The organism is Streptomyces sp. NPDC005566 (assembly GCF_040605575.1).
Classification (GTDB): domain Bacteria; phylum Actinomycetota; class Actinomycetes; order Streptomycetales; family Streptomycetaceae; genus Streptomyces.
Genome location: NZ_JBEXDB010000034.1, coordinates 1 through 41,351, shown reverse-complemented (window position 1 = coordinate 41,351; position 41,351 = coordinate 1). Strand labels below are relative to the sequence as shown.

Below are 41,351 nucleotides of genomic sequence, written 5' to 3'. Positions count from 1 at the left end.
CCCCACGTCGACCCCCACCCCCCCCCCCCCCCCCCCCCCCGGGGGGCGGCCCCCCCCCCCCCCCCCGGGACGTGGTGTCGCCCCACACGCCGGGTACGGGGCCTCGCCGAACCCGTCCCGTACCGCCTCAGGGTGCGCCGCCCCGGCCTGCCCCCGCGGAATCCTCGGGCGGCGTGTCCAGGCAGTCTGCGGCATCCGAGAGTGCGGTCAGCAAGGCGCTCAGTGACGGCGGGACCGTCGTCGTCCCGCGAACGGCCGCGCAGATCTCCCTGACCGGTTCGGGCCCCCGGACCCTGCGCACGACAACGTCCGCATCGGTACCGCGCAACCCCATCCGGGGAATCAGCGCCACGCCGATGCCCGCGGCGACGAAGCCCAGGGCCGTCGCGTAGTCCCCGCTCTCCACCGTGAAGCCGGGGCTGAAACCCGCGGCCGCGCATGCGGTGAGCACGAGGTCCAGACATCGGTCGGCGGCCCGTTCGCTCCCCACCCAAGCCTCGTCGGCGAGGGCGCCGAGATCGATCACCTGCCGGCCTGCGAGCCGGTGCCCGACCGGCAGGACCACGTGGTACGGGTCGTCGAGGAGAGGTACCAGTCGGACTCCACGCGGGGCATCCCCCTGCGGCCGGACCACCACCGCCAGGTCGGCAGAGCCCTCTTTGACCTCCGGCAGCGGGTCGTGAGGATCGCTCAGCTTGAGCTCGACCCGGATTCCCGGGTGTCCGTGCCGCATGCGGGCGAGTGCAGGAGCCACCAATGAGGCGCCGGCGGAACTGAAGTAGCGGACGCTCACATGGCCGGTCCGGCCCTCCCGGAGGTCGGCGAGAGCCGTCTCCGCCTCGGCCACGGTCCTGCTGATGGTGTCCGCGTAACCGGTGAGCAGCCGTCCGGCCTCGGTGGGCCTTACGCCCCGGCCGGCTCTCTCCAGCAACGGCGTCGCAGCCTCCTTCTCCAGAGCCGAGACCTGCTGGCTGATGGCCGACGGTGTGTATCCCAGATTCACGGCGGCGGCGGACACCGATCCGCTGGTGACCACGGCACGAAGGATCTGTAGACGCCTCATATCCAGCATGTAGGTGAGCTTAACAGTGGCTATAGATCATTTCACTTGTCCTGTCGAGTCGAGGGATGCAGGGTGAGGAGCGGAAAGCGCGGCGGCCCTCGCCGAGACGCACCCGACACGACAGGAGCCTTCACCATGCCGCTCGGCCAGGATCGACACGACCCGTTCGCCGTCACGCACGGAATGGCCGATCTGTCCCCGGGGCTCCGGCTGCACTACGTATCGGCCGGCGAGGGCGCACGCACGATCGTGCTCGTCCACGGCTTTCCCCAGACCTGGTGGGAGTGGCGTCGGGTGATGGAGCCGCTCGTCGCAGCGGGCTACCGCGTGATCGCTCCCGACTACCGGGGTGCCGGGCACTCGTCGCGCCCGGCCTCCGGCTACGACAAGTGGACCCTGGCGCGCGACATCCACCAACTGCTGCACGAGCACCTCGGGATCCGCGAGCCCGTCGTACTCGTCGGCCATGACATCGGCCTCATGATCGCGTACGCGTACGCACAGCAGTTCCGGGACCACGTCTCCCATCTCGTGGCTGTGGACGCCCCGCTTCCCGGTACCGAGGTGTTCGACCGGCTGCGCAGCGACCCGCGAGTGTGGCACTTCGCGTTCCACGGGGCGCGTGACGTCGCGGAGACGCTGGTGGCCGGACGTGAACGGCAGTACCTCCAGGCCTTCTTCGCCGTACGCAATTCCGATCCCTCAGCCATCGACGCGTCCGACTTCGACGTCTACGTCTCTGCCTACTCCGCGCCGGGAGCGATGCGTGCGGGATTCGAGCTGTACCGGGCGTTCGACGCGGATGCGGAGGCAAATCGTGCGGCACTCGAACGCAACGGCAGACTGACGGTGCCGGTACTGGCGGTCGGCGGGGAGATGAGTACCTCGGGGGCGCTCGTCGAGGAGATGATGCGCGAAGTGGCCCACCGGGTGACGGGCTTCGTCGTGCCGGGCACCGCGCATTGGATTCCCGAGGAGAATCCGCAGGAATTCACCGCCGCGGTACTGGCGTTCCTGCGCGGACAGGACGGCTGACAGCGATCGGCCCGGCGCCCGGCGGCGTACGCCACCCGCTTCGGACCAGGCCCAGCCACGCGTCCTGCCCGTCCGCCAGCGGCTGCGGCAAGGGAATCGGCACGAACCTGCAGGCGAACACCAGGCCCGCGTCCTCGTCGTCGCCGCGTACGCGGTGGCTCCACGAGTCCCGGGTGTCCGCCGGAGCACGCAGGAGGAAGAACGTCGTTCTGCGCGGCCGCCCGGTGCCGGCATGAGGGCTGTCCTCCACCGCGATCCGCCGGACCGGGACAGCGGTCGCCAATCCGGTCTCCTCGGCGATTTCCCGCAGGACGGCGGGCACCAGGCTCTCGCCCGGCCGAACGCCTCCCGCAGGGATCTGCGTCCCCGCCTCCGGCACACCCACGTGGTCGAACACGAGCAGTTCGGCGACCTCGCGGTGGCGGACGACATAGGCGGCGACACGGATTCTGGGGCGGGTCATGCCTGCATTCATTCACGGGGCCGACCCGGAATGCGCCCGGGTCGGCCCGGCGGTCACAGACTCGTGACCGTCGGGACGCGCCGCGTACTTCGGGCGACATTCAGTCGCTCAGACAGAACCTCCGGTCCGTCACCCACTGACCGAACCAGTCGCTCAGCGGAATGCTGATGCACCACTCGGATCCGTTGGTGTCCGGTGCGGGGACGGTCGGTGTGGGCTTGTCGGGCTTGGACGTCCCGCTCGGCGTGGGTACGGGCGAGGTGGGATCGACGGTCCCCGGCCGGGTCAGCATCTCGCGGAACACCCGGGACGACTCGGGGTTCTCGGCGCACTGCCACACACCGTGCGGGCAGTAGTCCGTGATCGTCTGGTACACCGGCTTGTGCTGCTCGATCCACTTCAGCATCCGACGCATGTACTCCGGGTTGTCGCCGTTGCGGAACAGGCCCCACTCCGGAAAGGAGATCGGCTTGCCGCGCTCCGCCGCGAAGTCGACCTGCTTCTGCAGTCCGTACGGTTCGTTGACCTGCTCGTCGAACGTCCGGGCCGGAGGCTGGTCGTAGGAGTCCATGCCGATGATGTCGACGACGTCGTCGCCGGGATAGCACTCGGTCCAGGGGACGGCGTCGCGCCCTCGGCTCGGGGCGAAGTCGAAGCGGAACTTCTGGCCGGGGACCGAGCGCATCGTCGTGACGATGCGGTTCCAGTACGCCTTCCACGCAACGGGATCCGGACCGCAGCGGTGCGTGTACGTGGTGCCGTTCATCTCCCAGCCCAGGACGATCACCGTGTCCGGAATGCCCAGCAGGACGAGCCGGTCGGCCAGCTTCCGGAAGTGCTCGTCGAACTCTCCCCGGGCGCCCGCCCTCAGGAGCCTGCGCACCTCCGAGTCCGGGACGCGCGCCTCGTTGCGTTCCAGCATCGGGGTGTTGAGCACGAACATCCGGTCCTCGGACGCACGCCGCCAGGCACTCCACGCCGCGAGGAATCCGGGGCGGCCCTCGATGTTCTCCCACAGGTCGCCCGGCAGATAGCTGTGCCCGACACGCAGCTCCGTCCCGCCGAGCCAGCGCGACAGCTCCGCCATCCGCCGGACGCCGTCCGGTCCGTAGTCCAGGTAGGCGCCGATCGCGGTGGTGTCGGCCGACGCGTAGGGAGCAGGTGAAGCGCCCTTCCCGGCTTCGGAGTCCGACCCGGTCCGCTCCGTGACGACCGCGCCACCGACGAGGAGGCCAAGCACAGCCGTCCCGATGCAGAAATTGATGAGACGGCGCTGTGCGGGCACGGCTCCTCCTTGGGTTTCGGCATACTCACGACGATCTCGACCCTAAGGAGAAACGTTCAACAATGGGCTGTGCGAGCGCTTTCGAGTAGGCCATTCGCGACATCCGGAGAATCAGACCGGACCATTCGGGTGACACATGTCGAAGGTGAAGGGGAGTGAGCGTACGCGGTTGTCGAAATTCGAATCGACCAGAGCCGGTTCGCCCACCGCCCGCACGTTACCGAGTCGCGTGAGCAGTTCATGGAAGAGCGCTTTCATTTCCAGCCGCGCCAAATGCGCTCCCAGACAGTGATGGGGCCCGCCCCCGCCGTAGCCCAGATGCGGATTGGGTGAGCGGGTGATGTCGAAGGCGTCGGGGTCGGTGAACACCGAGGCGTCCCGGTTCGCCGAAGCGTAGAGGAGCATGACCTTCTCGCCGGGAAGAAAGGTGCGCCCGGCCAGTGTGGTCTCGGCCGCGACCGTCCGGCGGAACTGGATGATCGGCGTGGAGAGCCGGACGATCTCGTCCACCGCGCCGTCGGCGTACCGGTCGAAGTCGGACTCGAGGAGAGCGCGCTGCTCCGGGTGCGCGGTCAGCAGGAGCAGGCCGTGGGCGATCGCGTTACGCGTGGTCTCCACCCCCGCCACCAGCAAGAGGGAGAAGAAGGCGCCGAGCTGACGCGAGGACAGTGCCTGCCCGTCGACGTCCGCGCGAACCAGAGCCGAGATCACGTCGTCGGCGGGGTGCCGTCGGCGTTCACGTGCGAGCTTCGCCATCACCATCTGCATGCGGCCCAGGGACCGCAGACCACGGCCGGGTACGCGCAGCCGGGCGCGGCCACGGCGCCGGACGCCCACGTACTCCGACGCCTGATCGATCTGGGCGGCGATCTCGGCGCGATGGGGGCCGGGGATCCCCATCAGGTCGCAGATGACGTCGAACGGCATACGGGAGGGGGCCGAGGGCATGAAGTCGCCGGGGCCGTCGGCGATCATCTCGTCCACCAGCCGCCGCGCGATGTCGCGGATGTTCTCCTCGGCGGCCGCGAGCAGCCGCGGGGTGAACGCACGGGAGATGGTCCTGCGCAGACCCGCGTGCTCCGCGCCGTCCATGTTGACCATGGAATTGCCGAACACCGCTTTGGCCCAGCGGGCCGGTTCCGGCGTGGTGACACCGGGCGCGCTCGCGAAGAGATGTGGCTTCCGGCTCGCCGCCTTCACATCGGCGTGCCTCACCAGCGCGTGGAACGGCGCGTGCGAGCCCGTACGAGGGGTGAACAGGACCGGTGCGTCCTGCTCCCGCAGCAGCGCGAACGCGGACAGCCGCTCGGGCCGGGGCAACTGCCAGAACGACGGGTCGGCCAGATCGACGTCCGCTGTTCTGCGCACGCGGCTCGTGGGTACCTGCGTCGGCGCGTTCATGCAACCTCCGTGAGCTGAGACGGCCATGCTGGCCCGCGGCGCGCTGCTGCCCGGGCGACACGGCCGTACGGACCGGAAAATTCCCACGGTCGCGTGATTCGCACACGGCGAGAACCGTTCACGTGCCGCCTCGTTGTCAACTTCGAGGGAGAGGACACCTCGGAAGAGTGGACGAGAGGCAGGAAATCAGATGATGGATCCGACCACCGGCACGAGCGGCGCACAAGCCGGCAGGAAGAGCCCGGGCCGCCGCGTCGTGCTGCGCGCCGCCTTCACGGCGAGCATGGTCGCCGGGACGGGCGGCGCACTCGCTCCGATTCTCGTGACGGGCCAGGAGGCCCGAGCCGGCACCGCGCAGGATCGGACCCCCGCCGCGGTCACCGAGGCCCGCGCCGGCGGGCGAGGGCGCCCTTCCGGGCCCGAGCGGTTCGCAGAGATGTACCGGGGCCGTGACATCCGCGGGACGGCGGCGGTCATGGTGCCTGCCGGTGGTGGAGCGGCCACCGGCCGGACCGGAGCCCTGTCAGCGACCGCCGACACGCAGGTGAGCATCGACGGCAGGACGCTGCACGTGATGCGGCGCGCCGACGGGAGCTACCTCAGCACGGTCAACCACTACGAGTCGTTCCCGACACTGCTCGAGACGGCGCGCGCGGCAGTCGACGAGATCGGCACCGCCCAACTGGCCAAGGCCTCCCCGCACACCATCTGAACCACGAAGGGCGAGCACGCGTGTACAGCCGCAAGAATCAGCGCAACCTCACACGCACGGAGAAGAAGCGCCTGGTCGGGGCGATCCTGGAGCTTAAGCGCTCGGGACGGTACGACGAGTTCGTCGACCTGCACCGGGAGTTCTACGTCACCGACGCCGAGAGCCGGCCGCGGCCCGCTCATATGACCCCGTCCTTCTTCCCGTGGCACCGCAGGTACCTGCTGGAGTTCGAGAAGGCCCTGCAGGCCGTCGACCCCGGAGTGTCGATCCCCTACTGGGACTGGACACGGGACAACACACCGGCGTCCTCCCTCTGGGCGGAGGACTTCCTCGGCGGCAACGGCAGGTCCGGTGACCGGCAGGTCATGACCGGGCCGTTCGCGTACCGGGAGGGAAACTGGCGTATCAGCGGGGGAGTCACCGACGACCACTTCCTGCGCCGGAACTTCGGCCGCCCCTCCGAGCCCGTCCGCCTGCCCAGCAAGGCCGATGTGGACCGGGCGCTCAGGGACCCGGTCTACGACACCGCGCCGTGGAACAGCGTCAGCACCACCGGTTTCCGGAACAGGATCGAGGGCTGGGGGATCAGAGGCGGACGAGGGGCGGCCAACCACAACCAGGTGCACCGCTGGATCGGTGGCTCGATGGGGGGCGCCGCGTCGCCCGACGACCCGGTCTTCTGGCTGCACCACGCGTACATGGATCTGCTCTGGACACGCTGGCAGAAGGCACATCCGCGCTCCCGCTATCTGCCGGGCCGCGGACTCCCGGCCGGCGATCCGCAGAACGACCGGGTCTTCGCCGTCGACGAGCCGATGCCACCCTGGGACGTGGCGCCCGCGACGCTACTGGATCACACCCGCCTGTACCGCTACGTCTGAGCCGGCGGGATCCGGGCATCGCCCGGAAAACGGCCGGGCCGCCCCTCCCGGTGGGGAGGGGCGGCCCGGCGGCGTGCGGCGTGAAGATCAGTGGCCGTAGCCGTAGTCACCCTTGTCCTCGTGGCTGTCCGACACGTTCGCGCAGGTGTTGCCGAAGGCCGGGTTGAGCAGCGCGATGACGTTCACCGTGTTGCCGCAGACGTTGACCGGGATGTGCACGGGCACCTGAATGGCGTTGCCCGAACCGACACCCGGGGAGTGGGCGGCAACGGCCTCGGCTCCGGCGTCGGCGGTAGCCAGGCCGGCACCGCCGGCGATCAGGGCACCGGTACCCGCCATGACTGCGGCTACCTTCGAGATGCGCGACATCTGTTCTCCTTGAGAGGGTCGAAACCGGCTGCAGAAAGTGCGCCGGCATGCCCTGACAACGCGACAATCGACAGACGGTAACGGATCGGATCAAAAGTCGTAATCCACGACTATCTCCGGCCGATGGCGGAGAGGCCCCCCGCAGGCAGAGCGCTCAGCCGGCTGTGCCAGTCGCGTGCGGCGGGAAAGCGGTTCTTCACGGCCTCCGCGGCCCGGTCCCGCGCCACCACCTGCGACTCGCGCAACCGCAGCAGCGGTTCCAGAGCGGAGCGGGCGAGCAGCAGGCGCTGGTTGACGACCGGAACGGGTTCCCAGCTGTTCTTGTACTGCTCCGAGCCGCGCAGCAGACTCAGCACGCTGCGCCCCGTGTCCGCCGCCTGCTGTGCCGCCTCGCGCAGCAGCATCACCGACACGTCCACCTTCCTGTCCCGGAGCCCGGGATCGGCCCCGTACAGATAGGCGCCGGCCAGGTGCGCGGATCTGAGCGACAGGTCGGCGGCCACCACGTCGCCGTCGAGCACGAACTCCGTCAGCGACGCCTCGCCGTCGCGGACCATCCGGCGGGTCGCACGCACGAGATGCGCGGAGAAACGCGGCCGCAGGTGCTCGGGGTTGATCCCACGGCCCCGCCACTGGCGTTCGTGCAGCCGCACCAGGGTGTCGACCGCGTCCGCCACGCGGTGCTCCGGTGCCGGGCGGCACTCGATCCGCAGAGCGTCCAGCTTGCGCAGCTTGGAACGGGCGCGCTGGGCACGCGAACCGGGCATCCGTGTGAGGAGAGCGCCGATGGGCTCGGCGGGGAGTTCCATGCAGGTCGAGTCCGCGAGCCTGCTCCTGGCGCCGGACCAGTTCTCGTACAGCAGCTGGGCCGAGGCGTCGGGCCGCACCTCCCGCAGATCGATCACCGTGTGAACGGCGGCCCGTTCGAGCCCGCGCTCCAGGGCCATGACCGCATCCTTCGCCTCCTCGTCGTCCACGAGGATGTCGAAGAAGTCGGAGATCGCCCCGCCCATGGGCATGAGCAGGGGCATCGGGCGGTGTACGAGCATCAGGGGAGCGGCACCGATCAGCCGCCCGTTGCGCCGCGCCAGTACGACACGGAGCCTGCCCGGCGCTCCGTAGGAGAGCCACCACGAATGCAGCCAGGCGTGGCTCTGGAACGGGGTGGAGGTCGAGCACCGGCGGTGCAGGGCGTCCCATTCCCCGGAGAGTCCGGTGAACTCCCCCAGGTCACGGCAGAGGGTGACGGTGAGTCGCCCGTCGAGGTCAACGGTCATCGCACGAGCTCCCGTTCGTCGGCCGGGAGCGGACCGTCCGCCTGGGCGGGAGCCGGCACCTGGGCGTGGAGGCCCCGGTGCCCCTGGCGGGGCCGTACGAGGAGGACCAGGCCGCCGATCAGCCCGCCCGCACTCGCACCCACAGCCGTACCGAGGGGCACCGAGGGGGACACCGGCTCCGCCGACGGCACGGCGTGCGAGAACTTGAGCAGTTTCACCCCGGTGTCCTTGGCGACATGACCGCTGCTGACCACCACGGCCTCGGTGACCGCGTTGGCGATGTCAGCGGCCCGTCGCCGGTTCTCCGACGTTCCGGTGATCGCGATCATGGGTGAGTCGGGGGAGGTCTCGGAGCGTACGTGGGTGCGCAGTTCCCGAACCGGCTCGCCCGCGGCGCCCCGGGCGTAGACCAGGGTCGCCTCGCTGGTGGCCAGGCGGCCGTACGACTGGGCGTAGCCGAGCGCGGCTGCGGGATCGATGCCCTTGTCCGCCGCCACCATGGCGTAACTGGTCGCCGAGTACTCGGTCGGGGCGAGCAGACCGTAGGAGAGCCCGGATGCCGTTCCGATCAGGATGCAGGCGGGCAGGGGCCACCAGTGGGGCAACGCGGGCTTGGGGCGGATGCGGCGGAACCGTCCGCGGGCGGCCGGCTGCTGCTCGGGCGACTCGGTCATGAGTGTGCTCTCCAGGTCGAAGGGGCGGTGTCGAGGGCGTGCGCGTAGACGTCCATGACGCGCTCGCTGCTGAGCCTGATGTCGTACTGGTCCACGGCCGGGGGCGGCGGCAGTCTTCGTGCGCCGCTCTCCATCCGGTGGCGCAGCACGGCCGTCAGCTCGTGCGTGAGATCGGCGGGAGTGGAGGGGGACCCGGCGCCGCCGATGCGGGTGGCGCCCGGTGCCCGGCCGGCCGGGAGGTCCTCGATGGCGGGACAGGCGCTGTGCACGACGGGAAGTCCGGCGGCCAGGGCCTCGACGGCGGCCAGCCCGAACGTCTCCTCGCGCGACGTCGAGACGAAGGTGTCCATGGCCGAGAGCACTGCGGGGATCCCGGGGCCCGCCGTGCCACCGTCCGAGTCGCACTCGCCGAGGAAGCGGACCCGCTCGTCGATCCGGAGCCGTGTGGCCAGGGAGCGCAGCGAACCGGCTTCGGGGCCGTCCCCGGCCAGTACCAGCCAGGCGCCCGGGAGCGCCGCAACGGCACGGATCAGTACGTCGAAGCGTTTTCCGGGGACGAGCCTGCCGATGCCACCCACGACGAATGCGTCGTCCGGGATGCGGAGCAGCGCCCGGGTCGCACGGCGCTGACCGCTGTCGAAGCGGAACCGGGCCGCGTCGATCCCATTGGGCACGGTGTGGATCCGGGCGGCCGGCACACCCCAGTCGAGCAGACGGCCGGCGATGGTGGGGGAGACGGCGACCGTAGCCGCCCCGAGGCGCTCGGTGCGCAGGTACAGGGCCCGGGTGCCGCGGGTGAGCGGCCGCCCTTCGATCTCCGCATGCCCCAGCGAATGCTCGGTGGCGATCGTGGCACGCGTGGTCCCGGCGAGTCGGGCCGCGATCCGACCGTAGACGCACGCCCGGTACAGATGGGTGTGCACGAGGTCGTAGGCGCCGCGCCGGATGAGCCGGGCCAGCCTGGGCACGGCGGTCAGGTCACGGTTGCCGTTCATGCCCAGGTGCCCGACGCGGATGCCGTCGGCGCGCAGCCCCTCGGCGACCGGGCCGGGGTTCGTGAGCGTCACGACGTCGCAGGGCACCGGCAGATGACGGAGCAGCAGGCGCAGCTGCTGCTCCGCGCCGCCGACCCCGAGGCCCGTGATGACGTGCAGGGCTTTCACCGGGTCCCTCCCGTGGGGACGGGCGCGGGGGCGGCGCCGGGCCGGTGGCGCAGCCGGTGCCGCAGTTCCTTCGCGCGCAGACGGGTGCCCCGGTCGGCGTGGCTGATGTGTGTACGGGGCAGGGCCAGCGGTCCGGTCAGGGCGCCGGGGCCGAGCGCGCAGCCGTAGTCGTAGCCCGCGTCCCGGACCGATGCCAGCACCCGCCGGTCCGCCGTGCCGTACGGGTAGCAGAAGCCGACCGGAGCGGTCCCGGTGATGGTGCGGATCGCCTCCCTGCTGCCGTGCGTCTCCAGGCGCAGTTCCTCGTCGGTCAGCGTCGTCAGATCCAGGTGGCGCATGCCGTGCGAGCCGACTTCCAGCCCCGCGTCCGCGACGGCACGGATGCCGTCCTCGGACAGCAGGGGCTTCCGGGGGCCGAGCGGATCCCATGCGTTGGATCCGCCCGTCCGGCCGGGCAGGACGAACACCGTCGCAGTGAAGCCGTGCCCGATCAGGACCGGGAGCGCTTCGTGGAGGAAGTCGGCGTACCCGTCGTCGAACGTCAGCCCGACCAGCCCGCGTCGGCCGGCGGCGTGTGCGCGCAGCAGCGCCCCGACCCCCACGCCGTGGAGGCGGCGACGGCGCAGCCAGGTCAGCTGCTGGTCCAGGCGGTCCGCGGAGACGGTGATGCCGTACGGATCGTCCGTGGGGTCGCTCACCGAGTGGTAGGTGAGAATCCACGGCTGGGGTCGGAGAACGGACGGGACGGCGGCGCGTGCCGATGTGTCAGCGGCCATGAAGGAACCTCTGTCGGGTGAGAGCCAGCAGATGAACGACTTCGGGAGCTCTGAGGGCAAGTCCGGTGAGAAGGAAGGCTGCCGGGACGAGGACACAGCCTGCGGCCAGGCTGAGTGCCGGATGGCCGATCGCCGGGGCGGCAGCCCATCCCGCGGCCCCGGCGACCGCTGCCGCGGCCGTGGGCCGGCCGAGGGAGACGGCGACAGCGCGGACCCGGATGGCGACCGCGCGCGAGCCCAGCCCCAGGAGGAGCAGCAGCGCGGCCGTACTGATGCCGACGGCGTTCGCCGCCGCGATGCCGTTCACACCGAACGGGCCGGCCAGGGCCAGACCGGCCCCCGTGGTGACCAGCAGCCCGACGCCCATCGCGCAGACCGGGTACCAGGTGGGCTTTCCGGCGGAGAAGAACGGCCTGCACAGCGTTCCGACCAGGGTGTGTCCGAGCAGTCCGAGTGCGTAGATCCGCATCACACCGGCAGTGGCCGCGGTGTCCTGTGCATCGAAAGCCCCTCGCTGGAAGAGCACTTCCACGATCTGGTGCGCGTAACCGAGCACCATCGACGTGCCCAGCAGGACCACCGTCCCGGCCAGTGCGAGATCGCGCTCGACCCGTCGGCGGGCGCCGTCCTGGTCCCCGGCCGCCATCGCCCGGGCGACAACCGGGAAGGTCACCGTACAGATCATCATGGACAGCACCATCGGGAGCTGCGCGACCTTCTGCGCGTAGTTGAGATGCGAGATGGCCCCGTCGGGCAGGGACGAGGCGAGGAACCGCTCGACGAACACCTGCGACTGACGGCCCACCACGAACAGCACGACGGGCGCGAGGACCGTTGCGCCCAGGAGCGGCGAGAGGCCCTCCCGTGCCGGGCGCGGCCCGTCTGCGCGTGGCACCCGCCGTCGCAGCAGCCGCGTGAACGTGGGCAGCTGGGTCAGGATCATCAGCACACTGCCGACGGCCACCCCGGCCGCCGCGGCGCGCACACCCCAGACGGAGTGCAGCGCGAGTGTCATGCCGATGATGCCGATGTTGTAGGCGATGTAGACGCCGGCCGGGGCCAGGAAGCGCCCGTGCGCCCGCAGGGCCGCGCTGAAGTACCCGGTGACGCCGAAGGTGAGCACCGTGACCGCTGTCAGACGGGTGCATTCCACGGCGAGGCCGGGGTCGCTCAGACCGGGCGCCAGAATCCTGACGACCCATGGAGCGCCCAGGACCAGCAGGACGCCCGCACCGGCCAACGAGGCGAACATCCGGGGAAAGGTGTCCGCCACGAGCGCCCGCACGGGATCGTCCCCGAGTCCGTCCGCAGCGGATCCGGAGGCGGCGCGCCGGGCCAGCGCATGGCTGAAGGCAGGGACGAGCAGCAGGGCCATCCCGTCCTCGATCAGCAGCGTGGCCGCCATCTCGGGCACGGTCCAGGCGATCAGGAACGCGTCACTGGCATGGCTCGCGCCGAAGAGCCGGGCGATGGCCTGGTCCCGTACGAGCCCCAGCAGGGAGGCGATCACGGTCAGCCCGGCAGCACCGGCGGCCGCCCGGGCGAGGAACCGCCCCGGCCCCGGCGGAGCTCCGGGCGCGGATGTCCCGGAGCCCTTCGTCTTCTCGGCTGTCGCCGCGGAGACCCGGCTCACGCGACGGTCGCCCTCTCCGGCTCGGCCAGCGCCCACCACGCGGCCAGTCCGAGCACGATTCCCGTGAGGACCGTGGAGGGACCGCCGATGTCCGCGTACAGGAAGTCGACGGTCTGCCAGGTCATCAGCCCGACCGCGGCGAGACCGCAGTCGAGGGCCGCGGCTCCCCGGGCCCGGGCGAGGACCAGCCTGCGCACCCCTCCGGCCAGGATCACCACCCAGGTGCCCGCCAGGGCGGTGAGGCCGATGAGACCCTGCTCGCTCAGCACGAGCAGATACATGTTGTGGGGGGACAGCAGCGGCTGCTTGCGGAAGTCCTGCCCGGCACCCGCGGTGTCACTGCCCGACGAGAGGCCGATCGAGGCGTGTCCGTCGCGGTGCGCGGGAAAGCCCTTGAGGCCGACGCCGGTCACGGGATGCTCGCGCCACATGCCGGCCGCGGCGGCCCACATGGTGTACCGGTCGTTGACCGACCGGTCGGGGGTGCGCGTCACCTCGGTGATGCTGGTGAGCCGCTGCGAGATCATCTCGGACCCGACGCCGAAACCGCCGACGAGTACGACTCCGGCCGCGCACAGCACAGCCAGCGCGCGCACGGCCTGGCGCAGCCCGGTCAACGCGAGCACGGCCAGGGCACCCGCGACCGTCGCGATCCAGGCCCCCCTGCTGAAGGACAGGGTGAGCGGAACGACCAGGAGCGCGGCGACGCAGAAGGCACCGGGACGCAGCCACCGGGGCCCGCCGGCGCGGGTGCCCAGCGCGTACGCGGCGGCTGCGAGCAGCCCGAAGGCGACCACCGTGGCCATGCCCATCACGTCGCTGGGCCCGAACGTACCGACGGCGCGGATGTCCTCACCCATGTAGGAGGCGCCGGACCCGGAGGCGTACTGGTACACCCCCGTCGTGCCCTGGACGAGGGCGAGGAGCACCAGCGTGCCCGTGATGATCCGGAACCCCCGGGCGTCCCGGACCAGGATGAAGACGGCGGCCGGTACCAGCACGAAGATCTGCAGGTACCGGACGAATCCGGGGAGCGCCGCCGCCGGGTCCGCCGCAGTGACCGTGGCCACCGCGAGACCCACGGCCGGCAGCCCCAGGACGACGGCCGCGGCCGGGGTGAGAGGGCGCATCCGCAGGAACAGCAGGCGCCCCAGGCAGACGAGCACCGCGACGCCCGAGACGAGGTCGGCCGGCGGAACGCCGTACACGGTCCCAGGCCCCGAGCCGTCGGCCGGCACGGCCAGGAGCAGGACCGTCGCGACCAGGGGCAACAGCGGCCAGGCGGTCGCCCACCGGCGCACGACCGGGGGCGCCGGGCCGGACCGGACGACGGGTACCGCCGGCGCGGCGGTCACGGTGAGAGTCACGGTTCAGCTGCCTCCGAGGCGGAAGACCGAGCCCGCAGTCCGCGCGAGGACGCACACGTCCTGCCAGAGCGACCAGGTCCCGATGTACCGGTTGTCGAAGCGGACACGGTCCTCGATCGAGGTGTCGCCGCGCAGACCGTGCACCTGGGCCAGCCCCGTGATGCCGACGGGCATGCGGTGACGGGCCCGGTAGCCGGGGTGGATGCGGCTGAAGTGCTGCACGAAGTAGGGGCGTTCCGGGCGGGGGCCGACCAGACTCATGTCGCCGCGCACCACGTTCCACAGCTGCGGGAGCTCGTCGAGGGACGTCCGGCGGAGCGTCCTGCCGACGCGGCTCATGGCCTCGTCGCCCGACACGTTCCACCGGGTGGCGGACTCATGGGCGTCGGCCGGCCGCAGGGTGCGGAACTTCAACAGGACGAACGGCCGTCCGTGCCGTCCGATGCGCTCCTGCCTGAAGACGACTCCAGGGCCGTCACAGACGCGTACGGCAAGTGCGCAGACGGCGAGCAGAGGGGCCGCCGCGATCAGGGCGATCATGGCCAGAACGGCGTCCATCGCCCGCTTGACCCGGTGGCCGGCCGGCCTGTGCAGGCCGTCGTCCAAGGCCTGGGCCGCGAACCCCCACACATGGTCCGGTCTGGACGCGGTCCGGCAGGGGGCGATCGTCCCCTGCTCGGTGATCAGCCACACCCGGCAACCCTGCCGGACGAACTGCCCGAACAACGCGGCCCCGCCGGATACCGACTCGGGCGGAGCCGTGAAGACGGCGTGCCGCACGGAGTTCTGGATGACCGCCCGGCCGACGTCCTGCGCGGTCGTGAGTACGGGGAGATGCGCTCCGCCGGAGGGCGACCCGGCGGGGCCGGGGACATCGGCCGATGGAGCGTCGGAACCCACCCGGCCCACCGGCCGCAGCCCGTACTCCGGGTGCTCCTGCAGGGCAGCGGTGACCCGGTGGGCGACCTGACCGTCGCCGACGACCAGCGCCGACTGGGGGCTGCGGGCAGCAGACCGGAGCCGCAGCCGGTGGACCGCCGTGCGCGCACCGCAGCTCAGCAGCGTCTGCGCGGCGACCGCACAGGCCAGCGCCGTCCAGCCGATGCCGTAACGGGGGTCGTACGCGGTCAGGGCCTCGGTGGTCACGTACCACTGGACCAGCGAGAGACCGAGCAGCGCGGGCAGCTCCGCGAGAACGGACGGGGACAGTCCGATCCGGTACAGGCCCCGGTGGGCGTGCAGCAGCAACTGAGTCACGGCCTGGAGGACGAAGACCCCCGGAGGCCACGGCAGGGGGGCCACCAACGCCAGGGCGAGAACCAGCGCGAGGCCGTCGGCGGCGACGAGCCCCGAGGGGGACCCCCACCTCCTGCGGTTCCGGGTGGCCCGCAGGGACTGCGCGCGCCCGGTACCGTCGCGCGGTGGGCGGACAGCGGAAGCCGTACGCCGTACGGCTGTTGCCTGGGCGGCTCGGGGGACAGGTGCACTCTCCGTCGTCATTGCTCGGTGCGCTTCCTCGTCGTGGGGCGGGACAGGCCGACAAGTTCCTGGTAAAGGCTCAGAACCGCTCCGGCGGTCTTCCTCACATCGAAGACCGACCGGGTATGTCTCTGCGCCGTGCCGCCCAGCTCCTTCCGCAGCAGCGGGTCGGTCAGCAGAGCGGTCAGGGCCGTCGCGAGGGCTGCAGGGTCCTCGGGCGGCACAAGGCAGTGGGATTCGTGGCCGGGCGGCAGGCTCTCCCGGGCTCCGTTGACATCGGACATGAGGACGGGGGTGCCGCACGCCATCGCCTCGAGCGGGGCCAGCGCCATCCCCTCCCACCGCGAAGGCAGGACCAGGACGTCCGCCGCGTGGATCCACGGCCGTACGTCCCTGCTCGCTCCCGCGAACAGCACCCCCGGAGGTGCCGCGCGCCGCAGTTCGTCATGGCACGGTCCGTCACCGACCAGGACGAGCCGTGCCCCTGGTACCCGCGTCCGCTGCCAGGCCCGCAGCAGCACGTCCTGGCCCTTCTGCCGGCTCAGCCGCCCGACACACACGACCAGGGGAGCACCGGCCGGGACGGTCTCCTGGAGCGGCAGGGCGGCACGGGCAGCCAGAGCGGCCTCCGGGCCGGCCGGCCGGAAGTGGCCGAGGTCGATGCCGTTGTGGATCACTGACCAGTGGGCGGCGACGCCCGCGCGCTCGCCCGCGCGGCGCTCGGATTCGCTGACGCAGAGGATGCGGTCGCTCCACCGTGCTCCGAACCGCTCCCACTTCAGGGCCAGCCGGGCGGTCCTGCCCTCCACGGCATCGAACGACCATGCGTGGGGCTGGAACACCGTCGGCACCCGGCCCCGGACGGCCAGCCGGCCCGCGAGGCCGGCCTTCGCACTGTGGGCATGGATCACATCGGGTGTGTACGCGCTGATCAGACGGCCCGCGGTCACGACCTCCCGGCCCAGCCCCGGCCCCGGGGCCCGCTCGGCCGGCCAGGTACACACCCGGGCCCCCGCCACGGCCGCCCCGGACGCCAGCGAACCGCCCGGCGGGCAGGCCACGACGGGCCGCAGCCCTGCCCGGACCTGCGCGGCGACGAGGTCGGTCACGACCCGTGCGACTCCGCCCTCCACCGGCTGGACCAAATGAAGGACCGTCAGTTGTCTTTCCTCGGTGCAACTCTTTTGCAGCACGCACGGCTCTCTTCTCACATGCCCCCGACGAGCCGGTTCGGATAAGTACCGGCGGAAAGGAATATGGCGGCGGAGATAAGTGGGTTAAACCGAAATGCACTGTGACAGACAGTGTGTACGAAAACACGCATGACTCGCGCATGAGGGGTCGGATTGGCTCCTACCAGGGGTGCCGGCACCGGATTGCCGAATGCTGCGGCGTGTCAGTGCCTCGCATCTTCTGCTGTTCTGGACTGTTGCTCCATGATGGCGATGCCCTGCGCTTTCCTCTCGCATTCGGCCGATCGAGGGTGGCGCCAACTCGTCATGGAATTCGGGACACCGGAATCCGCGGATCCTGAAGTTCCGCCACCGGGTGTCGAGTTGTGCGAAGCGGATTGCGGGCCCTCGCTGTTTGCCGCCGGCGGTGGGTCTCCTGGCCCTGCCCGTCCCGCTGTGTTCCGCGCGGGAACCGGCCAATCGTCGTGAAGGGCCCCGGGAAGGCACGGGGCCCCGGATGTACTGCTGTCGGGCCGCGGGTACCCGTAAGTGCGGCCGACGGGGCAGTATCGAGTACTACTCGTGATGATCGTCCGCCCCGTGACGGTGGTCCGGGCCGTGGACGCACCGACGACGACAGAGGAGAACCGATGGTTCACGAACGGGCCGGTCAGCCGGCGCAGCCCGGAGACCTGGTGGACGTGGCGCGTCTGGTGACCGCCTATTACACGGTCCACCCCGACCCGGCCGAACCCGGCCAGCGCGTCGCCTTCGGTACCTCAGGACACCGGGGCTCGGCCCTGGCGGCAGCCTTCAACGAGGACCACATCGCCGCCACGACCCAGGCGATCTGTGACTACCGGACCCGTGAGGGCACCGATGGGCCGCTGTTCCTCGGCGCCGACACCCATGCGCTGTCCGAACCGGCGCGGGTGACCGCCCTGGAGGTGCTGGCGGCCAACGGGGCCACCGTACTGATCGACAGCGACGACGGTTACACCCCCACCCCCGCCGTGTCGCACGCCATCCTGACGTACAACCAGGACCGTGGCAGCGGTCTCGCCGACGGCATCGTGGTCACCCCCTCGCACAACCCGCCGGCCGACGGCGGCTACAAGTACAACCCGCCGCACGGCGGGCCGGCCGGCTCGGACGCCACCTCCTGGATCCAGGACCGGGCCAACGCCCTGATCGAGGGCGGGCTGAAGGAGGTCCGGAGAATCCCGTACGCCCGGGCGCTCGCCGCGGACACCACGGGGCGGCACGACTTCCTCACCGGGTACGTCGACGACCTCCCGGCCGTCCTGGACCTGGACGCCGTACGGGACGCGGGGATCCGGATCGGTGCCGACCCCCTCGGCGGCGCCTCGGTCGCCTACTGGGGCCGGATCGCCGAACGCCACCGGCTCGACCTCACCGTGGTCAACCCGCTCGCCGACCCCACCTGGCGTTTCATGACGCTGGACTGGGACGGAAAGATCCGGATGGACTGCTCCTCGCCGTACGCCATGGCGTCCCTGATCGAGCAGCGTGACGCGTTCACCGTCTCCACCGGCAACGACGCGGACGCCGACCGGCACGGCATCGTCACCCCTGACGGCGGGCTGATGAACCCCAACCACTATCTGGCCGTGGCCATCCGCTACCTCTACTCCCACCGCGACGGCTGGCCCGCAGGCACGGGCATCGGCAAGACGCTCGTCTCCTCCTCCATGATCGACCGGGTCGCGGCAGACCTCGGGCGCCCGTTGGTGGAGGTGCCGGTGGGATTCAAGTGGTTCGTCGACGGACTGTTCGGCGGCACCCTGGGTTTCGGCGGCGAGGAGTCCGCCGGAGCGTCCTTCCTGCGCCGCGACGGCCGGGTGTGGACCACCGACAAGGACGGCATCCTGCTCGCCCTGCTGGCTTCGGAGATCACCGCCGTCACGGGCTCCACGCCCTCCCAGCACTACGGCGAACTCACCGCCCGCTTCGGCGACCCCGCCTATGCGAGGGTCGACGCTCCGGCGACGCGTGAGGAGAAGGCGGTACTGGCCAGGCTCTCCCCGGACCAGGTCACCGCAGACACCCTGGCGGGTGAGCCCATCACCGCCGTACTCACCGAGGCGCCGGGCAACGGCGCGGCCATCGGCGGCCTGAAGGTCTGCACGGACAGTGCCTGGTTCGCGGCCCGCCCCTCCGGAACGGAGGACGTGTACAAGGTGTACGCCGAAAGCTTCCAGGGCGCCGGACACCTGGCCAGGGTCCAGGACGAGGCGCGCACCCTGGTCGCCGAGGCACTGGGCGGCACCGGCTGATCCGGGACCGGCGCGCCGTGGCCGGACCGCCGTGAGCCGGGCTGTTACGCGGCGGGAACGGTGTGCTGGACCTGGCGGAGGAACGTGGCGTTGTCCGGGGTGGCGCGGACCTTCTCCAGCAGGACTTCCAGGGTGGCCTGCCCGTCCCTGGACTGCAGGGCGCGGCGCAGTCCCCGCACGGCCGCCAGTTCCGCGGCGGGTACCAGGAGCTCTTCGCGGCGGGTGCCGGACAGCGTGATGTCGACGGCGGGGAAGACCCGCCTGTCGGCCAGCCGGCGGTCCAGACGCAGTTCCATGTTGCCGGTGCTCTTCAGTTCTTCGAAGAAGTAGTCGTCGGCGCGGGATCCGGTGTCCACTAGCGCGGTCGCCAGGATGGTCAGCGAACCGCCCTCCTCGGCCAGGCGTGCCGCCCCGAACAGCTTCTTCGGGCCGATGAGGGCGGAGGCGTCGACGCCACCGCTGAGGGTGCGTCCGCCCGCCCCGGCGGCGTTGTTGTGGGCCCGGCACAGCCGGGTCAGGGAGTCGAGGAGGATCACGACGTCCTGGCCCTGCTCGACGAGTCGCTTGGCCCGTTCCACGGCGAGGTCGGCGAGCGCGATGTGCTCCTTCGCGGGCCGGTCGAAGGTGGAGGCGTACACCTCGCCGCGTACGGAGCGGCGCATGTCCGTGACTTCTTCGGGGCGTTCGTCCAGGAGGACGACCATCAGGTGGCACTCGGGGTGGTTGGTGGCGACTGCTGCGGCGAGCTGCTGCAGGAGCACGGTCTTGCCGGTCTTCGGAGGGGCGACGACGAGGCCGCGCTGCCCCTTGCCGACCGGCGAGACGAGGTCGACGAGGCGCATGGCGGGTCCGCCGCGCGGTGTCTCCAGGCGCAGCCGCTCCTGGGGGTGGAGGGGGGTGAGGTCGCGGAAGTGCGGCCGGCCCCGAAGGTCCTGTGCCGGACGGCCGTTGACCGAGTCGATCCGGGACAGTGCCCGCGGCCGTTCGCAGGTTCCAGCGACGACGTCGCCCTTGCGCAGGCCGAACTGCCGGATGAGTGTGGGCGGCACCTGGATGTCACCGGGGGAGGGATGGCCGCCGTCGGTGCGCAGTACGCCGTGTCCGTTGTTCGTGGTGTCGAGGACACCTGCGGTGCGGACGGGCTGATTCTGTCGCGTGACGGGGCGTTCGAGTGTGCTGGTCATGGGTGGGTCCTTTCGCGGACAAGGCGAATGAGGTGTCCGGCGAAGCGGAGGCGGCGGAATCACGCCCCGTGTGACGGGCAGAAGGCCCGGACCGGACAGAAGAAGTGGTGCGGAGAGGCTGGATCGCCGGTCACTGGAGGACGGGCGCAACAGCAGAAATGAGAGGAAACGGCACCGGCGCCCGATTCGGGGCGTACACATGTGCTTGCCGCACCATAGCACGCAGGTCGAGGTGGGGGAAGAGGCAGCTCGGCTACCCGGCGCCGCCGGCCCCGGACCGGAACCGCTGGACTGCGCGGGAGGGGGTCACCGCGAGCGCCTGCTGCCGGAGCCGTCTCGGCGGACGACAGGTACCCGGCCGTTCGGACGCGATTCCCGGGAGCTTACCGGCGCGGGTCGTGGGTGCGGTGTCCGCCTACACCGCACCCACGGTTCGAGCGGTCACCGCACCACGGTGCGCACGCGGCCTTCAGCCGTCTTCCGGCTTCTTCGCGCCGACCGTCTCCGCTGTGTCCACCACATCACCGCGGAACGCCCCGAGGATCTGCTCGGCGGCCAGGGTCGCCGTCAACTCGCCCCCGCGTACCCGCTGTTCGAGCTGCGGCGTGAGCGCGCGCACGGCCGGATGGCTGCGCAGGCTGTCCAGAAGCTCGTCGCGGACCATCGTCCACGTCCAGTCCACCTGCTGCTCGCGGCGCTTGGCCGTGAGCCGCCCCGTGCTGTCCAGGAGCGTACGGTGCTGCTCCAGTCGCTCCCACAGTTCGTCCAGACCGGTCGACTCCCGGGCGCTGCAGGTCATGACCGGAGGAGTCCACGCCGCGTCCACGGGGTGCATCAGCCGCAGGGCGCCCGCCAGTTCACGTGCCGCCGCGCGGGCGTCGCGCTCGTGGGGGCCGTCGGCCTTGTTGACCGCGATGGCGTCGGCCAGTTCCAGGACACCCTTCTTGATGCCCTGCAGCTGGTCGCCGGTGCGGGCCAGAGTGAGCAGGAGGAACGTGTCGACCATGTTGGCGACCGCGGTCTCCGACTGCCCGACCCCGACCGTCTCCACCAGCACCACGTCATAGCCCGCCGCCTCCATCACCACGATGGACTCACGGGTCGCCTTGGCCACCCCTCCGAGCGTCCCCGCGGTGGGGGAGGGGCGTACGAACGCCCGGGCGTCCACGGCCAGCCGTTCCATCCGGGTCTTGTCGCCCAGGATGGAACCGCCCGTACGGCTGGACGAGGGGTCGACGGCCAGGACGGCGACCCGGTGCCCGAGCCCCGTCAGCAGGGTGCCCAGCGCATCGATGAACGTGGACTTCCCCACGCCCGGAACCCCGCTGATCCCGATGCGCCTGGCCCGCCCCGAACGGGGCAGCAGCTCGCTCAGCAACCGCTGCGCCAGCACCCGGTGATCGGGGCGGGTCGACTCGACGAGAGTGATCGCGCGCGCCACGAACGCACGCTTCCCGTCGAGCACGCCCTTGACGTATGCGTCGACATCGATGTTCGGAGGCATCCGTCAGCGGCTCACAGCTCGTGGCCGAGCGCGGCACCGAGCCGCGTGACCAGGTCGTGGGCCGCATCCGGGATCACGGTGCCGGGAGGGAACACCGCGGCGGCACCCGCCTCGTGCAGCGTCTCGATGTCCTGCAGCGGAATCACCCCGCCCACCACGATCATGATGTCCTCCCGGCCCTCGGCCGCCAGTTCCGCGCGGAGGGCGGGTACGAGCGTCAGGTGCCCGGCGGCCAGCGACGAGACGCCCACGATGTGCACGTCCGCCTCGACCGCCTGCCGGGCCACCTCACCCGGCGTCTGGAACAGCGGGCCGACGTCCACGTCGAAGCCCAGGTCGGCGAAGGCGGTGGCGATCACCTTCTGCCCGCGGTCGTGGCCGTCCTGGCCCATCTTCGCGACCAGGATGCGCGGACGCCGTCCCTCGGCCTCCTCGAAATCGTCGACCAGCGTGCGGGTACGGTCCACGGACGGGGACTCTCCTGCTTCTTTGCGGTACACGCCGGAGATCGTACGGATCTGGCCCGCGTGCCTCCCGTACACCTTCTCCAGGGCGTCCGAGATCTCGCCGACCGTGGCCATCGCCCGGGCAGCGTCGACCGCGAGCGCCAGCAGATTGCCCTCCAGGCCCGGTCCCGGGTCCCGCTCGGCCGCCGCCGTCAGCGCCCGCAGGGCGTCCTGGCAGGCCACCTCGTCCCGCTCCTCGCGCAGCCGCCGGAGCTTCTCGATCTGCTGCGTACGCACCGAGGAGTTGTCGACCTTGAGCACGTCGATCTTCTCGTCGGTCTCCACCCGGTACTTGTTGACGCCGATGACCGGCTGGCGCCCGGCGTCGATCCGCGCCTGGGTACGGGCCGCGGCCTCCTCGATCCGGAGTTTCGGGATGCCCGCGTCGATGGCCTTCGCCATGCCGCCGGCCGCCTCGACCTCCTCGATGTGCTGCCAGGCCCGACGCGCCAGGTCGTACGTCAGCTTCTCCACGTACGCGCTACCGCCCCACGGGTCGATGACCCGCCCGGTGCCGGACTCCTGCTGGAGCAGCAGCTGGGTGTTGCGCGCGATCCGGGCCGAGAAGTCCGTCGGCAGGGCGAGCGCCTCGTCCAGGGCGTTGGTGTGCAGCGACTGGGTGTGGCCCTGGGTGGCCGCCATCGCCTCCACGCACGTCCGCGTGACGTTGTTGAAGACGTCCTGAGCGGTCAGCGACCACCCGGATGTCTGCGAATGGGTGCGCAGCGACAACGACTTGGAGTTCTTGGGCTCGAACTCCTTCACCAGCTTGGCCCACAGGAGCCGGGCCGCGCGCAGCTTCGCGATCTCCATGAAGAAGTTCATGCCGATCGCCCAGAAGAACGACAGCCGCGGCGCGAACGCGTCCACGTCGAGGCCGGCGTCGCGTCCCGCCCGCAGGTACTCCACACCGTCGGCCAGCGTGTAGGCCAGCTCCAGGTCGGCGGTGGCTCCCGCCTCCTGGATGTGGTAGCCCGAGATGGAGATCGAGTTGTAGCGCGGCATCTTCTGCGAGGTGAACGCGAAGATGTCGGAGATGATCCGCATCGAGGGACCGGGCGGATAGATGTAGGTGTTACGGACCATGAACTCCTTGAGGATGTCGTTCTGGATGGTCCCGGCCAGCTTCTCGGGCGGCACGCCCTGTTCCTCCGCGGCCACGATGTACAGCGCGAGCACGGGCAGCACAGCGCCGTTCATCGTCATCGACACCGACATCTTGTCCAGCGGAATGCCGTCGAAGAGCTGGCGCATGTCGTAGATCGAGTCGATCGCCACGCCCGCCATGCCGACGTCACCGGTCACCCGGGGATGGTCGCTGTCGTAACCGCGGTGCGTGGGCAGGTCGAACGCGACGGAGAGACCCTTCTGGCCGGCCGCCAGATTGCGCCGGTAGAACGCGTTCGACTCCTCGGCCGTGGAGAATCCCGCGTACTGCCGGATCGTCCAGGGCTGGTTGACGTACATCGTCGGGTACGGGCCGCGCAGGTACGGGGCGATGCCGGGGTAGGTCTCCAGGAAGTCGAGGCCTTCCAGGTCCTGTCCGGTGTACAGCGGCTTGACCGCGATGCCCTCGGGTGTCTCCCAGAGCAGCTCGTCCTCGGACGTACCGGTCGACTCCTTCACTGCCGCACGCCACTGGTCGGCGGACACCTCCGCAGGGGCGTCGGCGGCCAGGGGGACATCGGAGAAGTCCGGAACAGGGGTTCCCGCACCCGGGGTCCCGGAGGTCTCGGTGGTCTGCATCACGCCACTCCCATGCAGTCGAGTACGGAGGAGAGGACGGCGACCACATCGCAGCCCGCGAACACGTGGCCGTCGACGCTCGGGTACTCGCCGGGCCGGCCCGCGAGGAGGACCTGCAGGGCTCCGGCGGAGGCGAGGGCCCCGGCGACGGCGTCGGCCTGCTCGGCGTACATCGCGTCGGAGGAGCACAGGCAGGCGATCGTCGCCCCACTTGCGGTGAAGGCCCCGGCCGCGGTCGCGGCGTCCACGGAGGCGGGCTCGTGGACGGGTTCGATGCCGCCCGCGACGAAGAGGTTCGCTGCGAAGGACGCCCGCGCCGTGTGCACCGAGGCCGGGCCCAGGGCGGCGAGGAACACCTTCGGGCGGCTTCCGGTGGCGGCCAGGTGGCGGTCCGAACGGGTCCGCAGAGCCTCGAAGGCCTCGTCACGGCGGACCTTCGGCAGTCCTCCCGCCGCAGGGGCGGGATGGGGTTCGCGCTCCACGGGCCGCTCGGTGAGCGTCGGGAACTCGCTGACGCCCGTCACCGGCTCCTTGCGCCGCGCCAGGTCCTTGCTGCGGGCGGCCCAGGTGCCGGCGAGCCGCTCCTCGACCATGCCGGAGCGCAGCGCGGCGGCCTGACCGCCCGCCCGCTCGACCTCCTGGAAGAACGACCAGGCTGCGGCGGCGAGTTCATCGGTCAGCCGCTCCACGTACCAGGAACCGCCTGCCGGATCGATGACCCGCGCCAAGTGCGACTCCTCCATGAGGATCGTCGACGTGTTCCGGGCGATCCGCCGGGCGAACGCGTCCGGCAGACCCAGTGCGTGATCGAACGGCAGGACCGTGACGGAGTCGGCCCCGCCGACCCCCGCGCCCAGGCAGGCGAGTGTCGTCCGCAGCATGTTCACCCACGGATCGCGGCGGGTCATCATCACGGGCGAGGTCACGGCGTGCTGCTGCTGCGCACCTGCCGCGGCGCTTCCGCACACCTCGGCGACCCGGGCCCACAGCCGTCGTGCGGCCCGCAGCTTCGCGATCGTCAGGAACTGGTCGGCGGTCGCCGCGTATCGGAACTCCAGCTGCGCGCACGCCTCCTCGACCGAGGCTCCCGCCTCGGTCAGCGCCCGCAGATAGGCGACGCCCGTCGCCAGCGAGAGGCCCAGTTCCTGGGCGGCCGAGCCGCCCGCCTCGTGGTACGGCAGTGCGTCGACGGCCAGCGTGCGCAGCCCGGGGTACTCGCGGCCGCACAGCCGCGCCCAGTGGACGGCGGCCGTCAGGTCCGGTTCGCCGCCGGTACGGGCGGCGTGGCCGAGCGGGTCCGCGCCGAGGCTGCCGCGCGCGGCGGACTTCGCGATGCCGCGCGCCTCGTAGAGCGCCGTCAACTCCCGTACCGCAGGCTCGAAGTCGCTGCCGGCGTCGAGCGATACGGGTGCCAGGTCGAGATAGACGCCTTCGAGCGCACGGGCGAGGCCGGTGGCCGGAACCCCGCCGGGCCCGCCCACGGCCAGCCACAGCGAGGTGACGCCGTTCTCGAGGTCGCCGAGTACGGCCTCGTTCAGGCGTACGGGGTCCGTCAGCGCGTGGCGTTGCCGTACGTCCCAGCCGCCCGCGATGCTGCCCGCGGCCTTGCTGCCCCGGGTGAAGGGGGCAAAACCGGGGAGTCCGGGGTCGGCTGATACGTCGTCGGAGGTGTACAGAGGGCGGGCGGTGAGCCCGTCCCCGAGCGCGGTGGACAGCGCTTCCTCGGCGGCCGTGCCCGTGACTTCCTTGCCAGACTTGCGCAGTACGCCTTCGACAAGGCTCTGCCACTGATCATGGGAGGGGTCAGGGAACTCGGCGGCCAGAGAGAGCCCGTCAGCAGGCAGGACCGTCATGCTCAGATGCTAGGTCAGAGCTCTGACGACCAGCAGTGGCACCGGCTGTGACCTTGCCCTCTCCGGAACGCACCTGATCCTTCACGGACCGTCGCGTTTCCCCCGTCCGGGGATGAGCGGGTCCGGTTTCGTCGTACCCCTGAATGGCAGGCAATGGGGCGAATGCATTGCCTTAACCATGAAGCTTCACAGTGCGTCACTGAATGTCCGAAGTTATGCTTCTGACGTTCCAGCAACGCAGGAAAGGGGCGCGTCGTGGCCGTGGGACCCGTGGAGTACCTCGTCGTCGTCTTTCCCGGCAGCACCCTCACCGGTCCGATGGCATCGGCACTGGCCGACGCGGTCGCGTCGGAGGCGGTGTCGGTCCTGGACCTCTCCTTCGTCCACCGCGGAGAGGGCGGCACGCTCGCCTTCAAGGAGCTGCGGGATGTCGACCCCGATGGACTGGTGTCGTTCGAGCCGGTCGCCGGTGAGGTGGCCGGCCTGGCTGCCGTCAAGGACATCGACTCACTCGGCAGGAACGTACCACCGGGGAACTCGGCCGCGCTGATCGTGCGCGATGACCTCTGGGCGGCGCCACTCACCCGAGCGGTCCAAGAGGCCGGCGGACAGCTCGTGGCGCGTGAGCGGCTCCCCGCGGAGGGGGAAGCGGGGGAGCCCACGGACGGCGGGGACGATGTCATCACCTTGCTCGAGCGGCTCGCCGAGCTGCGGAAGCAGGACGTACTCACCGACGCCGAGTTCGCGGCGCAGAAGACGAGGATCCTCGCCGACTGACAACCCCGCCGGTACCCGGCTGTTTCCTTTGTCGATTTTCGCGCTACGTGCGACGTTGATTCTGACCTGTGGAGTTCGTCGGGAATGAGGCAGTTCATCGTGCAGACCGCCCGGGCCGTCCCTGCCGCCACCGTCGTCAACCTGCGCGATCTGGGCGGCATCGCCCTGGGGCGCGACCGCCGCCTGCGTCAGGGAGTGCTGCTGCGCTCGGGCCAGCTGAGCGACTTCGACGCGGAGAGCGACATGGCGGTGGCCGCCCTCGGTATCCGTACCGTCGTCGACCTCCGCACCGCGGACGAGCGCCAGTGGGCGCCCGACCGTCTGCCGCCCGGCGCACGGCTCTTCGTCGCCGACGTGCTGGGAGACGACCCCGGTGTCGCACCGGCCAGGATCAGGGCGCTGCTCGGCGACCCGGACGGCGCAGCGAGTGTGCTCGGCAACGGCAGGGCGGAGGAGTTGTTCGCCCAGACCTACCGGAAGATGGTGCTCTCGCCCGGCGCCGCGGCCGCGTACCGCGCCTTCCTGGAGACGGCTGCGGACCCGCGTGCGCGACCGGTCCTGTTCCACTGTGCGACAGGCAAGGACCGGACCGGCTGGGCCGCCGCGCTCCTGCTGCTCATGGCGGGCGCGTCGCGTGATGTCGTCCGGGCGGAGTTCGTGGCCGTGAATCCTGCCGTTCGCGGCGCTTTCGGACCCGGCGTCCGGCGTTTCCTCGAGGCGGGCGGCGACCCGGACATCGCGTCCGCGATCGTCGAAGTCCGGCCCCGCTACCTCGAAGCGGCCCTGGACGCGATGGACGAGAAGTGGGGCGGTCTCGACGGCTATCTCCACAAGGCGCTGCGGGTGCCCCCGGCGGTGGTGGAGCGGTTGCGCGCCGACCTGGCGGTACCGGCCTGAACGCCGTGCGGCCCGGTGCGACGTCCTCTGAGGACGTCGCACCGGGCCGCCGTTGCGGAGTCCGGGTCAGACGCGCAGGAGCCGTTCGCCGACGTCACGGTACTGCTGCAGGGCCACCCGCAGCTCCTCCGTCCGGGCCTCGGTGCTCTCCTGGGCCTGCCAGCTCGTGCGCAGGGTGCGCTTGCGTTCCTCGAGCGCCTCGGTCAGATCCGCCACGATCCTGTCGAACGTGCTTTCGGCCTCTTCGACCGCCTGTCGCGGGCTCTCGACGAACTCGGCGACGGCCTGCTGCATGCGCTCGGCCAGCGACTCCTGCTCCTTGACGGGCAGCAGGGGCGTGTTCGCCGGGGTGGCCCGGGGCCGGCCGTCCGGCCGACCTGACGGAGCCGACGCGGTGGACGGTCGCGCGGCCTGCGGCGCACCGGCATCGCCGGGGCCCCGGTTCATGACCTGGGTCGGGTCGGCGCCGGGCGTCGCGGTCCGCGTCGCGGCAGTCCCGGGCGCCGGATCGTGCCGCGGTTCCGGGGTGGTCCGCGGCGTCTCGTTGCGCCGTGCTTCCGTCGAGGTCCGGGGGGTCTCGTTGCGCCGTGCTTCCGTCGAGGCCGGAGGAGTCTCGGTGCGCCGTGCTTCACCTGCGGTCCGGGGCTCCTCGGTGGCAGAACTGTCAGTGGGTCCGGTGCGGTGCATCATGCGGTCCTTCCGTTCGTCCGGTGCCGGCTCGTGTGGGCCGGCTCGTCCGGAGCCTGTCCGAGCAGTACGTCGAAGAGGGCGCGGGACTCGATCAGCGCCTTGCGCATGTCCTCGGTGTTGCCGTTGCCGCGCACCGCCGTGTGCACCTTGCGGTACCCGTCGACATGCTCCGCGTGGTGCACCGAGATGGCGGCCGTCTGCTCCTCGAACCCGGCCCCGTCGGGGAAACCCCGGTCCCGCGCCAGTTGCGCCAGCAGCGCGTCTGCCTGGGCGACCGCTTCGGTGGGCGAGTCGATGAACTGCTCCTGCACCGCGGCCCAGCGGTCGGTGTATCCCTCGCGCGCCTCCGGAGCCAGGGGCCGCTCCTCCAGGTTGCCGTGCAGCTTCACGCGCTCGGCGAGTTCGTGCTCGGCGGCCTTCGTGTCGCCGTTGTGCCGCTCGACCGTGCGGTCGTACTCGGGTCCGAAGCGACGCCGCAGCCCGTGGCCGCCGTCCGTCCGGCTACGGACGAGGAAGTAGCCGAGAGCCGCCAGCAGGACGACGGCAACGATGATCACCACAGTCGTCATGACTGACCCTCCTGTCGGTTCGCGGTCGGTGCGTAGCGCAGTCTCACTTTCGTCAACTCCCTTCGGGCGAGCCCGGTCGAAGTGCCGGGCCGTGTGCAAGCAGTCGTGTACCCGCCTGACGGAGTTCATGCGGACGGACCGCTCGGTATCGTGGAATGAGCCGGACCCGGGCCCGAACCCGGACTTCTGCCGAACGAGTTCTGAAAGGGGCACACGGTGACCGAGCGCAAGCCCACCGGAGTCAGCTTCGAATCGTGGGTGGACAAGCAGATCCGCGAGGCCGAACAGCGAGGCGACTTCTCCGCGTTGCCCGGTTTCGGCAAGCCGATCCCCGGGCTCGAGCGGCCCTACGACGAGACGTGGTGGATCAAGGCAAAGATGCAGCGGGAGGGGCTGTCCGTGCTCCCGCCGTCGCTGACCCTGCGGAAAGAGGCGGAGGACGTCAGGGAGGCAGTCGCGGGTGCCCGGACGGAAGCCGAGGTCCGGAGCCTGCTGAACGAGATCAACGACAAGATCCGCAAGGCGCTCCTCATGCCGCCCGAGGGTCCGCCCCTGAACCTCAGGCCCTTCGACGTCGAGGCCGTCGTGAAGGAGTGGCGGGGCCGCCGGGGCTGAACCTTGCGTGTGGGGGCATGGCCGCCGTGCGCGCCGGGAGCCGTGGATGCGTAATACTCGCTATATGAAGTCGAGCATTACGTACCGGCGTGGCGGGCCCACCGGACCCGCAGGGGTCCGCATCAGGCGGGCCGTCGCTCGGGATGCCAGGCGGCTCACCCGTCTCGTCACCACCTCGAGCGCCTACGACGGGCCGTACGCGCCGATGGTCGAGGGCTACCGGGTCGGCCCGGACTATATCGAGACGCACCGGGTCTTCGTCGCCGTCGGTGCTGACGACCGCGTGCTCGGCTTCTACTCGCTGGTCCTCTCCCCGCCCGAACTCGACCTCATGTTCGTCGGCGACGACGCCCAGGGGCGTGGCATCGGGCGACTCCTCGTCGGTCACCTGCGGGACGAGGCGCGCCGCGCCGGGCTGAGCGAGGTGCGAGTGGTCTCGCATCCGCCCGCCGAGGGCTTCTACCGCAGTGTCGGCGCGGAGCGTACCGGTACGGTGGCGGCCCGCCCGCCCGCGGTGATGTGGGACCGCCCCGAACTGATCCTCCCGGTCGAGAGCCCTTGACGGCAGGGCGTAAAACCCGGGTGGCCAACTGTGGGACCTGTCGGCGGACGACGTACCGCCCCCAGGACTGCCACTGCCGCCCCGCATGTAGGTGGTGCCGTGGCTTCCACGCAGCCACTACCAGCCCGAAACTCCTGAATGCCTGGTGGGGGAGTGGACCCGGGCTTCGGGCCGGAGTCTCCTGTGGGCCCGCGCGTCTCGTGGTCCTCGACATTGATGCCTACAGGCAGAAGTCGACCGGTCCCTCCGGTGACGCAGCTGTCCTTGTCCGGGCCTCACGTGGCTCTCCATTCAGGCCGCCGCCGACCACGCGGGTCAGGTGTCAGCTGCGCTGGAAGAGAAGGAGCAGGACGGGTGCGAAGAAGCCGTCGCGCCTGGTCGCTTGCGTGCAGAAAATCACTGCCTCGGTTCAGGTTCGCCCTCTACTGTCCAGACCATGAACAGGGAAGCTCAACGGCTCGTGTACTCCTCGAAGAAGTGGATACATGCTGCATTCGCGGCGCTTTCTGATGGGCCCATGTCGCAGGACATGGCGGTGCACCACGCCGGGGTCGCGGCAGAGCATCTCCTCAAGGCATACCTGGCCAACCTGCACCCGGCGCTGATTGTCGAGGCCAAGGACTTCAGCTCGATGCTCCACGCCACCGGGCACGGGGCCCATGCCTCGGCGCCGAAGAGTCAGGCCAAGACCATCGGGCTCATCGAGGCGTACCTTCGCGTATCGGTGCTCCTGAAGGGGAAGATGCCCGTCTCCCGGAATGAGCTGCAGCCGGTCGCTGATGCCCGCAACGGGGTTGCTCACGCTGCGTTCCATGACTCAGCACAGGTGAATCCGGTGTTCACGACGAGCCTCCGGGTGATCGATACGCTGCTTCCTGCGCTGGACATCAACATCCTCGACAGCTACTGGGGCACGTACGAAGGGCTGCACGACAGGCTGCTGGACCAGCGAGTGGAAGAAGCGCGTGTTCATCTGGAGGGGCAGCTCGCCAAGGCTCGCCGCGTCTTCGATGACCGTTACGGACATCTTCGTGAGTCAAAACTCGGCTTGATTCTCGAAGCGGTTGCCCGGTCCAGCATGGTGATCGATGACGCTGAGCACCGAGAGATGGCGGAGTGCCCGGCTTGTGAGTCGTACGGCTGGCTCGGTGGCGACATACGTCACGATCTGGAACGGGACATCGTCATGCTGACCCCGACGGTATTTTCCTGCGTTGCATGCGAGCTCCATCTTCAGCGCGACGCTCTGGGGCTGCTGCCGGACCCCCTCACTGACGAGATCGGAATCGAGAAGTCAGTGCAGGAGTACTACGAGGAGTTCCCTCCCAGCCTGGATCTGGATCTGGATCTGAATCCCTACGAGGCGGACGCGGCAACCAAGAAGCTGTACGGGATGAGCTGACGTAGTACCCCGTCGCTGTCCGGAGTTACCCAGCAGCCCCGCAAGCTGAGCAAGGGTCTCCGAATGCTTCCTGAAAAGTATTCGGATCATTCTGACAGCCCACCGACACGAAGGCCCCCACCGTTACCGGTGGGGGCCTTCGTCGTCCGCAGGTGGCATGGTCAGGTCTTGGACCTTCCGGATAGCTCCGCGAGCATCGACACGACTTCCCGCTCACCCCCGAGGGCCCCAGTACGCGCCGAGCCCGTTCACCTCACCGACCGGCCTGCAGAGCCGTCCAGGTCGCCGAGCCCGCGATGCCGTCCACCGTCAACGACCGGCTGCTCTGGAAGTCCCTGACCGCCTGGGCAGTGCTGGGGCCGAAGCTGCCGTCGATCCCTACGGTCCGGCCCAGTGCGGCCGTCAGCGACCGCTGGAGCCGCTTGACGTCGGCGCCCGAGGAACCCTCCTGCAGGACGGGCTTGGTCCCGGCCGAGAGCAGCGCGGTCCAGGACTGACGGCCGATGACCCCGTCGGACGACAGGCCGCGTGCACTCTGGAACGCCTTCACGGCGGTCCCGGTCTTCGTGCCGAAGACGCCGTCCGCGGTACCGGCGGCGAAACCCTGCGCGTTGAGCAACGTCTGTGCCGCCGCGACCTGGGGGCCGGTGGACCCGCTGCGGAGCGTGTCGTAGGCCGGGAAGTCGAGGTTGACCGGAACACCTGTGCTGCCCCCGACGAGCTGCATGTAGTAGGTCCAGTTCCAGTTCACCCCCGGGTCGGTGTGGTCGTTGTTCGGGACCTCGGAGTGCCCGACGATGTGCGCCCGGTCCTTGGGGATGCCGTACTTGTCGGCCAGATGACGCGTGAGGGTGGCGGACGACCGGTACATGGCGTCGGTGAACCAGGCAGGGTTGTCGACGTACCCCTCGTGCTCGATGCCGACGCTGTAGGCGTTGCCCGAACGCGCGTGGTAGGCCGTGTCCTTGTCGCGAACGGTCTGGGTGACCTGCCCGTCGGACGAACGGATCACGTAGTGCGCGCTGACGTTCGAGCTCGGGTTCTGGAACCAGCTGATGGACCCGGCGTACGACCCCTGGGTGACGTGGATGACGACGGCGGAGATCGACGCGGACCGGCCCACGGTGTAGTTCCCGCTGTTCGCGGCCACCCACAGCGCGGGCGGGTAGTCGGTGCTCAGGGGCCCCACGGCGGCCGAGCCCCCCTCGTCCAGGGCGGGCACATCCGTGTATCGGCCCCGCTCGGGACGTACGGCCTGTGGGCGTACGGCGACGGTCTCGCCCGGCGTCGCGGTGGCACGGACGCCGTTGGTGAGGAAGTCGTAGACGGAGTCCGCGTAGAGCCGGGCCGTGCGGTCGTCCGCGCTGCCGCTGTACTCGGCCACCGCCGGATACCAGGCGCCGACGTCGTCGCGGTCCGCCGCGTCCAGCCCCAGCCGGTCGGCGTACGAGCGCAGGACGGCGGCGGCGCCACGGATGTTGGCCGCGGTGCTGTGCCGCAGCGCGTCCGGTGCCGCGCCCGTCAGCTCCGCGGCCCGCTCCAGGGTGTGCGAGCGGGGGTTGCTGACCAGGTGCATCACGCCGAACCCGTTCGCGTGACTGGGCTTGCCGTCGTGGGGGTCGAGTCGGCTCTCTCCGTACCCGATTGCCACGAGCAGATCGCGGGGGACGTCGAACTCGGCGCCGGCCCGGGCGAAGGACCGGCCGACGGTGTCGTGCGCGGCGGGCGTCGCGGCGGCGGACGGCCCGCCCGTACCGGTGAACAGTACGGCGACGGCCGTACTGAGTACGAGCGAGGTGGTGTGTCTCCATGATCGCGGGCGTCGGTACATCGGTGGTGTCCCCTCGTCGGCGTCGAATCGAACGGTGTCGGCCGGCGATCCGGGTAGGACTGCGGCACGACGTTCCGGTGCGTGTAAGGAGTCACTTCAACCGACATTGCATGCCCACGTCAACAAGGCCAAGGGCCGCTGTGATGTGAGGACTTCGACTTCATGGGGCCCTGTCATTGGTGCCACCAATGACATCTCCGCTTCCCTCTTGACCCCTGAGGTGTACTGGCCATCCACTGGGTGCGCCCTACTCTGCCCGCCCGCCGGGTGCGTCGATCGAAGGAGCGTCGGATGAGCGTCCGTGGACGTGGTGCCCTGGGCAGATCGATGGTGGCAGCGACCGCCGCCGTCGGGATGCTCCTGGGCCTGCCGCAGGGCGCCGCAGCCGGTCCGGGTTCCGCCCAGGACGCCCAGGGCGGCAGGGACAAGGGCCGCTGGGTCGAGGGTCGCCTGGACGCCATGACGCTGGAGGAGAAGGTCGGCCAACTCTTCGTCACCTACGCCTACGGCGAGACTGCCGAGGACAGCGACGCCGACGACGCGGCCCGCAACCGTACGTGGCTGGGGGTGGACAACGGTGCGCAGGCGGTGGAGAAGTACCACCTCGGCGGGATCATCTACTTCGCCTGGACCGACAGCTTCCAGAACCCGGGCCAGGTCGCCGACCTGTCCGACGGGCTCCAGCGGGCCGCGCTGGGGAGCGGCGCCCAGGTGCCGCTCCTGATCTCCACCGACCAGGAGCACGGCCGGGTCGTCCGGTTCGGCCCGCCCGCCACCCAGTTCCCGGGCAGCATGGCGCTCGGCGCCTCCGGAAGGCCGAAGGACGCCTACAAGGCGGGGCGGATCAGCGGCACGGAGCTGCGCGCCGTCGGCATCAACCAGGACTACGCCCCCGTCGCCGACGTGAACGTCAACCCGATGAACCCGGTCATCGGCGTACGGTCCTTCAGCAGCGACCCGCAACTCGCCGCCGACCTGACAGCCGCCCAGGTAAGGGGCTACCAGAAGGCCGGCACGGTCGCCACGGCCAAGCACTTCCCCGGGCACGGCGACACCGACGTCGACAGTCACACCGACCTGCCGGTGATCACCCACAGCGAGGAGGAGTGGGAGCGGCTGGACGCGCCGCCGTTCCGCGCCGCCATCGACGCCGGCGTCGGCTCGATCATGACCGCACACCTCCAGTTCCCCTCGCTCGATCCGTCCGGCACCCCCGCCACCCTGTCGAAGCCGATCATGACAGGCCTGTTGCGCGAGGAAATGGGCTACGACGGCGTGGTCGTCACCGACTCGCTGGCGATGGCCGGGGTCCGGAAGACGTACCCCGACGCCGAGGTTCCCGTCCGTGCGCTCCAAGCGGGCGTCGACATGCTCCTCATGCCGCCGAACCTCGACCTGGCCTACCGCTCGGTGCTCGCCGCAGTCGCCTCCGGGGAGCTGACGGAGCAACGCATCGACACCTCCGTGCGCCGGATCCTCGCCCTCAAGCAGAAGCAGGGAGTCGCCGACGACCCGTACACCGACCGGACCGCGGTCGACAGCGTGGTCGGCAACGCCCGCCACCTCGAGGAAGCGCGGACGATCACCGACCCTACGACGACCCTGATCAAGAACGACGGAGGGTTGCTGCCGCTGACCGCGGACGGCAACCGGGTCCTGGTCACCGGTTCGACCGCGGCCGTCACCCAGACCCTCGCCGGCGCGGTCACCACGCAGGGCGGGACCGGGACCGCCCTCGCGACGGCCGCCAACCCGACGACGGCGGACATCGCCACAGCCGTCACCGCCGCCGCCGGCCAGGACACCGTGGTGGTGCTCACCAACTCGGCCCGCACCAACCCCGGCCAGGCCGCCCTCGTCCACGCCCTGACCGCCACCGGCACGCCCGTCGTCACGATCTCGGTCGGAGTCCCCTACGACATCGCCTCCTACCCGCAGGCAGGCGTCCACCTGGCCGCGTACTCCAACAACGCGATCGCGCTGGAGTCCGCCGCCCGCGTCCTCTTCGGCGAGGTCTCCCCCCGTGGCAGCCTCCCGGTGAGCATCCCGAGGGCCGACGCCCCGGGGACCCCGCTGTTCCCGTTCGGCCACGGCCTGACGTACAAGCACTGACGGACGAGCGCTGCGCACGTCCGATCCCCACCTGGCCCTACGAGGGAGACCCACCACCGTGAGACGCAGAGACCTCCTGACGGCGTCGGCGGCGCTCGCCGCCACCCCCGCCCTCGCCACCCGGGCCTCGGCCGCCACCCCCGGCGGCACGGCCGAGGCGGGCAGACACGCCCGTGTGCGCACCGGCTTCGAGCGGTTGCGCGCGAGCGGCTACGCCTCGCTGGCCGGACAGCGGGTGGGCGTCATCTCCAACCCGACGGGCGTCACTCCCGACCTCGGCCACATCGTCGACGCGATGGCCGGCGACGGGAAGGTGGACATCGTCGCCGTGTTCGGCCCCGAGCACGGCTTCCGCGGCATCTCGCAGGCCGGAGAGGGCGAGGACTTCTACACCGACGCCAAGACCGGACTGCCCGTCTACAACGCCTACAACAGCTCCACCACCATGGCGGGGCACTTCTCCGAACTGAATCTGGACACCGTGGTGTTCGACATCCAGGAGATCGGGGCCCGCTTCTACACCTACATCTGGACGATGTACCTGGCCCTGGAGGCGGCGGCCGAACTGGGTCTGCGCTTCGTGGTACTCGACCGCCCGAACGTCCTGTCCGCGAAGAACGCGCACGGCCCGGTCCTGCACCCGGAGCACTCCACCTTCGTAGGGCTGAAACCCATCGCGCAGCAGTACGGCATGACCGTCGGCGAACTGGCCGGTCTCTTCAACGACACGTTCGTCCCCGAGGCGACCGGCGGCAAACGCGCCGACCTGCACGTGGAGCGGATGTCGGGCTGGAAGCGCCGGATGCGGTACTCCGAGACCGGCCTGCCGTGGGTGCCGCCGTCACCGAACATGCCGACGGTCGCCACGGCCGAGGCGTACGTGGGGACCTGCTACTTCGAGGCCACCGCCCTGTCCGAGGGGCGCGGCACCACCATGCCGTTCCAGATGGTCGGCGCGCCCGGCATCGACCACCGCTGGCAGGAGGCCCTCAACGCGCTCGACCTGCCGGGGGCACGCTTCCGGGAGGCGTACTTCAACCCCACCTTCTCCAAGCAGGCCGGCAAGACCTGCGGCGGCGTGGAACTCCAGATCACCGACGTGGACCGGTACGACCCGATCCGAACCGCGCTGGTGATGATCCTGGAGCAGCGCCGTCTCTTCCCGCAGTACGGCTGGCGCAGCCAGGACGGCGGGAGTGCCTACTGGCTCGACAAACTCAGCGGAAACCGCGAGGTGCGGCTCGCGGTGGAGGCGGGCGCGCCCGTCGACGACATCGTGGCCCTGTGGCAGGACGACCTCGCCGCGTTCCGCACCCGGCGCGCGCGACACCTCTTGTACTCCTGAGCCCACTGAACAACTGCACTGAACAACTGCACTGAACAACTGCACTGAACAACTGCTCCGGAGTTACTGAGCTTGCGGCCCCGGTGTCATCGTGAACTCTCGGGAAAGGAGAACCGCTGCGCTCAGCCGGGGACCGGGCCCACTGGCTCCGCAGCGGAGTCATGGACCAGTTCGGCAAGCTGCACGAGGTAGTTGTACTTCCCGGTACGCCCCTGAAGGCGCAGGAGGTAGGACCGGTCGGAGCACTGGTAGATCTCGCGACGGCGGACTTTCCAGCGGGTGTGCGTGTATGTGTGCGCCGCCTGCAGGAGAGCAGCCGCAGCCTCTTCGCTGCTGCCTTCGAGTTCCGTGACGGTACGCGCTTCCGTGTTTGCCTCTGCGATACCGCCAACAGGTATGGCCAGCACTATCCATCGGGACATCCCGGGATCAGTTCCTTCCCCTCGGTGTCGCCCTGACGCGACCCGCGCGGTGCCAGTGTGACAGCGCACGGCGGCGCTTGGACCTACTGCTGCCGCACCCAGCACCGCTGATCGCCGGCGACCGGAACCCGGCTCCCATCTGCTGGCCCCACAGGAGGCGAGGGCAGGTCCGCTCCTGCCGGAGCCGGTATCCGCGCACACCATCGAAGGCCCGCACCCGCTCGTCCGGTGCGGGCCCTGCGCTGCAACCAGGGCGTTTCTTTTGAATCACCTGGAAACGGCCCGCGCCGGAGCATGTCAGGCCAGACGGAAGCCGCTGCGGAATACACCGCCGTACTCCCCGGGCGTCTCCCAGCACGTGTAATGGCGGCCAAGGAGATCGGGCAGGTCGATCCCCAGTTGCTCCGCCAAGTCGGTGGCACCGGTCCGGCGGGTCCGAGAGGGGTCATCGGCAGCTTGAAACAGGGCTGTGGCGCCGCGTAGTTCGACCACCACGTACTCCACACGCTTGCCCGTGACGACTACGGGTTCCTCGTGGTGCCGCTCATGCCGGGGATTCACAGCCTGCCCGCAGAGCCCGCAGCACAGGTTGTCCTGTGATGTATGCACGGCAGGCATCGTACAGCTCGCTCGAACACGTGTAGCCACCAGTCATTCTCACCCGGAACGCCCGGGTATCGGCCCGCCGAACGCCCCCTCTCCCATCACCGATCCGAAAGAGACGCCCAGGACGATTCGATCGGATCACTTTCGTTGGCCGAGGTTGCCGTTGATGTTGTCGGTGTGATTCACCGCATCAGCGCTCTGATCTCGGTCTTCGGCGTCCTTGCCAGCGTGTGCTGGTCGTTGTGGGCGTTCGTGAGCACCCGCTCCCGGGCGTCGGTCCTCTGGCTCGTTGCTGGATTCGTGATCTTCTCACCGTGAGGTGATCGACGCGATCGCCTTCACGTTCCAACCGCGAGGCATACAAGCAGCGCAACACCGTCGCACGCTGCATCAACCGCTCAAAACAGTGACGAGGGATCGCCACCCGCTACGAGAAGACAGCGGTCATCTACCTGGCCGGACTGCACATCGAGAACAACTTCCTCTGGTCAGCACAGTGATCCGAACGAAACTGCCTGGTGCCACGGCCGTGGCGGGACCGGGGTGGATGTTTGATGCGGCATCAGGAGACGCTTGTGGTGCGGGTCGCGCTGGTGACCTTGCAGTCCCTGGTGTCGTTCTCCTTGCCGGACCCTACGTAGGGGGCTTCCACGTCCAAGGTGTAGTTGTTGAAGGCGGCGACCGTCACATCGTCGATCGTCCTGACGACCGGTGCCACACTCGAGTTGTCGCCGTCGAACTGCACCGTGATGTCGTAAGTCTGGTCCGTCGTGGCTGAGTTCGTGATGTACAGATGCCCCTGCAGTTGCGCGGACGCCGAGTCGATGGAGCAGAACTTGAACTCGACGTCCGTCATGGCGTCGACGGGGCCGGTTGCGGACCCGGCGGTGGGGCTTCCCACGGTGTCTTCGCTGCCGGAGACGGAACTGCCGCCCGTATCGTCGTCGTAGTGGCCGCCGCCGCTGGAACTGCTGGAACCTGAGCTGTGATCGTTGTCGCAGCCGCCACCGCGCGAGCCACGCGCACCGGTCAGCGTGATCAGGACGATGCCGAGAACAGCGATCGCACGGACATTGCGTGTCTTCACGATTCAACCCCCGCTTGCACGTGTGGAAATGGTGCAAGGGTACGGATGGCGCTGTCACGTCGGCTGACCGGGTGACCTCGAGCGGGCACCGGCGTGATGCCGTCCGGCAGCACGCTCGCGATGTTGATCGAGCCGCGCTGTTCGGCGGCCTGCGAGTTCTCCGAGTGCGGCAGGGCTCGCGTCGGCTATTGCCCGGGTCCCCTTTGGGCCGAGCGAACACCTCAATGCCATCGTTCAAGGGGGCGGTGACCCACTCCGGCCACACCCACCCTCAAGCGGTGAGGCTTCGGGCCGAAGTGCTGGTCACGGGGGCCGGCGTGCAGGACTCGGCCGCCGCCCGAACCTCGGCCTGGACAAGCAGATCGTCCGCTAGGACCCCACTATCGGGAGTTCGCTGTTCTTTCACGACGCTGGGCCTGACTCAGTCGCGAGAACGGGTTCTGGCTCAACTACTTTGATCTATAACTGCGGTCACCGGTTTGATCTAGATGTTGTGGGTCGGGAGGTTGTCTGCAGCAGGGCGAAGGTCGTCCGCGCGGTTACTCGGGTGACGACGACCTGGCAGACCTGATCGCTCCTGATGGCGATGTTGATGATGGCGAGTGGATGACCGCCGGGAGCGATGACATGCGCTTGGCTATCGTCGACGAGCATCCTTGTGCTGACGCGGATTCGATCCGCGAACAGCGTCGTCTCCTCGGCAACGGTCCGAGCTCCACGGACGACGGCGTGTGTGCCGGAAGGAATAAGAGTGTCGTCGGCGATGCGCACACAGTCGTCGGCCATCAGAGCGATCATCCGGTTGATGTCGCCGCCGGCGGCGGCGGCAAGAAACGCTTCCACAACGACGCTGTCGACCGCAGCCGCCCGGTGTGGTGCGGGATCAGCGCTTTCTATCCGAGTACGTGCCCGGCTCGCATGCTTCTTGGCGCTATCTGCGCTGATGGCGAGGATCTTCGCCACATCGCGGAACGGCACGTCGAACAGATCATGTAGAACGTACGCGACGCGCTGGGAAGGAGTCAGCGCGTCCAGGACGACCATGAGCGCGCGGGAAACTTGTTCCCGCTGCAGGTAGCGCTCGTCGGCTGTCAACTCTTCCGCTGGAAGCTCGTCGGCCAATAGCGGGTCCTCATGGCGGCGAGCTCGCATTCGCAGTTGGTCAAGGCATACGCGGCTCACCACAGTCGTCAGCCATGCCGCCGGGTTCCGCAGACTGTCGCCGTCGGTCGAGGCTGCCTTGATCCAGGTGCTCTGCACAGCATCTTCCGCATCGTGCACGGATCCAAGAAGCCGGAACGCCACCGCCATGAGCCGCGGCCGGGCGGTTTCGAACTCCATCACCAGTTCCACTTGGTGTCACCTTTCCCATCTGTGAGACGTCGGGACCGATGAGACCACCAATCTCACGCCCGACATCCTGAAGGAGAGACACGCCCATGAGCGTACAGACTGTCCGTTTGCGTACAGACCCCGAACAGGTCACAGCAGTCTCCGAACAACTCAAGCGGTTGTTCGCTGCGCTGCGAGACTCGGCACCACAACGGATCAGCTACCTGGCCATACGGGATGCTGAGGAACCCGTGTTCACCCTGATTCTCAAACTCTCCGACGGTGCTGAGAACCCGTTGCCGTTGCTTCCTGCCGCTGCAGCGTTCCGCAGTTGGTTGCCCGGACAGACCGATGATGACCCGACTCCACGTTTGTGCACCGTGATCGACCGGTACAGCGCATGACGACAGCCCTGCTCGTACTCACGGTCCTCTGTATCGTCGCCAACGCATTCATCGCTACGGCCGACTACGCCAAAGCGGGATTCGTGGTGAAGAACTCCGCTGAAGTGCACCTTCCCGTGAAGGTGCTTCCGCCGCTCGCGACGTCGAAACTCGCCGGTGCCGTCGGGCTTGTCATCGGACTGGCTTGGCTGCCCTGGCTCGGCCTTGCGGCAGGCATCGGACTCGTTCTGTTCTTCGTCGGTGCCGTCATTGCTCACATCCGGGCCGGCGTCTACCACAACATTGCCTTTCCCGGCCTCTACCTGCTGCTTGCGGCCGGATCAACTGCATACATGCTCCATCAGGTCGGCTCATGACCCATGCCAACGCCCCTCTGTCTGTTCAAGGACGCCGCGGCTCGTCGAGAGGTGCAAGATGCGCCCGATCGCTCACGTCGCCGCCGAGATGGGGATCTCGCGGGCCTGCGCGTCGAAGTGGGTGAACCGGTGGCGCAGGCACGGCAATGTGCGGCGCTCGACACACCCGGATGGCGCACACCGAGCCATTACCTGATGAGAAGCCACATCGAACAGGCTCCACGGCCGGCCCCTGCGGACCGCATCCGCGCCCTGACTCCGCAGAGATGTCGCGAGCTTCCCGTACTGCCGCGGGCTCAACCGGGTGGACGGGGCTATGCAAGACGGCTTCCGATGCTGTGATCACACCAGCCACAACAAGATCATCTCACCCGTGACCGGAGAGATAGCTCAGACGCGAAGGCTCAACGGGACCTCCCCCTGAGTCGTGGACACGCTGATACTGGATCTGCTTGATCCGGAGGAAGCGAGAAGACCGTCGATGGCGATGAAGGACTATTCGGA

Annotated in this window: 38 protein-coding genes and 3 pseudogenes; 16 read left to right on the top strand and 25 right to left on the bottom strand. The window is 69.8% G+C overall.

Going from position 1 to position 41,351, the window contains the following annotated elements:
• Nucleotides 1-127: 127 nt before the first annotated feature.
• Nucleotides 128-1,072, bottom strand: a complete 945-nt coding sequence (locus ABZS61_RS33660) for a LysR family transcriptional regulator (RefSeq protein WP_356429953.1) — start codon at nt 1,070-1,072, stop codon at nt 128-130.
• Between the two features lie 126 nt (nt 1,073-1,198).
• Between ABZS61_RS33660 and ABZS61_RS33655 the strand changes: the two genes are divergently transcribed.
• Nucleotides 1,199-2,098 carry an alpha/beta hydrolase gene (locus tag ABZS61_RS33655; protein WP_356429950.1) on the top strand — a complete coding sequence of 300 codons (900 nt, stop codon included), beginning with the start codon at nt 1,199-1,201 and terminating at the stop codon, nt 2,096-2,098.
• Here the strand turns inward: ABZS61_RS33655 and ABZS61_RS33650 are convergent.
• The 3 genes from ABZS61_RS33650 to ABZS61_RS33640 form a co-directional block, all read right to left on the bottom strand.
• Nucleotides 2,055-2,561 (bottom strand): NUDIX domain-containing protein, encoded by a 507-nt coding sequence (locus ABZS61_RS33650; RefSeq protein ID WP_356429948.1) that lies wholly within the window; start codon nt 2,559-2,561, stop codon nt 2,055-2,057. The genes ABZS61_RS33655 and ABZS61_RS33650 overlap by 44 nt on opposite strands.
• A 100-nt stretch (nt 2,562-2,661) precedes the next feature.
• Entirely contained in the window at nt 2,662-3,846 is a 1,185-nt protein-coding gene (locus tag ABZS61_RS33645; protein WP_356429945.1) for a glycosyl hydrolase, read from the bottom strand.
• 111 nt (nt 3,847-3,957) lie between these two features.
• Nucleotides 3,958-5,247, bottom strand: a complete 1,290-nt coding sequence (locus tag ABZS61_RS33640) for a cytochrome P450 (RefSeq protein WP_356429942.1) — start codon at nt 5,245-5,247, stop codon at nt 3,958-3,960.
• 193 nt (nt 5,248-5,440) lie between these two features.
• Here ABZS61_RS33640 and ABZS61_RS33635 point away from each other — a divergent pair, with 193 nt between their 5' ends.
• Both ABZS61_RS33635 and ABZS61_RS33630 read left to right on the top strand, forming a co-directional pair.
• The gene (locus ABZS61_RS33635; RefSeq protein ID WP_356429962.1) at nt 5,441-5,959 is read left to right on the top strand and encodes a tyrosinase family oxidase copper chaperone; all 519 of its coding nucleotides are present in this window, start codon (nt 5,441-5,443) and stop codon (nt 5,957-5,959) included.
• Nucleotides 5,960-5,979: 20 nt separating this feature from the next.
• Entirely contained in the window at nt 5,980-6,840 is an 861-nt protein-coding gene (locus tag ABZS61_RS33630) for a tyrosinase family protein (protein ID WP_356429939.1), read from the top strand.
• An 87-nt stretch (nt 6,841-6,927) separates the two neighbouring features.
• Here ABZS61_RS33630 and ABZS61_RS33625 read toward each other — a convergent pair whose 3' ends face one another.
• The 9 genes from ABZS61_RS33625 to ABZS61_RS33585 all read right to left on the bottom strand — a co-directional run bounded on the left by ABZS61_RS33625 (nt 6,928) and on the right by ABZS61_RS33585 (nt 16,771).
• Complete coding sequence (locus tag ABZS61_RS33625; RefSeq protein WP_329214283.1) at nt 6,928-7,209, bottom strand: chaplin; 282 nt, start codon at nt 7,207-7,209, stop codon at nt 6,928-6,930.
• Between the two features lie 110 nt (nt 7,210-7,319).
• Nucleotides 7,320-8,486 carry a GNAT family N-acetyltransferase gene (locus ABZS61_RS33620; protein ID WP_356429934.1) on the bottom strand — a complete coding sequence of 389 codons (1,167 nt, stop codon included), beginning with the start codon at nt 8,484-8,486 and terminating at the stop codon, nt 7,320-7,322.
• On the bottom strand, nt 8,483-9,160 hold the full coding sequence (locus ABZS61_RS33615) for a lipopolysaccharide biosynthesis protein (RefSeq protein ID WP_356429931.1): 678 nt from the start codon (nt 9,158-9,160) through the stop codon (nt 8,483-8,485). Before ABZS61_RS33615 ends, ABZS61_RS33620 begins: the two co-directional genes overlap by 4 nt.
• Nucleotides 9,157-10,323: a glycosyltransferase gene (locus ABZS61_RS33610; protein WP_356429928.1), complete on the bottom strand. Its 1,167-nt coding sequence runs from the start codon at nt 10,321-10,323 to the stop codon at nt 9,157-9,159. The genes ABZS61_RS33615 and ABZS61_RS33610 overlap by 4 nt, the downstream gene beginning before the upstream one ends.
• On the bottom strand, nt 10,320-11,099 hold the full coding sequence (locus ABZS61_RS33605; RefSeq protein ID WP_356429925.1) for a polysaccharide deacetylase family protein: 780 nt from the start codon (nt 11,097-11,099) through the stop codon (nt 10,320-10,322). Before ABZS61_RS33605 ends, ABZS61_RS33610 begins: the two co-directional genes overlap by 4 nt.
• On the bottom strand, nt 11,089-12,609 hold the full coding sequence (locus ABZS61_RS33600; RefSeq protein WP_356429960.1) for a lipid II flippase MurJ: 1,521 nt from the start codon (nt 12,607-12,609) through the stop codon (nt 11,089-11,091). Before ABZS61_RS33600 ends, ABZS61_RS33605 begins: the two co-directional genes overlap by 11 nt.
• A 119-nt stretch (nt 12,610-12,728) precedes the next feature.
• The gene (locus ABZS61_RS33595; protein WP_356429922.1) at nt 12,729-14,099 is read right to left on the bottom strand and encodes an O-antigen ligase family protein; all 1,371 of its coding nucleotides are present in this window, start codon (nt 14,097-14,099) and stop codon (nt 12,729-12,731) included.
• A gap of 3 nt (nt 14,100-14,102) precedes the next feature.
• The gene (locus tag ABZS61_RS33590; RefSeq protein WP_356429919.1) at nt 14,103-15,599 is read right to left on the bottom strand and encodes an exopolysaccharide biosynthesis polyprenyl glycosylphosphotransferase; all 1,497 of its coding nucleotides are present in this window, start codon (nt 15,597-15,599) and stop codon (nt 14,103-14,105) included.
• Complete coding sequence (locus tag ABZS61_RS33585; RefSeq protein WP_356429916.1) at nt 15,596-16,771, bottom strand: glycosyltransferase family 4 protein; 1,176 nt, start codon at nt 16,769-16,771, stop codon at nt 15,596-15,598. Before ABZS61_RS33585 ends, ABZS61_RS33590 begins: the two co-directional genes overlap by 4 nt.
• 629 nt (nt 16,772-17,400) lie before the next feature.
• Between ABZS61_RS33585 and pgm the strand changes: the two genes are divergently transcribed.
• Nucleotides 17,401-19,047 carry a phosphoglucomutase (alpha-D-glucose-1,6-bisphosphate-dependent) gene (gene pgm, locus ABZS61_RS33580; RefSeq protein WP_356429913.1) on the top strand — a complete coding sequence of 549 codons (1,647 nt, stop codon included), beginning with the start codon at nt 17,401-17,403 and terminating at the stop codon, nt 19,045-19,047.
• A gap of 44 nt (nt 19,048-19,091) precedes the next feature.
• Here the strand turns inward: pgm and rho are convergent, their stop codons facing one another.
• From rho to ABZS61_RS33560, 4 genes are all read right to left on the bottom strand, one after another.
• Complete coding sequence (gene rho / locus ABZS61_RS33575) at nt 19,092-20,231, bottom strand: transcription termination factor Rho (RefSeq protein WP_356429910.1); 1,140 nt, start codon at nt 20,229-20,231, stop codon at nt 19,092-19,094.
• 469 nt (nt 20,232-20,700) lie between these two features.
• Nucleotides 20,701-21,735, bottom strand: coding sequence for a methylmalonyl Co-A mutase-associated GTPase MeaB (gene meaB / locus ABZS61_RS33570; protein WP_356429907.1), 1,035 nt, complete (start codon nt 21,733-21,735; stop codon nt 20,701-20,703).
• 11 nt (nt 21,736-21,746) lie between these two features.
• A complete protein-coding gene (gene scpA, locus ABZS61_RS33565; protein ID WP_356429905.1) occupies nt 21,747-23,987 on the bottom strand; it encodes a methylmalonyl-CoA mutase in 2,241 nt (746 codons plus the stop codon).
• Nucleotides 23,987-25,840, bottom strand: coding sequence for a methylmalonyl-CoA mutase subunit beta (locus tag ABZS61_RS33560; protein ID WP_356429902.1), 1,854 nt, complete (start codon nt 25,838-25,840; stop codon nt 23,987-23,989). Before ABZS61_RS33560 ends, scpA begins: the two co-directional genes overlap by 1 nt.
• A 255-nt stretch (nt 25,841-26,095) precedes the next feature.
• On the opposite strand from ABZS61_RS33560, the gene ABZS61_RS33555 reads away from it, so the two are divergent.
• Nucleotides 26,096-26,617, top strand: coding sequence for a DUF6325 family protein (locus ABZS61_RS33555; protein WP_356429899.1), 522 nt, complete (start codon nt 26,096-26,098; stop codon nt 26,615-26,617).
• Nucleotides 26,618-26,716: 99 nt separating this feature from the next.
• Nucleotides 26,717-27,514 carry a tyrosine-protein phosphatase gene (locus tag ABZS61_RS33550; protein ID WP_356429958.1) on the top strand — a complete coding sequence of 266 codons (798 nt, stop codon included), beginning with the start codon at nt 26,717-26,719 and terminating at the stop codon, nt 27,512-27,514.
• Nucleotides 27,515-27,580: 66 nt separating this feature from the next.
• Here the strand turns inward: ABZS61_RS33550 and ABZS61_RS33545 are convergent, their stop codons facing one another.
• Nucleotides 27,581-28,204, bottom strand: coding sequence for a hypothetical protein (locus ABZS61_RS33545; protein WP_356429896.1), 624 nt, complete (start codon nt 28,202-28,204; stop codon nt 27,581-27,583).
• Nucleotides 28,201-28,773 (bottom strand): hypothetical protein, encoded by a 573-nt coding sequence (locus ABZS61_RS33540; protein WP_356429894.1) that lies wholly within the window; start codon nt 28,771-28,773, stop codon nt 28,201-28,203. Before ABZS61_RS33540 ends, ABZS61_RS33545 begins: the two co-directional genes overlap by 4 nt.
• 216 nt (nt 28,774-28,989) lie before the next feature.
• Between ABZS61_RS33540 and ABZS61_RS33535 the strand changes: the two genes are divergently transcribed.
• The 4 genes from ABZS61_RS33535 to ABZS61_RS33520 all read left to right on the top strand — a co-directional run bounded on the left by ABZS61_RS33535 (nt 28,990) and on the right by ABZS61_RS33520 (nt 31,352).
• Nucleotides 28,990-29,388 carry a DUF1992 domain-containing protein gene (locus tag ABZS61_RS33535; RefSeq protein WP_356429892.1) on the top strand — a complete coding sequence of 133 codons (399 nt, stop codon included), beginning with the start codon at nt 28,990-28,992 and terminating at the stop codon, nt 29,386-29,388.
• 64 nt (nt 29,389-29,452) lie between these two features.
• Nucleotides 29,453-29,950, top strand: coding sequence for a GNAT family N-acetyltransferase (locus ABZS61_RS33530; protein WP_356429890.1), 498 nt, complete (start codon nt 29,453-29,455; stop codon nt 29,948-29,950).
• Nucleotides 29,908-30,390, top strand: coding sequence for a bifunctional DNA primase/polymerase (locus tag ABZS61_RS33525; protein WP_356429887.1), 483 nt, complete (start codon nt 29,908-29,910; stop codon nt 30,388-30,390). Before ABZS61_RS33530 ends, ABZS61_RS33525 begins: the two co-directional genes overlap by 43 nt.
• 77 nt (nt 30,391-30,467) lie before the next feature.
• Nucleotides 30,468-31,352: a hypothetical protein gene (locus ABZS61_RS33520; RefSeq protein ID WP_356429885.1), complete on the top strand. Its 885-nt coding sequence runs from the start codon at nt 30,468-30,470 to the stop codon at nt 31,350-31,352.
• Between the two features lie 253 nt (nt 31,353-31,605).
• Here the strand turns inward: ABZS61_RS33520 and ABZS61_RS33515 are convergent, their stop codons facing one another.
• On the bottom strand, nt 31,606-33,183 hold the full coding sequence (locus ABZS61_RS33515) for a peptidoglycan-binding protein (protein WP_356429882.1): 1,578 nt from the start codon (nt 33,181-33,183) through the stop codon (nt 31,606-31,608).
• Between the two features lie 291 nt (nt 33,184-33,474).
• On the opposite strand from ABZS61_RS33515, the gene ABZS61_RS33510 reads away from it, so the two are divergent.
• Together ABZS61_RS33510 and ABZS61_RS33505 are read left to right on the top strand one after the other, a co-directional pair.
• A complete protein-coding gene (locus tag ABZS61_RS33510; RefSeq protein ID WP_356429879.1) occupies nt 33,475-35,295 on the top strand; it encodes a glycoside hydrolase family 3 protein in 1,821 nt (606 codons plus the stop codon).
• A 58-nt stretch (nt 35,296-35,353) separates the two neighbouring features.
• A complete protein-coding gene (locus ABZS61_RS33505; protein ID WP_356429877.1) occupies nt 35,354-36,640 on the top strand; it encodes a DUF1343 domain-containing protein in 1,287 nt (428 codons plus the stop codon).
• Between the two features lie 122 nt (nt 36,641-36,762).
• On the opposite strand, the gene ABZS61_RS33500 is transcribed toward ABZS61_RS33505, so the two are convergent.
• Together ABZS61_RS33500 and ABZS61_RS33495 are read right to left on the bottom strand one after the other, a co-directional pair.
• A complete protein-coding gene (locus ABZS61_RS33500; RefSeq protein WP_356429874.1) occupies nt 36,763-37,062 on the bottom strand; it encodes a hypothetical protein in 300 nt (99 codons plus the stop codon).
• A gap of 297 nt (nt 37,063-37,359) precedes the next feature.
• Entirely contained in the window at nt 37,360-37,671 is a 312-nt protein-coding gene (locus ABZS61_RS33495) for a hypothetical protein (protein ID WP_356429872.1), read from the bottom strand.
• Between the two features lie 326 nt (nt 37,672-37,997).
• Between ABZS61_RS33495 and ABZS61_RS33490 the strand changes: the two are divergent.
• A pseudogene (locus ABZS61_RS33490) lies at nt 37,998-38,138 on the top strand (IS5/IS1182 family transposase); the annotation flags it as partial.
• 92 nt (nt 38,139-38,230) lie between these two features.
• On the opposite strand, the gene ABZS61_RS33485 reads toward ABZS61_RS33490, so the two are convergent.
• Together ABZS61_RS33485 and ABZS61_RS33480 are read right to left on the bottom strand one after the other, a co-directional pair.
• Nucleotides 38,231-38,755, bottom strand: coding sequence for a hypothetical protein (locus tag ABZS61_RS33485; RefSeq protein ID WP_356429869.1), 525 nt, complete (start codon nt 38,753-38,755; stop codon nt 38,231-38,233).
• Nucleotides 38,756-39,226: 471 nt separating this feature from the next.
• On the bottom strand, nt 39,227-40,108 hold the full coding sequence (locus ABZS61_RS33480; protein ID WP_356429866.1) for a sigma-70 family RNA polymerase sigma factor: 882 nt from the start codon (nt 40,106-40,108) through the stop codon (nt 39,227-39,229).
• A gap of 86 nt (nt 40,109-40,194) precedes the next feature.
• Between ABZS61_RS33480 and ABZS61_RS33475 the strand changes: the two genes are divergently transcribed.
• The 3 genes and pseudogenes from ABZS61_RS33475 to ABZS61_RS33465 form a co-directional block, all read left to right on the top strand.
• On the top strand, nt 40,195-40,491 hold the full coding sequence (locus ABZS61_RS33475; protein WP_356429863.1) for a hypothetical protein: 297 nt from the start codon (nt 40,195-40,197) through the stop codon (nt 40,489-40,491).
• Nucleotides 40,488-40,847 (top strand): DoxX family protein, encoded by a 360-nt coding sequence (locus tag ABZS61_RS33470; RefSeq protein WP_356429861.1) that lies wholly within the window; start codon nt 40,488-40,490, stop codon nt 40,845-40,847. Before ABZS61_RS33475 ends, ABZS61_RS33470 begins: the two co-directional genes overlap by 4 nt.
• A pseudogene (locus tag ABZS61_RS33465) lies at nt 40,844-40,995 on the top strand (leucine zipper domain-containing protein); the annotation flags it as partial. The gene ABZS61_RS33470 and the pseudogene ABZS61_RS33465, both read left to right, overlap by 4 nt.
• A gap of 65 nt (nt 40,996-41,060) precedes the next feature.
• On the opposite strand, the pseudogene ABZS61_RS33460 reads toward ABZS61_RS33465, so the two are convergent.
• Nucleotides 41,061-41,202 (bottom strand): annotated as a pseudogene (locus tag ABZS61_RS33460) (IS5/IS1182 family transposase); the annotation flags it as partial.
• Nucleotides 41,203-41,351 lie beyond the last annotated feature (149 nt).

What these genes read in the sequence shown, in the direction of transcription:
- ABZS61_RS33650 (WP_356429948.1), bottom strand. Translation starts at nt 2,561, where the DNA reads ATGACCCGCCCCAGAATCCGTGTCGCCGCCTATGTCGTCCGCCACCGC.
- ABZS61_RS33620 (WP_356429934.1), bottom strand. Translation starts at nt 8,486, where the DNA reads ATGACCGTTGACCTCGACGGGCGACTCACCGTCACCCTCTGCCGTGAC.
- ABZS61_RS33640 (WP_356429942.1), bottom strand. Translation starts at nt 5,247, where the DNA reads ATGAACGCGCCGACGCAGGTACCCACGAGCCGCGTGCGCAGAACAGCG.
- scpA (WP_356429905.1), bottom strand. Translation starts at nt 23,987, where the DNA reads ATGCAGACCACCGAGACCTCCGGGACCCCGGGTGCGGGAACCCCTGTT.
- rho (WP_356429910.1), bottom strand. Translation starts at nt 20,231, where the DNA reads ATGACCAGCACACTCGAACGCCCCGTCACGCGACAGAATCAGCCCGTC.
- ABZS61_RS33545 (WP_356429896.1), bottom strand. Translation starts at nt 28,204, where the DNA reads ATGATGCACCGCACCGGACCCACTGACAGTTCTGCCACCGAGGAGCCC.
- ABZS61_RS33475 (WP_356429863.1), top strand. Translation starts at nt 40,195, where the DNA reads ATGAGCGTACAGACTGTCCGTTTGCGTACAGACCCCGAACAGGTCACA.
- ABZS61_RS33625 (WP_329214283.1), bottom strand. Translation starts at nt 7,209, where the DNA reads ATGTCGCGCATCTCGAAGGTAGCCGCAGTCATGGCGGGTACCGGTGCC.
- pgm (WP_356429913.1), top strand. Translation starts at nt 17,401, where the DNA reads ATGGTTCACGAACGGGCCGGTCAGCCGGCGCAGCCCGGAGACCTGGTG.
- ABZS61_RS33470 (WP_356429861.1), top strand. Translation starts at nt 40,488, where the DNA reads ATGACGACAGCCCTGCTCGTACTCACGGTCCTCTGTATCGTCGCCAAC.
- ABZS61_RS33560 (WP_356429902.1), bottom strand. Translation starts at nt 25,840, where the DNA reads ATGACGGTCCTGCCTGCTGACGGGCTCTCTCTGGCCGCCGAGTTCCCT.
- ABZS61_RS33655 (WP_356429950.1), top strand. Translation starts at nt 1,199, where the DNA reads ATGCCGCTCGGCCAGGATCGACACGACCCGTTCGCCGTCACGCACGGA.
- ABZS61_RS33615 (WP_356429931.1), bottom strand. Translation starts at nt 9,160, where the DNA reads ATGACCGAGTCGCCCGAGCAGCAGCCGGCCGCCCGCGGACGGTTCCGC.
- ABZS61_RS33590 (WP_356429919.1), bottom strand. Translation starts at nt 15,599, where the DNA reads ATGACGACGGAGAGTGCACCTGTCCCCCGAGCCGCCCAGGCAACAGCC.
- ABZS61_RS33510 (WP_356429879.1), top strand. Translation starts at nt 33,475, where the DNA reads ATGAGCGTCCGTGGACGTGGTGCCCTGGGCAGATCGATGGTGGCAGCG.
- ABZS61_RS33500 (WP_356429874.1), bottom strand. Translation starts at nt 37,062, where the DNA reads ATGTCCCGATGGATAGTGCTGGCCATACCTGTTGGCGGTATCGCAGAG.
- meaB (WP_356429907.1), bottom strand. Translation starts at nt 21,735, where the DNA reads ATGCCTCCGAACATCGATGTCGACGCATACGTCAAGGGCGTGCTCGAC.
- ABZS61_RS33530 (WP_356429890.1), top strand. Translation starts at nt 29,453, where the DNA reads ATGAAGTCGAGCATTACGTACCGGCGTGGCGGGCCCACCGGACCCGCA.
- ABZS61_RS33660 (WP_356429953.1), bottom strand. Translation starts at nt 1,072, where the DNA reads ATGCTGGATATGAGGCGTCTACAGATCCTTCGTGCCGTGGTCACCAGC.
- ABZS61_RS33540 (WP_356429894.1), bottom strand. Translation starts at nt 28,773, where the DNA reads ATGACGACTGTGGTGATCATCGTTGCCGTCGTCCTGCTGGCGGCTCTC.
- ABZS61_RS33605 (WP_356429925.1), bottom strand. Translation starts at nt 11,099, where the DNA reads ATGGCCGCTGACACATCGGCACGCGCCGCCGTCCCGTCCGTTCTCCGA.
- ABZS61_RS33520 (WP_356429885.1), top strand. Translation starts at nt 30,468, where the DNA reads ATGTCGCAGGACATGGCGGTGCACCACGCCGGGGTCGCGGCAGAGCAT.
- ABZS61_RS33515 (WP_356429882.1), bottom strand. Translation starts at nt 33,183, where the DNA reads ATGTACCGACGCCCGCGATCATGGAGACACACCACCTCGCTCGTACTC.
- ABZS61_RS33635 (WP_356429962.1), top strand. Translation starts at nt 5,441, where the DNA reads ATGGATCCGACCACCGGCACGAGCGGCGCACAAGCCGGCAGGAAGAGC.